This window comes from Variovorax sp. KBS0712, from assembly GCF_006323185.2.
GTDB lineage: Bacteria > Pseudomonadota > Gammaproteobacteria > Burkholderiales > Burkholderiaceae_C > Variovorax > Variovorax boronicumulans.
Window position 1 is genome coordinate 166,061 of record NZ_VCCD02000004.1, and the last position, 54,667, is coordinate 220,727.

Sequence of the window (54,667 nt, forward strand, 5' to 3'; positions counted from 1 at the left end):
GCGCGTTCAGCTCGGCGATCTTCTGGTCGATGACCGCGACCTTGTCGGCCAGCAGCGCCGCGATCGCATCGTCGGGCGCGGCCGATTCCCACACCGCGGGCAGGTTGTCGCCGATCTCGTGCAGGCTGAAGCCGAGCTTCTGCGCGGTGCGGATGTAGCCCACCATCTGCACGGTTTCCTTCGCATAGACCCGGTAGCCGTTGCTGCCACGCTGCGCGCGGATCAGGCCGCGCTCTTCGTAGAAGCGCAGCGTGTCGCGGCTCAAGCCCGTCGCCGAAGCCAGCTGGCCGATCTGCATGGTCGTTGTTCCTTCGCCGAAGAATGTGCTTGACCTTGGAGCGTACCCGAGGCTTTAGCTTCCGGGGCTTCTTCACTCCCTGCAGGGCTCTTCTTCATGATCGCGCTTCCCACCTACCAACGCATCGTCCGCGCCAGCGCCTGGTACGACCTCGTGGTGACCATCGGCTTCGCCACGCCGTGGACCTTCGCCGCCGTGCACACCCTGCTGCTGTGGACCATCCAGACGCTGCAGCTGCCGGGCAGCTTTCCGGCCTTCGACCCCGTGCACATGCTGATGGCCAACCTGCTCGGCTCGGTGGTCACCGTCTGGGCCGTGCTGCGCATCCGCGATCCGCGCCTGCGCTATGGCCGCTACGACGCCGTGGCGCGCTTCCTGTTCGCCACCTGGCAGATCTACGCCGTGACGCAGGGCGCCAGCCTGATCATCCTCGGCTTCACCGCGATGGAACTGCTGTTCGGCGTGCTCGAGAGCCTGCCGGTGCGCGGCGCGACCGCACGCACACCGATGCGCGCCGACGACCGCGCCACAGGCCTCAGCGCCAGCCCGCAGCCTTGAGCTGCTCGGCGAGTTGCTGCGCCACCTGGGCGTAGCCCTTCGCGTTCGCGTGGATGCGGTCCGAGCGCAGGGCTGCATCCGACAGCACGCCCGAATACACACCGGCGACCAGCAACGCCTGCCCCGACTTCGCGACCTCTTCGTAGAACGGCGCGTCGCTGAGCGAGCCGACCACCGCGCGCATCGCATCGGGCGCCGGCGTGGCCAGCACCGCCACGTGCGACGTGTGCGCGCGCGCCTGCTCGATGAGTGCCGCGAGGTTCTCGCGCGTGCTGGCAGGCGACACGCCGCGCAGCATGTCGTTGCCGCCGATGCCGATCAGGATCGCGTCGTAGCTGTTGGCGGACAGCAGCGCGGGCAGGCGCTCCAGCGCACCCGCCGAGGTGTCGCCGTTGACCCCCGCGTTCTCGACCTGCCAGCCCGTGAGCTCGCCCAGCTTCGCGGGCCATGCCGTCTCGGGCGACGCACCGTAGCCGAAGGTCAGGCTGTCGCCCAGCGCCAGCACGCGGGCATCGGGCTTCAACGCGTTGGCTGAGGCCTTTCGTTTGCCGCATGCGGAGAGCAGCAGGGCGGAGGCCGGCACGCCGGCGAGCATCTGGAGGAGGTGGCGTCGCTTCATGTGGCGCGCAGCTTAAACGAGGCCGCGCGGCCGTTGGCGCTTGCCCCTTCGCTTGCTCGGAAAGCGCATAAGCCTCTCCGTTTTCGTTCCTTCCCGGCACCGGGACAGCGGCGAAGAATCGCGGCCTCCACGCCGATTCGTTCATCCCTTCACTGCCACCGAGGTCCGACGCCATGCTGCCGCCGCTGTTCACCCGCCATCGTTTCCTGCGCCATGCGGTCGCACTGTCCGCCGCCTTGCTCACCGCGCCGCTCGCGGCCTGGGCCGCACCCGCCAGCGGCGAGCCCGTGTGGTTCGGCGTGAGCGGTCCGCTCACCGGACAGAACGCGCAGTACGGCGCGCAGTGGAAGGCCGGCTTCGACCTCGCGCTGGAGCACATCAACGCGCAGGGCGGCATCCATGGCCGTCCGCTGGCTTACAACTTCGAGGACAGCCAGAGCGACCCGCGCCAGTCCGTCGCCATTGCGCAGAAGCTCGTGAACGACAAGCGCGTGCTCATCGAGCTGGGCGACTTCTCCAGCCCCGCCTCGATGGCCGCCTCGCCCATCTACCAGCGCGCGGGCCTGGTGCAACTGGGCTTCACCAACTCGCACCCCGACTTCACCAAGGGCGGCGACTACATCTGGAGCCCCTCGATCAGCCAAGCCGACGCGCAGCCGCTGCTGGCCGACCTGGCCGTGAAGACGCTGGGCTTCAAGCGCATCGCCGTGCTCTTCCTGAACACCGACTGGGGCCGCACCAGCAAGGACGTGCTCGTGAAGGCCGCGCAGGAGCGCGGCGCGCAGCTGGCCATTGCCGAGGGCTACCAGCCCGACGAGAAAGATTTCCGCTCGACCCTGGTGCGCGTGCGCGACGCCAACCCCGACGGCGTGGTGCTCATCTCTTATTACCCGGACGGTGCGCTCATCGCGGGCCAGGTGCGCAGCGTGGGCCTGAAGCAGCCCATCGCCGCGGTGGGCTCGGTCTACTCGCCCAAGTTCATCGAGCTCGGCGGCGCGGCCGTGAACGGCATCCACACCAACACCGCCTTCTTTCCCGAAGAGCCGCGCACCGAGGTGCAGGCCTTCGTGAAGAGCTTCCGCGCGAAGTACAGCAAGGAGCCCGACGCCTTCAACGCCTATGCCTACGACGCCGTGGTGTATGCCGCCGCTGCGCTGCGCGAGGCCGGCCCCAAGGCCGACCGCAAGGCCGTGCGCGATGCGTTCTACAAGATCAAGGACGTGCCCAGCGTCATCTTCGGCAAGGCCACCTTCGATGCGCAGACGCGCCGCGTGATCGGCGTGAAGAGCGTCAACCTGGTGGTGAAGGACGGCAAGTGGGCGCAGGTCGACGAGAAGGCGGCGGCGCTGGCATCGGCCAAGTAGATGAGCTTCACCTCCTTCTTCGACCACACGGTCAACGGCCTGATCATCGGCAACATCTATGCGTTGCTGGCGGTGGGGCTCGCGCTGATCTTCGGCGTCTCGCACCTCATCAACTTCGCGCACGGCTCGGTGTACACCGTGGGCGCGTACATCGGCTGGGCGAGCATCACCTACCTGCACACGCCGCTGCCCATCACCATCGCGCTGGTGGTGATCGGCTCGGGCGCGCTGGGCATGCTCATCGAGCGCGTGGGCCTGCGGCCGCTGCAGGGCGCCGCGCGCATCGCGCCGCTCCTGGCCACCATCGGCATCAGCTTCGTGCTCGACATCCTCGTGCAGCTGGTGTTCAGCCCCGACCCGCGCGCGCTGCCCACGCAGCTGCCCGACTGGCGCCTGCAGATCGGTACCGGCACCATCGGCGCACTCGATCTGCTGATCGCGGGCATCGGCATCACCAGCGCGGCCGTGCTGTTCGGCTTCCTGCGTTTCACGAAGCTGGGCTGGGCCGTGCGCGCTACCGCGCAGGACCGTGACGCCGCGCAGCAGATGGGCGTGGACGTGAACCGCGTGAACCAGACCGTGTTCGCCATCGCGGCCGCACTGGGCGGACTCTCGGGCCTGCTGGTGGGCATGTACTACAACAACATCAGCCCGGCGATGAGCTTCCAGGCCACGCTCAAGGGTGTGGTGGCCACCGTGGTCGGCGGCGTGGGCAACGTGCCGGGTGCCATCGTCGGCAGCCTGCTGCTGGGACTCATCGAAAGCTACGGCGTGGCCATTCTCGGCACGCCGTACCGCAACCTGTTTGCCTTCGCGCTGCTGCTGGTCATCCTGGTGTGGAAGCCCAATGGCTTGTTCGGCCGCAAGCGTGTGCTGCCGCCCGAGCCGCTCACCGGCACCTTCATCGCACCGAGCAAGCCGTGGCGCGTGCCGCCGCGCGTGTTGCTCGCGCTCTTCGCCGCGGCCGTGCTGTTGCCGCTGTTCGATCCCTCGCCCTATGTGCTGCAGACGCTCACCAACGCGTGGCTCTACGGCGCGCTCGCGTTGAGCCTCACGCTGGTGGCCGGCACCATCGGCCAGATCTCGCTGGGCCATGCGGGGCTGCTGGCCATCGGCGCGTACGCCTCCTCGCTGCTGGTGCTCGACCTGCACTTGCCCGTGGGCACGGGCATCGTGGCCGCGGGCGTGCTCACCTCGCTGATCGGCACGGCGCTGATCTTCCCGGCCTTCCGGCTGCGCGGGCACTACGTGTCGATCGCCACGCTGGGCATCGGCGAGATCGTGGCGCTCACCATCCTCAACTGGGAAAGCCTCACGCGCGGGCCCATCGGTGTCTCGGGGATTCTGCCGCTGTCGCTGTTCGGGCGCGATGCGTCGTCGAACGAGGCGATCTACTGGGCCTCGTTCGGTGCACTGGTGTTGCTGGCGTTGCTGCAGTGGCGCCTGCTGCGCTCGCACCTGGGCCGCACCTTCCGCGCGGTGCGCGAAGACGAGGTCGCCGCGCGCGCCTACGGCGTGAGCCCCGACCGCTACAAGGCGCTGGCCTTCGGCTTCGGCGGCTTCGCGGCGGGCGTGAGCGGCGCCTTCACCGCGCACATGTACTCGTACATCAACCACGAGACCTTCGGCTCGCAGATCTCGATCCTCGCGCTCACGATGGTGATCCTCGGCGGACTCGGGAACATCAGCGGCGCACTGCTGGGTGCGGTCGCGCTCGTGAGCCTGCCGGAGCTGTTCCGCGTGACGGCCGAGTACCGCATGTTGATCTACGGCGTTGCGCTCCTGCTTCTCATCCGCTTCCGTCCCCAAGGCCTGCTCGGCACCGTCTGAAAGAACCACATACCATGAGCCACCTCAACGACTACCTCGCCGAGAAACGCGCCGCTGTGCTGGCCCGCAACGCCGCCGTCGCGGCCGGCACGGCACAGCCTTCGCAGCTCAAGGCCAGCGTGCGCGCCGAAGGCCGCAGCGGCGTGCGCCGCCTGCGCATCCGCGAGCACCAGGTGATCAGCGACAGCCCGCCCGATTTCGCGGGCTACAACCTCGGCCCGAGTTCGCCCGAGCTGCAGCTGGGCGTGCTCGGCACCTGCGTGACGCACATCTTCCTGATCCAGGCGGCCGAGCGCCAGGTGCCGCTCGAAAGCCTCGAGGTCGAGGTGACCGGCGTCATCGATCCGCGCGGCGGCAAGCCGGGCCACGAGCAGACGCCGATCTGGCCGCACGAGATCGGCTACACCGTGCACATCGATTCGCCCGCGAGCCGCGAGGAGATCGATGCGCTGTTCGAGGCGGTGGAGCGCAACTGCCCCATCCTCAATCTGCTGCGCAACCCGCAGGCCATTCGCGCCGAGGTGAAGCTCGTGAACTCGAAGGCGAAGGTCGCCGATGCCGTCGCTGCTTGAGGTCCGCGGCCTCGTGCGACGCTTCGGCGGGCTCACGGCCGTCAACGCCGTCGACCTGCAGGTGGGCGAGGGCGAACTGCTGAGCGTGATCGGCCCGAACGGTGCCGGCAAGACCACGCTGTTCAACCTCGTCACCGGCCTCGACAGGCCCGATGCCGGGCAGGTGCGCTTCGACGGCCACGACATCACCGGCCTGCCCGCGCAACAGCTCGCACAGCGCGGCCTGGCGCGCACCTTCCAGCACGGACGCGTGTTCGCGAACCTCTCGGTGCTCGACAACGTGCTGGTCGGCGCGCACACGCGGCTGCGCGCCGTGAAACCGCGCGTGGGCGGCGTGCCGGGCCTGGGTGCGCTGGCCGAGCTGGCGCTCGCGCTGGTGCAGCCAGGGGCGGTGCGGCGCGAGGAAGAAGCGCTGCGCGACGAGGCGCGCGAGATCATCGCGCTCTTCGGCGAACGGCTCACGCCGCGCACCGACCATCCGGCCTACAGCCTCTCGTACGCCAACCGCCGCCGCGTGGAGATCGCGCGCGCCCTCGCACTGCGGCCGCGCCTGCTGCTGCTCGACGAGCCCACGGCCGGCATGAACGAGAGCGAGACGGCCGAGATGCTGGAGATCATTCGCGGCCTCAAGGCGCGCGGCCAGACCATCCTGCTGATCGAGCACAAGCTCGACCTCGTGATGCAGCTGTCCGACCGCGTGGCCGTGCTCGACGATGGCCGCAAGATCGCCGAAGGCCTGCCCGACGACGTGCGCAACGACCCCGCGGTGATCGAGGCCTACCTCGGCCATCGCCAGGTCGGCGAAGCGCAGGAAGAAGCGGTGCCCGCATGATCGCCACCGTTGCCCGCACCGGCCTGTCGCCTTCTTCCCTCTGGGGAGAGGGCAGAAACGACGACCTGCCTGAGCGCGCCGTCACGCAAGCTTCGGTGGGCGCCGTCCCGCCCCTGCTGCAGCTCCAGAAGGTCAACAGCTTCTACGGCCCCGTGCAGGCGCACTTCGACCTCGACATCGAAGTGCGCAAAGGCCAGATCGTCAGCCTGCTCGGTGGCAACGCCAGCGGCAAGTCGACCACGATGAAGATCGTGCTCGGCCTGCTCAAGCCGCGTTCGGGCGAGGTCCGCTTCAACGGCGAATCGACGCTCGGCCTGAGCACGCCGCAGATCATCCGCAAGGGCATCGGCTCGGTGCCCGAGGCACGTCGCCTGTTCCCCGCGATGACCGTGCGCGAGAACCTGCTCATGGGCGCCTATGCGCGCCGCGACCGCGCGGCCGTGGCCGACGACCTGGAACGCATGCTCGAGCTGTTCCCGCGCGTGGCGCAGCGCCTGGGCTTCCTGGCCGGCACGCTCTCGGGCGGCGAGCAGCAGATGGTGGCCATGGCGCGCGCGCTCATGGGCCGGCCGCAGCTGCTGTGCATGGACGAGCCCACCATGGGCCTGTCGCCGCTGTACGTCGACAAGGTGCTCGAGCTCATCGCGCGCATCAACGCGCAGGGCGTCTCGGTCTTCATGGTCGAGCAGAACGCCAGCCTCGCGCTGCAGATCGCGCACCACGGCTACGTGCTGCAGACGGGCCGCATCGTGCTCTCGGGCCCGGCGCGCGCGCTGCTGGCCGACGCGCGCATCCGCGACGCCTACCTGGGCGGCGAGGGCGCTGCCCGCACCGCCTCCTGACGACGACGCCCCTTTTCCTGCGAGGAAGACCTTCACCATGCCCCTGACCCTCGACCACGTCGTCATCGCCGTGCACGACCTCGAACGCGCCATCGCCGACTACGCCGCGCTCGGCTTCCATGTGCTGCGCGGCGGCGACCATCCGGGCCGCAGCACGCACAACGCGCTCGTCGTGTTCAGCGACGGCAGCTACTTCGAACTCATCGCATGGCGCGAACCGGCGCCCGCCGAGCGTTGGTGGCAGCTGCTGCAGCGGCACGGCGAAGGCATCGTCGACTTCGCCCTGCTGCCGCGCGACACGGCCGTCACCGTGGCCGATGCGAAAGCGCGCGGCCTCGTGCTCGAAGGCCCGCTCGACGGCGGGCGCGTGCGCCCCGACGGCGAACACCTGCGCTGGCAGACCGCGCGCGCCCCGTCGGCCGACCTGCCGTTCCTGTGCGGCGACCTCACGCGGCGCGCCCTGCGCGTGCCCGAGGGCGCCGCCCGCGTGCATCCCAACGGCGTGCTCGGCGTGGCCAGCCTGGCCATTGCCGTGCGCGACCTCGACGCCACGCTGGCGCGCTACCGCGCCTTGCTGGGCACGGTCTCCGACGACACGAGCACGCACATCGGCGAGCCTGTGGCCGTGCCTGCCAGCCAGGTGCGCGTGGCGGTGATCGCCCTGGGCAGCAGCGTGCTGGTGCTGTCGTCGCCACGCGACCGCGCCCCGGCGGCGGAGCTGGGCGGCGACGCGCTCGCGCAGCGCCTCGCCGTGCGCGGCGAAGGCCCCTACGCGCTGGTGCTGCACACCGACCGGCCGCAATCGACCGGCACCTTCGACCTAGCACGCGCGCACGGCGCGTGGATCGAGCTCGACCTGCCGCCGGTGGACGCGCTGGAGGCGCAGGGCCGCGTGCGTGCCGATGCGGCGAACAGCACGGTGGGCGGGTAGGGCGCAGCCCCTTACCTGGCGCCCAGGTGCGCCTTGCGCAGCGCGGCCGCGGGCGCGCGTGAAGTACGTCACGCGCGTGCAGGACAACACGCCGTGGAGATACCTGCGCTTACCGGATTTCATCTGACGGTGACCTGACGCACCCGAAGCAGACACACGCGCTGCACAGAATGGAGGCGTCATCACAGACACACAAAAGGAGTTCCAGATGATCTTCCGTACCAAGCGCTTCACCACTGCCGCCGTTGCGGCGCTCGCAATGTCCCTGGCAGCAGGCAGCGTGCTGGCGCAAGATCGCCGGGGCGACGACCACCGCCCGGGCGGCGGCCGCTACGAGCAGCGCGATGACCACCGTCCTGGCGGCGGTCGTTATGACCAGCGCGACGACCATCGCGGGCATCGCGGCCCTCACGCCGGCTACCGCGGCGACCAGGACTTCCGCGACGGCCGCCAGTTCGACCGCCGGGGCTTCCCGCAGCCGCACACCGAGTGGCGCCGCGGTGGCCGCGTGCCGACCGAGTACCGGGGCCGCAACTACGTGGTGAACGACTGGCGCGCCTACCGCCTGCAGCAGCCGCCGCGCGGCTACCAGTGGGTGGGCGTGGGCGGCGACTACGTGCTCGCGGCCATTGCCACCGGCCTCATCGCGCAGATCATTGCGGGTCAGTAAGCCTTCGCACCGCGTTCACGTCACGCACATGCAAAAACCGCCACAGGAGACTGTGGCGGTTTTTCTTTGGGGAACTGGGGGAGGGGCTTGTCAGGCCACCGCGGTGGCGGCCGATTGGGCGCACACGTTGCGCCCGGTGATGGTGAGGCGCAAGCCGCCGCCATGCCATTCGAGCCAGTTGAGATCGACGTACGCGTCGATGTCGCGATCGTCGATGCGATCGGCCTGGCGGCTTTGCAGCAGCTCGACCGTGGCGGGCAGGGCACGTTTCAGGCGTTCGCGCTTCTCCGCTGCATCGGCCGCCTTTTGGGCGGCCCGGGTGGCCTGTAGTTGCTGCTGCTGCTGCGAAGTCGATGCCATTGCTGATCCGTTCCGGAAGCCAAGGAATTAACCCGAATGTACGCCGCTTGTGTGAAGCTGCGCGCATTCTTTTCAACCCTGGAGCCGGAAGTGTCGATTTCGTTGCGCTTGAGCTAAATCTCGTAGTGAGACACCTTGACCTCGTCGCCCAAGGCCTTCTCGACAATCGCGCGCGTCAACGTCGGCGCGAACGACTCGATGAACGCGTAGACATATTTGCGCAGATAGGTGCCGCGCCGCACCGCCAGCTTGGTGAGGTTGATGCCGAACAGCCGCCCCGCATCGAGCGCGCGCAGCTGCGTGTCGCGCTCGGCCTCGTAGGCCACGCCGGCGACGATGCCCACGCCCAGGCCCAGCTGCACATAGGTCTTGATGACGTCGGCGTCCATCGCGGCCAGCACGATGTTGGGCTGCAGGCCGCGCTGTTCGAAAGCCTCGTCGATGCGCGAGCGGCCCGTGAAGCCGGTGTCGTAGGTGATCAGTGGGTGCTGCGTGAGCGCCTCCAGCGTGAGCGGCGCGTCGAGCAGCGGGTGCCCTGGCGGCACGATCACCGAGTGCGTCCAGCGGTAGCAGGGCAGGGCGACCAGCTGCGGGTAGTCGCCCAGCGCCTCGGTGGCGATGCCCACGTCGGCCTCGCCGTCGAGCAGCATCTGCGCGATCTGCTTGGGCGAACCCTGGTGCAGGTGCAGTTTCACGTTCGGGAATTGCGCGCGGAATTCCTGCACCGCCACCGGCATCGCATAGCGCGCCTGCGAGTGCGTGGCCGCCACTGAGAGCAGGCCGCTTTGCTGCGCCACGAACTCCTGGCCCGCGTGCTTGAGGTTGCTGCTCTCCATCAGCATGCGCTCGATGATCGGCAGCACGTGGCCGCCGGGCTCGGTGAGGCCCGTGAGCCGCTTGCCGGCCCGCACGAAGAGCTCGATGCCGAGCTCTTCCTCGAGTTCGCGGATCTGCCGGCTCACGCCGGGCTGCGAGGTGTGAAGGGTGTGGGCGACCTCGGTCAGGTTGAAGCCGCAACGAACGGCCTCGCGTACCGAGCGCAGTTGTTGAAAGTTCATCGGGCGCGCAGGAGGTGAAAAGAGGTCCGGACCCCGGGTCGGGGCCGACCGGCGATTCTCGGCACAAGCGCTTATGCGGGGAACGATGCGTTTGTTGGTTTCACATGAGCAAAACATCTATGAGGCCCTTCTGCGTGAGGAAGTTGATATTTCGCACGACTGTGCTAAAGTTCGCCGCATGGACGCCAAGACCCAGAAAAGCGAACTCACCCGCGCCGCCATCGTCGGCGCGGCGATGCACCTCGCGCTGGCCGAAGGGCTGGAGGCGATCTCGCTGCAGGCCGTGGCGAGCCGGCTGGGGCTGTCCAAGAGCGGCGTGTTCTCGCGCGTGGGGTCGCGCGAGGCGCTGCAGAAGGCCGTCATCGAGGAGTACGGCCGCGGCTTCCTGGCCGAGGTGTTCGTGCCCGCGATGCAGAAGCCCAAGGGCCTGCCCCGCCTCAACGACATCGTCGCGCGCTGGATCGCCCGCACGCGCGACGTCGAAGCGCAGAACGGCTGCCTCTACGTGGCCGGTGCCTTCGAGTTCGACGACCGCGAAGGCGAACTGCGCGACCTGCTCTTCGACGAGATCACGCGCTGGCGTGCCGCGCTGCGCCGTACGGTGCTGCAGGCGGTCGAGACCGGCGAGCTCCAGGTCGACACCGACCCGGCCCAGCTCGTGAGCGAGATCAACGGGATCATGATGAACCAGCTGCACGACGCGCGCTTCCTGCGCGACGGGCATGCGGCCGAGCGCGCGGGCCAGACCTGGCAGCGCCTTCTTTCCAGCTACCGCGCCTGAGGCGCACCCGCAGACGACGGCCACCGCCTCTTCGTTTGCCTTAATTTCGCACCACCGTGCGATAAAAAGGAGAAGCACCATGCTGATCATTGCCCTCTTTCTCGCCGCTTATGCGGTGCTCCTCGGTGTGCGCGGCGTGCAGGACACGCTGCGCAGCCTGCCGCGCAGCAACCAGGACTGGGTCTGGTACTGAGCCCCTGAACGAAAGCCTTCCTCATGACCACCACCACCCACACCACCGCCCGCACCACCGCCCGCACCACCGCCCGCACCACCGCCCCCGTGGGCTACTACAGCGCCAGCCCGTTGATGCGCGCGATGCGCTTCGGCCTCGGCGCGTCGCAGCGCCTGTGGCCTGCCCTCGGCGTGCGCGCGGCCTACCGCGTGTTCGGCACGCCGCTGCCGCCCAAATGGCTGTACCGCGGCCAGCAGCCCGGTGCCGACTGGCGCCGCGAGGCCTGGGCGTTCGAGGACGCGAACCTGGGCATCTACCACCTGGCCGCGCAGGACTCGGGCGCCGAGTCGGCACCGGTCGTGCTGCTGGTGCACGGCTGGGGCGGCCACGCGGGCCAGATGCTGCCGCTCGCACAGGCCGTGGCTGCGCAAGGCCTGCGGCCCGTGCTGCTGGAGATGCCGGCCCACGGCCGCAGCGCGGGCACGGCCAGCAACCTGCCGCAGTTCGCGCGCGCCATCGACTACGTGGCGGCGCGGCTCGGCGCCGACGGGCACGTGCTGCGCGCGGCGGTCGCGCATTCGCTGGGGGCCAATGCGCTGGCCTATGCGGCGGGGCGCGGGCTGCCGGCGCAGCGGCTGGTGCTGCTGGCGCCGCCCGCCTCGCCGCGCGAGTACACGCGCTACTTCGCGCAGGTGTTCGGCCTCAGCGAGCGCACGCGGGCTGGCATGCAGCGCCTGATCGAGGCGCGCGAGGGCATCCTGATGCAGCAGCTCGAGCCCGCCGCCGTGGGCCCGCGCATCGCGCAGCCGACGCTCATCGTGCATGACCGCGACGACCGCGTGAACCGCTTCGCCGACGCCGAGGCCTTTCGCGATGCGATCGCCGGCGCGCGGCTCTTTCCCACGCAGGGCTGGGGCCACCGCCGCATCCTCAAGGAGCAGGCCGTGCTCGCGCAGGTCACGCAGTTCCTGGCGTAGCGGCCGGCGGTCACGTGCGCGTGAAACGGCGCCCCTAAACTGGGCGCCACCCATGGCCTTCGCCATGGACGACACACGCACCGACCACACATGGGCAATCGTTCCTGGCTCTATCTCGAACACAGTCTTCCCGACACCGAAGAAGCATCGGCCGACGAAATCGCCGAAGCTAACAACAACTTCCCCGTGCTCTGGCAGCTCCTGCTGGCCGATGGCGCGGCCGGCGACGCCATCGACCACCAGCGCGTCTTCGGCGATGCGGGCACCGACAACCTCGCCAGCGACGCGCATGCCGCGCTCGCGCGCATCCGGCAGCTGCACGCCTTTGTCGAGCGGCATCCGATGCTGCACACGCTGCCGCAGATCGCGCTGCAGTTCGAAGCCGTGGCGCTGCACCTGGCCGAGCTGATCGACGACACGCCGGAGGGCCGCGCGCTGCGCTTTTCCGCCAACCTCGACGAGCTCTCCTGGTTGGGCGGCGACGCGGACGGCGAGGGCTTCATCGAGCGCAACCGCCGCGAGTGCAATGCACTGTGGGCCGAGGTGCTGCGCTGCATCGACAGCGGCAACCACCCGGGCGTGGACGCGGCACTCGGCATCCAACGTTTCGCCGACTGGGAGGCCTGGGCCTGGCAGTTCGGCTTCGGCAGCCTGTCGCATCCCTACTTTGACGGCTACGAAGAGCCGCGCGACGAGCGCTTTGCCGACTTCGAGCCCGAGGAAGAAGACGAAGACGACGGCGAACGCCCCGACTACGACAACCACCTGGGCGAGGACCTTTGGCGCTTCGAGGTCGACGGCCGCTGGGGCGTGATGCGCCTGGTGTACGACGACGAGGGCGCCAGCCAGCGCACCACCGTGGTCGAGCCCTCGTGGGACGACATCCGCTACGCCGGCGCGGACGATCCGCGCCTGCTCTGGATCTCGCAGGGCGAGCGCTCCGGCCTTCTGCTCGCCGACGCCGAGGCGCCGCGCGTGTTGCTCGAACCGCAGCTCGACGAGGTCTGGGCCTTCGAGGGCGACGTTGCCACGGCCCTGGTCGGCGACCACGTCGGCCTGCTGCGCACCGACGGCAGCTGGCTGCTCGCGCCCTCGGTCGACGAGGTCTGGAGCTTTGTCGAAGGCCGGGTGCGCGCCCGCGTGGGCGAGCGCATCGGGTATGTCGACCTGCAGGGCCAGTGGGCCATCGCGCCGCGGTTCGAAGAGGCTGAAGACTTCACGCCCTTTGGTCTCGCGCCCGCGCGCGGCGACGAGGGCGGCTGGGGGTTGGTGCGCGCGGACGGCGAATGGGCCGTGCCGCCGGATTTCGAAAGCCTTCAGTGGCGCCACGACTGGGAGGGCTTCGACGCCAAGCGCGAGGGCAAGAGCGGGCTGCTCGACGCGCAAGGCCGCGTCGCGATCGAGCCGGTCTACGAACAGGTCGACCTGCTCGAGGAATACCCGATCGAGATCCTGACGACCGAAGACAACGATCCGTCGAACGAGCGCGGCACCCCGGCCCGGCCGAAGCGCTTCGCCGTGGAACGCGCCGACGGCCTGTGCGGCCTGATCGATGGGCAGGGCCGCGTGCTCGTGCCCTTCGACTACGGCCGCTTCGAGACCCTGGAGCCGCTGACCGGCGAGGAGCGCGCGCACGCCATGGTCCGGCGCGACCTGGTGCGCGTGGCGTCCAAGGGCGGGCGCACGGCGAAGAACGCGCCGTGGCTGCGCGGCATCTACGACGTGGCCACCGGCCGCGAGCTGGTGCCGTGCCGGCACCGCACGCTCCAGCCGCTGGCCTGGGGCACGCAGGACTTCGGCTGGCTGGTCGCCGATCCGGTGCCGCGCAGCGCGAAGGTCGAGAAGGGGCAACTCGCGGTGGGCGTGCTGCGCGCCGATGGCGCCGTGCTGCACCCGCAGGCCTACCCGTGGATCACCGCCGCCTTGTCGGTCGCCGACGGCTGGATGGCCGTCGCGGTCCGCTCGCAGCTGTGCAAGCGCTGGAGCGCGGGCGAGCCGGTGCAGGCCGCGCGCAACGACAACGGCCTGTACGTCTGGTTGCACGCCGACGGCCGCGAGCAGGCGCACGCCGAGCACATGGCCGCGCGCCATGCCGCCGGCGACCTGCGGGCCGCCTACGAGCTGGCCTGCCATCTGCGCGACGGCGAGGGCATCGAGGCCGACCCGCGCGAAGCCCTGCGCTGGATGGCACGCGCCGCCGGCGTGCGCGAGCCCGGCGACGCCCCCGCCACCGCGTTGCCCGACGGCCTGCCCGTGGCGATGTGCGAGCTCTCGAAGATGCTGCGCTGGGACACGGCCGGCCTCGGCGCCGAACCCGCCCTGGCGCGCGCCTGGCTGCTGCACGCCATCGCCCATGGCGGCGAGGACGACGCCGCCACGCACGCCCATCTCGGCTACATGCTGACGGAAGGCGAGGGGGGCGGGCGCGACCTGGAAGGCGGCATGCGGCACTACGAACGGGCCGCCAAGCAGAACAACACGATGGCGCTCTACAACCTCGGCCTGGCGTACAAGCTCGGCGAACCGGGAGAGCCCGACCTGGCGCGTGCGATCGGCTACTTCCGCCGTGGCCACGAAGCCGGCGACGTCAGCGCCACGATGCAGCTCGGCCGCACGCTGTGCCTGCACGCAGGGGCGTTGGCCGAACAGGGCCAGGGAGAAACGGAAGTGAAGGCCTTGTACGCCGAAGCCCTCTATGCGCTGCAGAAGGTGGCGGAGGACAGTACGCAGCGCCAGCAGGGCTGGGCCTGCTACGAGCTGGGCTGGATGCGCATGCAGGGCCAGGGCGGGCCGGAAGACGCGGCAGCCGCCGAGCGCTGGCTGCTCACCGGTGCCGCGCTCGATGACTGCGAAGAGAACCTGGAGAGCCAGCGCGCCTGCGTGGAATCTCTGGCGGAGCAGTTCTACGGCGACCGCGAAAGTCCGCTCTTCGACGAGGACAAGGCCCGCGCGTGGACGCAGCGGCTGGAGGCGCTGCCCGCTGCGGCCCCGGACCAACCGGCGTGAGCCGGTTGATCGGGGTTCTGGCGCTCAGCGCGCCGGAACCGGATCGGGCAGTTCGATCTTGATGTCCAGCACTTCGAGGTTGTCCTGGGTTTCCAGGTGCACCTTGATGTCGTCGGCGTTGATCGACACGTACTTGGAAATCACCGCCACCAGCTCGCGCTGGAGCTCGGGCAGGTAATCGGGGCGCTTCTTGCCGCTGAGGCTGGAGCGCTCGTGAGCGAGGATGATCTGCAGGCGCTCCTTGGCGACGCTCGCAGTCTTCTTCTTCTCACCAAGCAGGAACGAAAGAAACGACATGCCTACTTGCTCCCGAAAATCCGTTTGAAGAAGCCCGGCTTCTCGGCTTCGACGAAGCGCATCGGCTTGTCTTCGCCAAGGAAGCGCGCGACCACGTCGCTGTACGCCTGGGCCACGTCGGTGTCCTTGTCGTGGATGGCGGGCACGCCCTGGTTGGAGGCGTGCAGCACGCTTTCCGACTCGGGGATCACGCCGATCAGCTTGATGCGCAGGATGTCCTGGATGTCTTCCAGCGAGAGCATCTGGCCGCCGGCCACCCGGTTCGGGTTGTAGCGCGTGATCAGCAGGTGTTCCTTGATCGGCTCGCCGCCGTCCTTGGCGCGCTTGGTCTTGCTGCTGAGCATGCCCAGGATGCGGTCCGAGTCGCGCACCGAGGAGACTTCGGGGTTGGTGACGATCAGCGCCTCGTCGGCGAAGTGCATCGCCATCATGGCGCCGGTCTCGATGCCCGCGGGGGAGTCGCAGACGATGTAGTCGAAGTCCATGGCGGCCAGGTCGGTCAGCACCTTCTCCACGCCGTCCTGCGACAGGGCTTCCTTGTCGCGCGTCTGCGAGGCGGCCAGCACGAACAGGTTGTCGCACTGCTTGTCCTTGATGAGCGCCTGGCTCAGGTTGGCCTCGCCCTGGATCACGTTGATGAGGTCGTACACCACGCGGCGTTCGCAGCCCATGATCAGGTCGAGATTGCGCAGGCCCACGTCGAAGTCGATCACGGCCGTCTTCTTGCCGGCGAGCGCAAGGCCCGACGCGAAGCTGGCGCTCGTGGTCGTCTTGCCGACGCCGCCCTTGCCCGAGGTCACCACCACAATTTTGGCCATCGCCATTCCTTCTTGTTTCGATTCAGTTGTCGATTGATGCTCAGCGCTGCCGCGTTCCTGGTTTTTCATCAGGGAATCGCGTCGATCGCTATTTTTTTGCCGTCCAGGCGCACCTGGGCGGGCTTGCCCAGCACGGGCTCGGGCAGCGGCACTTCGTTCGTGCGGTAGATGCCCGCAATGGCCACCAGCTGCGCTTCCATGCAGGTCGAGAAGATCCGCGCCTCGGTGTTCCCGCGCGCGCCGGCAATGGCCTTGCCGCGCAGCGGCGCGTACACATGCACGTTGCCGTCGGCGATGACTTCGGCGCCGAAGCTCACGATGGCCGTCACCACCACGTCGCCGCCGCGCGCGTAGATCTGCTGGCCCGAGCGCAGCGGCTTGTCGATCAGCAGCGTGCCGTTGGCCGGCACCGGCAGCTCGCGCACGATCTGCGGGGCTTCCGACGGCGCGGGCGCCTCGGCGGGCGGGGCCGGCGGGCGGGGCGCGGGGGCCGCGGGCATGGCGGCCACCGACAGGCCGGCTTCACGCGCCGCGGCATGCTGCTCGGGGCTGCCGCCACGCACGGCGATCGGCTGGGTCTGGTGGCGCGCCAGCAGGCTGCGCAGGGCGGCAAAGTCGATTTCGGGGGCGTCGGTGCCGCCCTCGGCCGCCTGTTCCTGCAGCAGCGAGAGGTCGATCACCACCGGCTCCTGCTCGAAGAAGTCGGGCGAATCCGCCAACTGGGCGTCGAGCGCCTCGGCCAGCACGTCGAGGTCGGCTGTCTTGAGGATCACTGCGATCAGCGGCAGTGTGGCGCTCTTGAATTCGAAAACCGCCTTGGTACGAGCGGCGGAAACATCGGCCATTGGAAAACGTGTGTGAACGTCGGTGCGAAAAGCGTTGGAGTCTAACGGGCGCCGGCCAAAGCCCGATGGCCGGCGCTGTGTTCACTGACCCCGCACAACAGTTATTGCACGAGGTTTCACTTTGTCTGCGCTCAGGCGTTGCGCGAACGGCCCAGCAGGGCGTAGAGGATGATGGCCCCGAAAGTGGCGGTTCCGATGCCGCCGAGCGCGAAGTCGCCGAACTTCAGCGTGAAGTCGCCGGTGCCGATGATCAGCGTGATGGCGGCCACGATCAGGTTCTTGTTCTGCGAGAAATCGACCTTGTTGTCGACCCAGATCTTGGCGCCCGCAATGGCGATCAGGCCGAACACCACGATGCTCACGCCGCCCATCACCGGCAGCGGAATGGCCTGGATCAGCGCGCCGAACTTGGGGCTGAAGCCCAGGATGAGCGCAATGAAGGCCGCCACCACGAACACCGCCGTCGAGTAGATGCGCGTGGCCGCCATCACGCCGATGTTCTCGGCGTAGGTGGTCACGCCCGTGCCGCCCGCGGCGCCGCTCACCACCGTGGCGATGCCGTCGCCGATGAAGGCGCGGCCCATGTACGGGTCGAGGTTGCGCCCGGTCATGGCCGTCACGGCCTTCAGGTGGCCGAGGTTTTCCGCCACCAGGATGATCGCCACGGGCGCGATCAGCAGCATCGCGTTGGCCGTGAACACCGGCGCCGTGAAGGTCGGCAGGCCGAACCAGGCCGCGTTGGCGATGCCGCTGAGGTCGACCGGCTTGCCCAGGCCCATGCCGTTGGTGAGCGCGGCGTACACCAGCGTGGCCAGGATCAGGCCGATGAGGATCAACAGGCGCTGCACCATGCCGCGCGTGAACACCGCCACCAGGCCCACGCACAGGAAGGTCACGGCCTGCATCCACGAGTCGAAGTTGCTGGCCGCCATGTTCTTGATGGGAATGCCCGCCAGGTTCAGCCCGATCACCGCCACCACGGCGCCCGTGACCACGGGCGGCATGAAGCGTTCGATCCAGCCCGTGCCCACGGCCTGCACGATGGCCCCGATCAGGATGTAGACCACCCCGCAGGCCACGATGCCGCCCAGGGCCACCGCGATGTTGGCGTTGGGCCCCTTGCCGGCGTAGCCGCTGGCCGCGATCACCACGCCGATGAAGGCGAAGCTCGAGCCCAGGTAGCTGGGCACCTTGCCGCCCGTCACGAGGTAGAAGATGAGCGTGCCGATGCCGCTCATCAGGATCGCGATGTTGGGGTTGAAGCCCATCAGGATCGGCGCCAGCACCGTGGCGCCGAACATGGCGATCACGTGCTGGATGCCCATCGCGCCGGTCTGCAGCCAGGGCAACCGCTCGTCGGGCGCGATGACCGCGCCGTTGGCCAGTGTGGACACCGGCTTTTCAGTCCAGTTGAACATGTGTTTTCTTCTCCTCGGTTGGTGTGTGTTTGGGGGGTCGACGCGCTCCCTGGGGCGAGATTGTGGTCGATCCACCCCGTGCTGAACACGGGTGCCACCCGCAAGAGGCGTACCAGCGGGAGAAGAAAGAAAAGAAGCGCCCCGGGGGCGCGCCCGCGCTCAGCGCGGCTGCAGCACCGCCATGGTGATGCGCGAGACGCAGGTCAGCTCGCCCGCCTCGTTCGTCAGGTCGATCTGCCAGACCTGCGTGGTGCGCCCGCGGTGCACCGGCCGTGCCGTGCCAATGACCCAGCCGCTGGTGGCCGAGCGGATGTGGTTGGCGTTGATGTCCAGGCCCACGGCGCGGTCGCCCTCGGGGGCCGAGTAGTGCGCGCCGCAGGAGCCCAGCGTCTCGGCCAGCACCACCGACACGCCGCCGTGCAGGATGCCGTAGGGCTGGCGGGTGCGCTCGTCCACCGGCACGCGGGCGCGGATGAAGTCGTCGCCCACCTCCAGGAATTCGATGCCCAGGGCGGCCACGGCCGTGCCCACGTGGTTGGCGGTCAGCGATTCGACCGAGATCTCTTTCTTCCAGATACGCATGCAGGGGTCTCCGATACAGGGGGTGCGAGGGCACTATAGCGACGACGGCTGACAACCGCAGTCGCCTTTGCGTGCTACCTTGGCCCGATGACCTTCCCTTCGGTGCGGCGGTGGCTCCTGGGCTCGGTGGCGGTGCTGCTGCTGGGCATCGGCGCGCTGGCGCTCGTGGTGGCCGCGCGCCTGCCCGACGACGAGGAGGTGGCGGCCCGCATCGCCGCCGGCTTCTCGCAGCGCTACGGCGTCGAGCTGACCGTGGGCGGCGCCCACTGGTCGCTGTGGCCGGTGCCCGTGCTGGCGCTGTCCGAGCTGGCGACCGACCAGCCCCAGCCCATCACCCTGCGCCGCGTGAGCGTGCGGCTGCACCTGTGGCCGCTGCTGCTGCGCCGCGAGGTGGCGATCGACGAGATCGCGCTCGAGAGCCTGGTGCTGCCGCGCGCCTCGGTGCGCGCCTTCCGGGACAAGGGCCCCGAGCCGCAGGAAAGCGAGCGCATCGTGCCGCTGCCCGCGCCCTGGACCCTGGCGCCCGTGCCGGTGGAGCGCGTGCGCTGGCGCGACGTGGTCTGGATCGACCGCCGCGACATCGCGCTTGCCTACGACGGCGAGGTGACGTTCGACGACAACTGGCGCCCTCGCAACCTGCGTCTGGAGCGCGCCGGCGCCGCGACGCCCGTGCGCCTGCGGCTGGACCGCGAGGGCACGGAAGACCGCTGGCGCACCCGCATCGACGCGGGCGGCGGCACGTGGAACGGGCAGGCGCGGCTCGAGGTGCTGCCTGAAGGGCGGGGCTTGCGCGTGTCGGCCGAACTCGACCCGCGCCAGGTCGACATCGAGGCGCTGGTGCAGGCCTTCGGGCGCCGGTCGGCGGTGGCCGGCAAGGTCTCGGGCCACACCTCGCTGGTGGCCGAGGCCCGCGAGGTGGGCGCGCTGATCCGCGGCCTGCACACCCGCACCACCTTCTCGGTGCAGCCCGCCACGCTGACCCGGCTCGACCTGGCCAAGGCCGTGACCACCGCCGGCATCAGCCGCGGCGGCACCACGGCGCTGGACGAGCTCACCGGCACGCTCGACACCCAAGGCACCGAAGACGGCATCGTGATGCGCTACACGAACCTCAAGGCGCGCTCGGGCGTGCTCACCGCGAGCGGCAACCTGCGGCTGTTCAACCGCCAGATGTCGGGCGAGATGGCGGTGGACCTGGTCGATGGCGTGGTCGGCGTGCCGCTGAAGATCGGCGGCAGCGTGGCCGAGCCCGAGGTGTCGATGACCGGCGGCGCGCTCGCGGGGGCGGCCGTTGGCAGTGCGGTGCTGCCGGGGGTGGGTACGGCGATCGGGGCGCGTGTGGGGCAGCAGGTGGAGAAGCTGTTCGGTGGGGATGAGCCGGCGAAGAAGACGGCGCCGAAGCCGCCTGCATCGCAGCGCTGACTGGCTGCTGTTGGTTCAGGGCGTGTGCCCAGGCCACCGGGTACTTCCCTCCGCGAATGTCCCCCGGGGCTTCGCCCCTCCTCCTTGATTTCGCTGCGGGAAGCACCCAGTGTCCTGGGCACGGGACACGCTGTGGGTGCTCGCCGATCAGGAGAACGCCTTGATCACTGCCGGCACCGTCAGCACCGCCGTGTAGTAGCCCATGAACTGCACGCCGGTGTTGAAGCCGATGGCGCGCGACAGCAGGCCGCCGAGTAGGCCCATCGTGAGGATCACCAAGAGGCCGAGCAATTGGCCTTCCCACACGCTGATCACCACGATCAACCCGACGAAGGTCGCGATGATCGCCTCGTGGCTCACCTTGCGCGAGACGAACAGCGCCGCGCGGCGCGCGAAGTTCATCGTGAAGGGGTAGGCCACCAGCGCCGCGAGCACCACGGCCAGCATGCCGTAGCCGAGGAACTCCCAGTGGTTCAGCAGGTTGTGCAGGTTGTGGGTCTGGCCCGTGGCCGAGTCGATGGTGAACACCGGCGGCGCATTGAAGAGCGGCGCGGCGGGGCCGGCCGCCACGGGGCTCAGCGGCAGGCCGATGGCGATCAGCGGGATCAGCGCCTCGGCGATGTAGGTGGCCTCGGTCACGCCGTTGCGCGCGGCCAGCGTGGTGGTGAGGCGGTGGTACGCATGCTTGATGCGCGAGCCCACCAGCTCGCCCAGCACCACCGTCATCGCCACGGGGCTGAACACGAAGGTGGCGCTGGAGATCGCGGCGGTCGCGAAGGTCCACTTCACCTGGCCGCGGTCGAGCACCTTGAACGGGTTCGGGAAGTAGCCCGACCAGCCCTTCACGTCGGGTGCGAGCGAGAAGGTGCGGACCTTGTCGCGCTTCATGCGCGCACGCGCCGCGGGCGAGATCACCGAGAACAAATCGGCCACCAGCGGCCCGATGGCGATGCCCAGGAAGTAGCTGATGCTGAGCTTCACGCCGTACTTGCCGGTGAGCGCCTGCAGCGCCACGATCACCATCACGAACGGCACCAGCGTGGCCACCGAGGCCCAGCGCCCGCTCGAGAAGTAGGCGATGGCCACGGCCGCCACCACGAAGATCCACGGCGCCGCCTTGGTGATGGCCGCGCCGTACGGCGCCAGCAGCACTGCGAACAGCACGGCCAGCGGCACCGCGAGAAACGCCGCGATGATCGCGCCCGACACCATCTTGCGCAGCGCGATGTGCGGCACGCCCAGGTTGCGCAGCACGTTGGCGTCCTGCAGCAGCGGCGTGGCCATGGTGTCGCCCGGAATGCCCAGCAGCGCGGTGGGCACCGCGTGCGTCATGTGCTTGGCCACGGCCGCCGCCAGGAAGAAGGTGAACACGCCTTCGGGCGGCACGCCCAGCAGCACCACCAGCAGGGTGAGCGGTGCGAGCGTGGTGGTTTCGTCGGTGCCCGAGACGAGGCCGATGGCCGCGAACACGATGGCGCCCACGAGGCCCATGCCGGTGGCGACGAGGATCTGGTTGAAGAGAGCTGCGTCGATCACGAGGCGGCTCCTTCGGCGGCCTTGGCGGCCTGGGGCTTGTACGACGCGAACAGCTCGTAGATCTCGAGCTCCTTCATCTCGCGCACCACCACCGGCGGCAGGTCGTCCACCGAGCCCAGGTCGCCGTGCTCGGCGGCCAGCTCGGCCAGCACCTCCTCGCGCCAGCGCGGATCGGCGGCGGTGCCTTCGACCACTTCGCGCTTGGGCGCGAAGAGCTTCGCGCAGATCAGCCCCGAGACGACGCAGCCACCGAGGCCCGCGAGCATCGCGTAGGCGCGCGCCAATTCAGGCGTGCTCACCACGCTCGCGAGCACGCGGCTCGCCACGAGGTAACCCGTGAGGCTCACGGCGACGCCGATCGCGATCGACCACGCGAGGTGGCCCAGGTCGGCCGTGTCGCCCCATATCTCCACCAGCCGCCAGCGGGCGGGCGTTGCACTGTCTGCGTTCATTCGAGTTGTCTCCGTCTGTGGTTGTGTGACGGCCGCGTGCGCGACCGCCGCGGTGTCGGCCGCGGACCGTGGTGCGGGAGGCTCCCGCGTTGCTTACTTCTTGCGCAGCGCGTCGAGCAGCGCCACGGCGCGGTCGGTGCGCACGTCGTGCTCGGCGGCCATCTGTTTGGCGATGGCGTCGATCTCGTCGCCGGTGGCGCCCGCGACGAGCGCGATGTTGCGGGCGTGCAGCGCCATGTGGCCGCGCTGGATGCCTTCGGTGGCGAGCGCGCGCAGGGCGCCGAGGTTCTGCGCGAGGCCCACGGCCACGGCGACTTCGCCGAGCTCCTGCGCCGACTTCACGTCGAGGATCTTCAGCGCGAGCCGTGCGAGCGGGTGCGTCTTCGTCGCACCGCCGACCAGGCCCACCGGCATCGGCATCTCGATGGTGCCGACCAGCGCGCCGCCTGTGTCCTTCTCCCACGTGGTGAGCGAGGTGTAGCGCCCGCTGCGGCAGGCGTACGCATGCGCGCCGGCTTCCACCGCGCGCCAGTCGTTGCCCGTCGCGACGATCACCGGGTCGATGCCGTTCATGATCCCCTTGTTGTGCGTCGCCGCGCGGTACGGGTCGATGGCCGCGAAGGTGTAGGCGTCGATCACGCCTTCGACCACCTCTTCGCCGCTGCGCTCGCGCGTGGCCAGCACGGAAGGCGCAAGCCGCACGCGCGCACGCGCCAGCCGCAGGTCGGCCAGGTTCGACAGGATGCGCAGGCGCACCGTGCCGCCGGTGAGCTTCTCGACCAGCGGCGACACCGCCTCGGCCATCGTGTTGACCGTGTTCGCGCCCATCGCGTCGCGCACGTCGACGATCAGGTGCATCACCACCATCGCGCCGCGCGGCGTGTCGCCGAACACGTGCACCTCGATGTCGCGGCAGCCGCCGCCCAGGCCGATCAGCACCTTGTCGCGGCTGTTCGCCACGGCCAGGATCTCGTCGCGCGCACGCAGCAGCGCCAGCCGCGCACCGTACGGGTCGGTGATGCCGATCACCTGCACCTGCGCCCGCATCAGCGGGCCGGTGCTCGAGGCCTCGAAGCCGCCGCCTCCGCGCGCCAGCTTGGCCATGAACGAGGCGGCGGCGACCACCGAGGGTTCTTCCACCGCCATCGGCACGAGGTAGTCGCGCCCGTTCACGGTGAAGTTGCCGGCCACGCCCAGCGGCAGCTCGAAGGTGCCGATCACGTTCTCGACCATGCCGTTGGCGCGCTCCACGCCCAGCGCGCCGGGCTGCGCGAGCAGCGCCACCTCGTCGTCGGTGAGCGCGGCTGCCTGTGCGATGTGGGCCAGGCGTTGGGCGGGCGTGAGTGCGCGGAAATTGGGAATGCGGGAATCGGCGGCCATCGGTGCGTGTCTCTTCGGAAGGTGAATTCGGGAGCAGGCAATTTAGGCCGGCTGTACCGCCCGCGGAAGGCACAGTTTGGCGGGACAGTGCGGACAGTGGTGCGCCGCCACGCCTCGCTGTGTCACAGTCCAAGCCCATGACCACGATCGCCGATTCGCTCGCCGACACCCTCGCGCGCCAGATCGCGAGCGGCGCCTACAAGGCCGGCGACAAGCTGCCCTCGCTGCGCGAACTCGCACAGCTGCACGGCTACGCCAAGAACACCGTGGTGGCCGCCTTCGAGCTGCTGGTGTCGCGCGGCCTCGTCGAGCCGCGGCGCGGATCGGGCTACTACGTGCTGGCGCAGGCCACGGCCACGCCCAAGCCCGCCGAGGACGACGCGGGCAGCCTCGGCCGCGCGATGGACATCGTGTGGCTCATGCGCGAGCAGCTCAAGACCCAGCCCGATGCGGTGGCCGTGGGCGACGGCTTTCCGCCCGTCGAATGGCTGGCCGACGTGCGGCTGGACAAGTACCACCCGAAGGTCGTGCGCACGGGGCTCGGTGCGCTGTTCCGCTACGGCAGCCGCTTCGGCTACGCGCCATTGCGCGACCACCTCGTGCGCAAGCTGGCGGACTTCGGCATCGGCGCCGAGCCGCGGCAGATCGTGCTCACGCACGGCGCCAACGAGGCGATGGACATCGTCATCCGTTATTTCGTGCCGCCCGGCGGCAAGGTGCTGGTGGACGACCCGGGCTACTACCCGCTGTTCGGCAAGCTCAAGCTCGCGGGTGCGCAGATGCTGGCGGTGCCGCGCCTGGCCGACGGGCCCGACCTCGAGGTGCTGGAGCAGCTGCTCATCGCCGAACGGCCGCGCCTGTTCTTCACGCAGTCGCTCGCGCACAACCCCACGGGCTCCGACATCTCGCCGGCCAAGGCCTTTCGCGTGCTGCAGCTGGCGCAGAAGTACGACCTGCTGATTGTCGAGAACGACCCGCTGGCCGACTTCAAGCCCACGGCGCTGCCGCGGCTCTCGGCGCTCGACCAGCTCGAGCGCACGATCTACATCGGCAGTTTTTCCAAGTCGTTCTCGGCCGCACTGCGCGTGGGCTTCATCGCTTGCGGCGCCGACCTCGCGAGCGACCTCGCCGACCTGAAGGCGCTGATCCACGTGAGCAGCTCGGAGTACAGCGAGCGCACGGTCGACGTCATCCTGAGCGAGGGCCACTACCAGCGGCACCTCAAGCGGCTGCAGCAGCGGCTGGGCGAGGCCACGCGCGACGCGCTGAAGCTGTTCGACGCCGTGGACGCCGAGGTCTTCGCACGCAGCCCGCAGTCGCTCTACATCTGGGCCGCGCTGCCCGGCGTGGAGGACTCGCTGGCCTTCGCGAAGGAACTGCTGCCGCGCAAGATCGTGATGGCGCCGGGGCGCATCTTCAGCGTCGACTCGACGCAGGTCTCGCGCTGGTCGCGCTTCAATGTGGGCGCCATGGCCGACCCGCGCTTTGCGAAGGCGCTGCGCACCGCGCTGCGGCGGCGCGCCTGAACTAGCCCTTGAAGGTGCCGTGCCGGCCCGCACCGCCGGCAAAGCGTGCGGCGCCGGCTTCGCCTTCGGCCGCGACGATCGGCACGCCCTGCGCGCCTTCGCGGCGCAGCGCCTCGGCCAGCGGCAGGTCCCACTGCTCGAAGGCGGAGCGGCGGTCGGCCAGCATGCATTGCTGCGGAAAGGCGGCGATCTGCCGCGCCAACTCCTGCGCTGCAGCGAGCGCACCGCCCGGCGGCGTGGTGCGGTTCACCAGGCCCATCGCCAGCGCCTCGGCCGCGGAAACGGGCCGGCCCGTGAGGATCAGGTCGAGCGCACGTCCCATGCCCACGAGGCGCGGCAGCCGCACGGTGCCGCCGTCGATCAGCGGCACGCCCCAGCGGCGGCAGAACACGCCGAACACCGCGTCGTCGTCGGCCACGCGCAGGTCGGCCAGCAGCGCCAGCTCGAGCCCGCCCGCCACCGCGTAGCCGTTCACCGCCGCGATCAGCGGCTTGGACAGCGCCATGCGCGTCGGGCCCATCGGGCCGGCGCCGCCGCCGTCGGGGTCGAGCTCGTTGCGGCGCGCCGGGTCGCCCACCGCGCCCAGGTCGGCACCCGCGCAGAAGTGGCCGCCGGCGCCCGTCAGCACGGCCACGCGCAAGGCGTCGTCGGCCTCGAAGCGTTCGAAGGCCGCGCGCAACGCGGCGGCCACCACGCCGTCCACGGCGTTGCGTTTGTCGGGACGGTTCAGCGTGAGCGTGCAGACGGGGCCGTCCGCTTCGAAGGTCACGCAGGGTGGGGTGGACATGGGCGGCGTCTCCGGGAAGTTGAAATGGCGGGTGGCCCGGCCATCGTAGAAAACATTCCCGGGTTCTCCAACCCCGCCGCGTTCAGGTGGCGCGGATCACGTCCGCATCGCCCGGCGCCGGCGCATGCAGCCGCGCCACCTCGACCGCGCGCCGCGTGAGCACGGCGCGCTGGTTGATGTAGCCCTTGTCGGTGATCTCGCCCGCGTCGAGGCTGGGCGGTTCGGCCAGCACCAGCGCGCAGGCCGGGCACTGCGACGAGCCCGCGCCTTCGTCGCGCAGGGCGCGCAGCACCCCGGCGATGCGCGCAGCCAGCGCCTCGGGCGCGAGGGCGGCGCCTTGCGGGCTGGCGAACACCAGCATGCCGATCGCGTCGCGGTCGTGGCCCGTGAGCACGATGTCCTGCACATGCGGCGCCAGCAGCGACACCAGCTTCACGCGCAGCGTGCCCACCGACACCCAGGTGCCGGTCGAGAGCTTGAAGTCTTCCGCCACGCGGCCGTTGAAGATCACGCCCTGCGTCGGGTCGCCGGGGTTCGCGAGAAAGCCCGCGTCGCCGATGCGGTAGTAGCCCTCGGCATCGAAGGCGCTGGCGGTCTCGCGTGGCGCGTCGCGGTAGCCGGGGAACACCGAGACGCCCTTGACGCGCATCTCCAGCTTCTCGCCGTTGGGCACGAACTTCAGTTCCAGCCCCGGCAGCGGCGCGCCGATGCAGCCGGCGCCGTCGAGCTGCCAGTGCGCCGAGGTGATGGTGGGCGAGGTCTCGGTCGCGCCCCACGAGGTCGTGAGCCACAGCGGGCGCGCGGGCCGCACGCGCCGCGCCACGGCTTCGAGGCGCTGCCAGGTCGAAGGCGCGAGCGCTGCCGCTGCGTAGAAGGCGAGGCGCAGGCGCGAGAACACTTCGGCGGCGAGTGCGTCGTCGGCTTCGAGAAAGGGCAGCAGCATGTCGAAGCCGCGCGGCACGTTGAACAGCAGCGTGGGTTTCACCTCGCGCAGGTTGCGCACGGTCTTCTCGATGAGCCCGGGCGCGGGCCGACCCTCGTCGATGTAGAGCGCGCCGCCGTGGCACAGCACCATGTGCAGGTTGTGGTTCGCGCCGAAGGTGTGGCTCCACGGCAGCCAGTCGACCAGCACGGGCTTCTCTTGCGCGAGGAAGCGCCAGGTCTGCGCCATCATCTGCTGGTTGGCGCACAGCATGCGGTGCGTGTTGATCACCACCTTGGGCTGGCCGGTGGAGCCGGAGGTCAGCAGATACTTGGCGTGCGTGTCGGGGCCCACGGCGGCGAAGGCCTGCATGACGGCGGGTGTTTCCTTCGCGTCGAGCAACTGGTCGAAAGCCAGCGCGCCCGGATGCGTGTTGGCGTGGCGGCTGAACACCGTGACCGCCTCGACGCCGCAGTCGGCGAGCGATGCGCCGTACACCTTCGCGTCGGAGGCGTAGATCAGCCCGGGCTGCAGCGCCTTCAACATGCCGTGCAGCCGCGACGGGTCTTTCGCCATGCGCGAGTAGGCGCTGGACAGCGAGCAGGCCGTGCGGCCGATGTGCATCGTCGCGAGCATCAGCACGGCATGGTCGATGGCGTTGTCCGAGAGGATCACGACCGGTCGGCCGGCGGGCAGGTCCAGGTCGAGCAGGCCTTGCGCCACGGCGCCGACGGCGGCGCGCAGTGCGCGGTAGTCGAGGCTGCGCCAGCCTTCGCCGCTTTCGTCGCGCTCGGCGAAGGCCAGCGCGTCGGGGGTCTCGCGCGCCCAACGCTCGATCCATTCGCCGATGCAGCGCGCATACGGCTGCAGCGCCGTCGGCGAGCGCAGCACGAACGAGCCGTCGTCGAAGTCGATGCGCACCGTGCGGGGCGGCGCGACCAGGGTGTCGTCGAGAAGAAAGTCGGTCATGTCAATCCAGCGTACCTGTCTCGGCCTTGGCGCGAATCAGGTTCAACAGCAGGGTGTCGCGCGCGGCTTCGAGGTCGGCGGTGTGGCGCGTGCCCAGGGCGTCGTCCACGCCTTGCACCACCTGCTGCTTCAATGCGTCCGTCATCGACGGCGCGCCCAGGTCCCTCCACCAATCTTCGATGGGCCCGCCCAGGTGCGCGAGCAGGTGCTCGATGCCGCCCGCACCGCCCGAGAGGTGCAGGTTCATGAACGGTCCCATCACGGCCCAGCGCAGGCCGGGGCCGTGCGCGATGGCGGTGTCGATGTCGGCCACGCTCGCCACGCCTTCGTTGACGAGGTGAAATGCTTCGCGCCACAGCGCGGCCTGCAGCCGGTTCGCGATGTGGCCTTTGACCTCGCGCTTCACGTGGATCGGCCGCTTGCCGATGGCGGCGTAGAAGGCCATCGCGCGGGCGATGGTGTCGGGCGAGGTCTGCTCGCCGCCGATCACCTCGACCAGCGGAATCAGGTGCGGCGGGTTGAACGGATGCCCCAGCACCACGCGCTGCGGGTGCACGCAGCCCGACTGCACACCGCTGATCGCCAGGCCCGACGAGCTCGACGCGAGGACCGTCTCCGGCGGCGCGGCCGCGTCCATGCGGCGGAACAGGTCGATCTTGAAGTCCATGCGCTCGGGGCCGTTCTCCTGCACGAAGTCGGCCACGGCCACGGCGTCTTCCAGGCTGTCGTGGAAGCGCAGGCGGTCGACCGAGGCGCCCTCGGCCAGGCCGAAGCGCGCCAGCGTCGGCCAGTGCTGCGCCACGGCGGCGCGCAGCCGGTCTTCGGCGCCGGGCGAGGGGTCGGTCGCGTTCACGTCGAGCCCGTGCGCGAGGAAATGCGCGGCCCAGCTCGCGCCGATCACGCCGGTGCCGACGACGGCGACGCGCTTCACGTCGGTGGTGAGGTTCATGCCGATTTCCACCGCGCGCAGCGGCTCTCCGTCTTGGTGGTCCACGCGGCTTCGCCGGGGATGTTCTCGATCACCTTGTAGTAGTCCCACGGCTCCTTCGACTCGGCCGGCGCCTTCACCTGCATGAGGTGCATGTCGTGCACCATGAGGCCGTCGTCGCGCAGCCAGCCGCCCTTGACGAACATGTCGTTGAACTTCGTCTTGCGCAGCTGCGCCATCACCTTGTCGGCGTCGTCACTGCCCGCGGCCTTCACGGCCTGCAGGTACTGCAGCGCGGCCGAGTAGTCGCCGGCGTGGAAGGAGGAGGGCATGCGCTTGTGCTTGTCGAAGAAGCGCCGCGCCCAGGCGCGCGACTCGGGGCTCTGGTTCCAGTACCAGCTGTCGGTGAGGTACATGCCCTGCGAGGCCTTCAGGCCCAGCGCGTGCACGTCGTTGATGGTGATGATCATGCCGGCGAGTTTCATGTTCTTGCTGATGCCGAACTCCGCCGCCGACTTGATGGCGTTCACCGTGTCGCCGCCCGCATTCGCGAGCGCCAGCACCTGCGCCTTCGAGCTCTGCGCCTGCAGCATGAACGAGGAGAAGTCGCTCGCGCCCAGCGGGTGCTTGACCGAACCCGCCACCGTGCCGCCGCTGGCCTGCACGGTCTTGGTGGCGTCGCCTTGCAGCGCTGCGCCGAAGGCGTAGTCGGCCGCCACGAAGTACCAGCTCTTGCCGCCGGCCTTGACCACCGCGCTCGCGGTGCCGCGCGCCATGGCCACCGTGTCGTAGGCGTAGTGCACGGTGTAGGGCGAGCAGTACTCGTTGGTCAGGCTCGACGCGCCCGAGCCCACCACGAAGTACGGCTTCTTCTTGTCGGCCGCCACGCCGGCCATGGCGATGGCCGCGCCCGAGTTCACGCCGCCGATCAGCATGTCGACCTTGTTCACGTCGAGCCATTCGCGCGCCTTGGCGGCGGCGATGTCGGGCTTGTTCTGGTGGTCGGCCGTGACCAGCTCGATCTTCTTGCCATTGATGGCGCCGCCCATGTCGGCGATGGCCATGCGGATGGCTTCGGCGCCGGCCGGGCCGTCGTAGTCGCGGTACAGGCCCGACATGTCGCTGATGAAGCCGATGCGGATGGTGTCGTCGGACACCTGGGCCGATGCGCCCGATGCGAATGCGGCGGCGAGTGCGAGAGCCAGGGCGGTGCGGGGAATGTTCATGTGCGTGTCTCCGTTCGTTGTTCTCGTGCGTCTTCAGCCCAGCGCGAACTCGGGCCGCGGGCCGCCCACGCGCGGCAGGCCCATGATCTGGCGCGCCTCGGCCGGCGTGGCCACTTCCATGTCGAGCTCGCGGATCACGCGCACGATGCGCTCGGTGAGCTGCACGTTGGTGGCCAGCTCGCCGTGGCGGAAGTAGAGGTTGTCTTCCAGCCCCACGCGCGCATGGCCGCCCAGCAGCAGCGCCGCCACGTTGGCTTCGAGCTGCGACATGCCGATGCCGCTCACGCCGAAGATGGCGCCCTTGGGCAGCGTGTCGACCATCATCTGCAGGTTGCGCGGCGAGTACGGCATCGCGTTCTGGAAGTTGCGGTGCACGTTCATCACGAGGTTGATGAAGTAGGGCTCGTCGTCATGGCCTTCCTCGATCAGCGTGGTCGTGTCCTGCAGGATGTGCGTGGGGCTGAACACCTCCCACTCGGGCTTGATGCCGCGCGCCTTCATGCCGGAGGCCAGCTCGCGCCCGCGCGTGATGGGCGTGTCCATCAGGATCTGCTTGCCTTCGAAGCTCAGGTTGAGCGTGGTGGCGTCCAGCGTGCACATCTCGGCGCCGGCGTCCATGCCCTTGATGCGCTCTTCCCACGCGATCTCCCAGCGGTCGCCCGCCAGCGGCTTGACCATGTCGCCGTGCACGCCGCCGCCGGTGGAGTTGTTGAGCACGATGTCGCTGCCGAGCGCGCGGATGCGGCTGTTGATGTCGCGGTACACCTCGGCGTTGCAGGTGGCGCCGTCGTCGGGGCGGCGCGCGTGGATGGCCACCACGCTGGCGCCGGCGTTCCAGCAGCGCAGCACGTCGGCGGCGATCTCGGCGGGCTGGGTGGGGAGGTGGGGGTTCTGCGACTTGTGCGCCATGCCGCCGGTGGGGGCGATGGTCACGATCACTTTGCGCTTCGACATGCTCGGGGCTCCTGGGGTCGGTCGTTCGGTCAGTCAGTCAGGGGGGCGCGCCATTATTTTTTGTGATGCGTTCGTACTCAGTCATCGCGACGACATTCAGGGGCAGGGTTTACGCGGCGCCAGCCGCTAAAGTCGCCCCTGCGCCGTTGCGCACACAAGGAACCTCTCCATGAAATTTCTGCCCCTCGTGCTGGCCGCCGCGGCCGCGTTCACCACCCTCGGCGCTGCCGCGCAACCCGCGGGCCCCGCCACCTGCGACGCCAAGCGCGAGGCCATCGGCCGCGACATCGAGATGGCCCAGTCCAAGGGCCAGAAGCAGCGCGTGCGCGGGCTCGAAACGGCGCTGGCTGAAGTGAACCGCAACTGCACCGACGCCAAGCTGGCGGCCGAGCACCAGAAGCGCATCCGCGCCCAGGAGCGCAAGGTGGCCGAGCGCGAGCGCGACCTGCGCGCGGCGCAGGAGAAGGGACGCGCCAGCAAGATCGCCGACCGCGAGAAGAAGCTGCACGAGGCGCAGGCCGAGCTGCAGCAGCTCAAGGGCGCGCAGTAAACAAAAAAGACAGCATGCCCCCGACCAAGCCGGCGATCCCCGCGGCCTCCCTGACCATTCCCCAGCTGCTGCAGGGCTCGGCCTGGTTTCCGCTGCTCGACGTGGGCGCGGGCGAGCGCGTGCTCGACGAGATGCGCGAGGTCGAGGTGGCCGCCGGCGCCGCGCTGTGCCGGCGCGGCGACACGCCGCTGCACTGGTACGGCACGCTCGAAGGGCTGCTCAAGTGGTCGATCACCTCCAGCGACGGCCGCTCGGTCACGCTGGGCGGGCTGTCGGTGGGCAGCTGGTTCGGCGAAGGCACGCTGCTGCGCGCCGTGCCGCGCTCGGCCGACATCATTGCGCTGCGGCCCAGCCGCGTGGCGCAGCTGCCGCTGGAGACCTTCGAGTGGCTGCACCGCACGCAGCGCGGCTTCGATCACTTTTTGCTGCAGCAGATCAACGAGCGGCTGCACTGGTTCATGGGCAGCTACGCCGCGCACCGCCTGCTCGACGCCGACAGCCAGGTGGCGCGCGCGCTGGCCGGCCTGTTCCATCCCTGGCTGCACCCGGGCAGCGAGCCGCACCTGCAGACCTCGCAGGAAGAAATCGCCAACCTGTCGGGCGTGTCGCGCCAGCGCTGCAACGCGGCGCTGAACCGGCTGAAGGAGGCCGGGTTCCTGCACATCGAGTACGGCGGCATCACCGTGACCGACCTCGAAGGCTTGCGCCGCTTCATCCAGGAATGAACGCGCCGTTTCCTCTCCCCGAGGGGAGAGGAAACCGGGCCGCTCAGCGCTTGTGGTGCGACGCCGCCAGCTCGTACACCGGCGTGTCGATTCCTTCCATGCGCGCCTTCAGCTGCAGCGCCAGGAACTGCGAGTAGTGGCGCGACTGGTGCAGGTTGCCGCCGTGGAACCACAGCTGGGGCACCTGCGTCGGCTTCCACATGTTGCGCAGCTCGCCCTCCCACGGACCCGGGTCCTTCGGCGTGTCGGAGCCCAGGCCCCAGCACTTGCCGACCTTGTCGGCGGTCTCGGGCGAGATCAGGTCGGCCAGCCAGCCGTTCATCGAGCCGTAGCCCGTGGCGTACACCAGCAGGTCGGCCGGCAGCTCGGTGCCGTCGGTGAGCGTGACCGAGCGTTCGTTCACGCGCTCGATGTTCACGCCGCTCTTGAGGTGGATGCTGCCGTTGGCCACCAGCTCCGAGGCGCCCACGTCGATGTAGTAGCCCGAGCCGCGCCGCAGGTACTTCATGAACAGGCCCGAGCCGTCCACGCCGAAGTCGAGCAGGAAGCCGGCCTTCTCCAGCCGCGCGTACAGGTCGGCGTCGCGCTTCTTCATCTCCTCGTACACCGGGATGTGGAAGGTGTGCATGATCTTGTAGGGCACCGAGGCGAAGATCAGGTCGCCCTTGTGGTGGTCGATGCCGCTCTTCACCGCCTGCTCGGAATACAGCCCGCCCAGCGCCAGCTCCATGAGCGACTGCGACGGCGCGATGTGCGTGGACGAGCGCTGCACCATCGTCACGTCGGCACCGTGCTCCCACAGCGCGGCGCAGATGTCGTGCGCCGAGTTGTTCGAGCCCAGCACCACGCACTTCTTGCCCGCGTAGGCCTCGGGCCCCGGGTGCTGGCTGGAGTGGTGCTGGTCGCCCAGGAAGTTCTCGGCGCCCGCCACCTTCGGCACGTTCGGGTAGCCCGACACGCCGAGCGCGAACACCAGCTGCTTCGGGCGCAGCGTCACGGGCTTGCCCTCGCGCTCCACCTGCACCTCCCAGCGCTGCGTGGCCTCGTCGAAGCGCGCCTTGGTCGCGTTGGTGGAACTCCAGTAGTTGAGCTCCATGATCTTCGTGTACATCTCGAGCCAGTCGCCGATCTTGTCCTTGGGCGCGAACACCGGCCAGTCGTCGGGGAAGGGCATGTAGGGCAGGTGGTCGTACCAGACCGGGTCGTGCAGGCACAGCGACTTGTAGCGCTTGCGCCAGGAGTCGCCGGCCTTGGCATTGCGCTCCACGATGATCGTCGGCACGCCCAGCCGCCGCAGCCGCGCCCCCAGTGCGATACCGCCCTGGCCGCCGCCGATGATCACCACCTCGGGCTGCTCGGTGTAGCCCAGCGCGGCCTCTTCGTCGCGGCGCTTCTCGAGCCAGTTCTTGCGGCCCTTGTGCACGCCGTGCTCCGCACCCTTGATGCGGTTGTCGCCGGTCTTTTCCTCGAAGCCCTTCAGCTCGGTCATGGTGGTGAGCAGCGTCCAGGCCTTGCCATTGCGCAAGCGAAGGTGGCCGCGTCCGCGCGCCACGCGCGTCTCGAAGCCGAACCACGCATCGACCACGCCGTCGGCCTCGGTCGCCTCGCCTTCGAGCGCGAAGGCCGTGGGCTGCGTGTCGGCCAGGCGCGCCTGCAGCATCGCGCGGATGGCGCCCGCGCCTTCCTGCGTGCGGATGTTCCAGGTGAAGGCGACAAGGTCGCGCCAGTAGCTGTCGGCCTCGAACAGCGAGACGGCCGCATCGATGTCGCCGCGTGCGAGCGCGGCGGCGAAGTCGGCCAGCCATTGGGCGGCGGCCCGGGTGGGGCCGGTGGTCGGGTCTGTCATTGCATGTCTCCGTTGTGTCGTTGAACGAATCGAATCGCGGCGCGGCAAGGCGCACGCGAAGGGCGTGGCGCAGCTTTCGTGCCGTGCGGGGGGCGACGAAGAATCAAGGGGTTGGCGGCGGTTTTGTCGCAGGTGCCTGTCGCTGTCTCACCGAGACTGAGACGATGCATGAGAATTTGAACGACGTATAAAATTGGACGACGTTCAAATTCAAGGGCCCGCACCGTGACCGAACCCGATCCCCCCGGCCGCCGCGAGCGCCGGCGTAACCAGACGCTCGACCATGTCGCCGCCACCGCCATGCGCCTGTTCGAAACCCAGGGCTACGACGCGACGACGATGGAGCAGATCGCGCAGCAGTCCGACGTGGCCAAGGGCACGCTCTACAACCACTTCCCGACCAAGGAAGCGATCCTGGCGCACTGGGTGCACCTGGAGCTCGTGGTCGATGCGCAGCGCCTGCACGAGGCCATCGACCCGAAGGCCGGTTTCACGGCGCAGCTCACCGGCCTGCTCGACGCCTCGGCCGACTGGTCCGAGCGCTACCGGGCCTACCTGCTGGACTACTTCCGCTTTCGCTTCCTCAACATCGAGAGCGAACTCGGCGGCGGCGACCGCGGCACGCCGCGCGACCTCTCGGGGCTGTTCGAGGCGCTCATCGCCGCCGCCCAGCAGGCCGGCACGCTGCGCACCGACGTGTCGGCCGCGCACCTCGCGAGCCTGCTGCACCACCTGTACTTCGGCGCGCTGATGCGCTGGCTCACGCTGCCCGGCCTCGTGCTGCGCGACGAGTTCGCGGTGGTCGTCGAGCTCTTCGTCGGCGCGCGCGCACGGCCCCGAAGCCACCTGCTGCAAGGAGGCGCGCCCCATGAAACTCGCCGTGCTCACCTACGGCACCGAGGGCGACGCGCGCCCGCTCGCCGCGCTGTGCCGCGCGCTGGACGACGCGGGCCATGCGTCGGTGCTGCTGGCGGACGCCACCACGCTCGGCGCGGCCGAACGGCTCGGCGTGCGCTCGCTGGCGCTGGCCGGCGACATCCGGCAGGCGCTCGGCGGCGTCATCGCGCAGGGCGACAAGCCGGCGGCGGCCGCGAAGGCGCTCGCGGACATCGCCAATGCCAACGCCACGCCCTGGCTGCGCCAGACCGTCGAGGCCGCGCAGGGCTGCGACGCGATCGTCTGCGCGGGGCTCGCGGCCTTCGTGGGCCTGTCGGCGGCCGAGGCGCTGGGCGTGCCGGCCATCGGCGCGGGCATGTTCCCGCTCACGCCGACGGCTGCGTTCGCCTCGCCCTTTTGCCGCCGGCCCGCGTGCCGCGCTTCCTGAACCGCGCGAGCCACCACCTCGTCAACGGGCTGCTCTGGCGAGCCTTCCGGCCGGCCGTGAACGCCGCGCGCGCCGAGGTCTGCGGCCTGCCGCCGCGCCGTCGCCTGTGGACCACGCACCCCGCGCTCTACGGCTACTCGCCGAGCCTGCTGCCGCGCCCCGCCGACTGGCCGGCCAACGCCGCCGTGTGCGGCCAGTGGCTGGCGCCCGCGCCCGACTGGCAGCCGCCGGCCGCGCTGCGCGACTTCCTCGCGGCCGGCGAGGCGCCCGTCTACATCGGCTTCGGCAGCATGACGGGCTTCGACAAAGGCGCGGCTGCTCGCGGCCCTCGTCGACGGCATGGCCGGTCGGCGCGCGGTGCTGCATCCCGGATGGAGCGGCCTCGAAGTGGGGCAGCTGCCGCCGAACTTCCACGTCATCGGCGACACCCCGCACGACTGGCTCTTTCCGCGGATGGCGCTGGTGGTGCACCACGGCGGCTCGGGCACCAGCCACTCGGCCGCGCGCGCGGGCGTGCCGTCGGTGGTCGTGCCCTTCGCGGGCGACCAGGCGTTCTGGGCGCATCACCTCGCGCAGGCGGGTGTCGCGCCGCCCGCCGTGGCGGGTGCTCGGTTCAGCGCCGACGACCTGGCGCGCGGGCTCGCCTTCGCGCACGACCCGCAGGTGCGCGCACGGGCCGGGGCGCTGGGCGAACGCATGCGCGCGGAAGACGGCCTGGGCACGGCCGTGCGCGCGATCGAGCAGATCCTGAGGCGTTAGCCGCGCTGCGGCGCCACGATGCCGAAGCGCTTCATGTGGCGGTACGCGGTGGCGCGGCTGATGCCGAGCGCCTGTGCGGCCCGCGCCACATGCCAGCGGTGGCGCTGCAGCGCGTCGAGCAGGCGCGTGGCGTCGGCGGCGCTGTCTTCAGCGTCGACTATGGAAGGCATGGCGTCGCGGTGGTCGAGCGACGGACGATGCGGCGCCAGGCGCAGCTCCTCGGGCGTGATGCTCGCCCCCGTGCAGAGCGCCAGCGCCAGCCGCAGCACATTGCGCAACTCGCGCAGGTTGCCCGGCCAGTCATGCGCCATCAGCCGCAGCATCGCCGCCTCCGACAGCCGCGCCGTCGAGCCCATCGCCGCGGCCTCTTCATGGAACATCGCCTCGATCAGGTAGCGCCGGTCGCGCCGCGCGCGCAGCGGCGGCAGCTTCAGCACCGCGCCGCACAGGCGGTAGTACAGGTCCTCGCGAAAGCGCCCGGCCGCGACCAGCGCCGACAGGTCGCGGTGCGTGGCCGCCACCACCGCAAGGTCCACGCGCTGCGGCGACTCCGCGCCCAGCGGCAGCACCTCGCCTTCGGACAGCACGCGCAGCAGCCGCGTTTGCAGCGCCATCGGCATGTCGCCGATCTCGTCGAGAAAGAGCGTGCCGCGGTCGGCCTGTGCGATCAGCCCCTTCATGCCCTTGGCGCGGCCGCCCGTGAAGCTGCCGGGCGTGTAGCCGAAGAGCTCGCTCTCGATCAGCGAATCGGGAATGGCCGCGCAGTTCACCGCCACGAAGGGCAGCGCCGCACGCCGGCTCGCGCCGTGCAGCGCGCGCGCCAGCACCTCCTTGCCGCTGCCGGTCTCACCCTCGACCAGCACATGGATGCCGCGGTCCACCAGCCGGCGCGCCTGCGCGATCAGCTGCTGCATGGCGGGGTCGTCGTCGCCCGCGATGCGCTCGAGCGGCGGCAGGCGGTCCGAAGGTTGGGGCGCCGGCGATGTGGACGCAGTGACCGGCGAGCGCCGCAGGCGCGGCGCGATCAGCGAGGCGTGGTACTCGCCCCCACCGGGCAGCAGCACCGTGTGCGCAAACGGCAGCGCCGACGCGCCGCCGTTGCCCAGACGCCAGATCGCGTCCATCGGCAGGTGCAGCAGGTCCGACACGGCGCCGCCTAACAGTTGCTGGTGTCCCGGGAAGACCTCGCGCGCGCCCCCGTTGGCGCCCACCACCGTGCCGCCTTCGTCGAAGGCCAGCATGACTTCGCCCGCCACGTCGACCAGCCCGAAGGCACTGCCCAGCCGCAGGATCCAGTGGCCGCGAAAGTGCCGCAGGAAGTCGGCGTCCTCGATCATCCGCGCGTAGATCGACACCAGGTGCCGCACCAGGTGCTGGCTCTCGCGCGCCTCGGGCGAACGCAGGGCCGACACGTCGAGGATCGCCGTGAGCTTGCCGCTGTGGTCGAACAGCGGTGCCGTCGTGCAGGTGAGCGCGATGTGCGTGGCGTCGAAGTGCTCGGTCTGGTGGCAGGTCATCGGCTGGCGCTCGATGAGGCAGGTGCCCACGCCGCAGGTGCCGGCGTGCGCCTCGTTCCAGTCGGCGCCCAGGTACAGGCCGGCGCGGCGCAGCTGGTCGTCCCAGGCCGGGTTGCCGATGTAGTCCACCGTGATGCCCTCGGCGTCGGTCAGCAGCACCATGTAACCCAGCTCGGCCACGCGGCGGTAGATGTCCTCCATGCCTGCGCGCGCGGCGCGCAGGAAGTGCTCGAGCTGCTGCTGGTGCACGCGCACCTCCTGCGCCGGCAGGATGCGCGCGGGCGTCGGCCGCGACGGATCGAGCCCGTGGTCGCGCACGCAGCGTGCCCACGACTTGTGCACCAGGCTCGCCGCCGGATCGGCCCGCAGCGCCGTGCCGGTGGCGATCGAATAGACGTTGTCGATGTGGCGCGATTGCAGGGACGTCATGCGCAGCCTCGTGCGTGGGTGGGCGCGGCACGGGGAGGGGCTGCGCAGCCGGACATGATTCGGCTGTCGCGCTGTCGCAGGACAGAGGTGAAACCCGGTGGAACGGACGTGTTACTCCTCCTCACATCGAGGGCAATGCGGTCCGATCCGGCGCCATTGCTTCACTGCGGCGGCTTCGCACGGTCGGCCAGCCGCTTGCGGTACTCGGTGGTCGTCAGGCCCGCGAAGCCCCAGTCGTCGGTGTCGATCTCCTCGATCACGATGTGCGTCCATTCCGGCGGCTTCTTCAGCACCCGTTCGAGCGTTTCCGTGAACTCGGCAATGACCTGGGTTTTCTGTTCGCGCGTGACGCCGTCGCGGGTGATCTTCAGGTTGATGAAAGGCATGGTGTGCTCCTTGGGTGAATGACTGAGGTGATTACCACTTGCCGGTGCTCATGCCGCCATCCACGGGCAGCACGACGCCGGTCGTGAAATCGGCGCTCGTGAGGTAGAGCACCGCATCGGCGATCTCCTGCACGGTCGCGATGCGGCCGGCGGGCGCCAGGCCGTTGAGGAAGCCGTGCTGCTCGGGCGTGTACAGCGGCGTGTCCACGATGCCGGGTGCCACCGCATTCACCTTGACGTTGTGCGGTGCGAGTTCGAGCGCCAGCGCGCGCGTCGCGGCATTGATGCCGCCCTTGATCAGCACCGGCAACACGGCCGGCACCTGCTGGTTCGGCTGCAGCGCGATGCTCGCCGTGATGTTGACGATGTGTCCCTGGCGGCGCGCGACCATGTGCTTTGCCGCGGCCTGCGAGGCGTAGACGAAGCCCTTGAGGTTGGTGGCGACCATTTGCTCGAGGTCGTCTTCGGTGTAGTCGACGAAGGGCTTGGCGTTGAAGATGCCCGCGTTGTTGACGAGCACGTCGACCTGGCCGAAGCGCGCCACGGCGCGGTCGACGAGCTGCTGCGCCGTGTCGCGGCGGCCGATGTCGCCCGCGACGCCGAGAAGACGCGCCGGATTGCCGAGTTGCTTCGCGGCGGCTGCGAGCCGCTCTTCGGTGCGCGCATTCGCGACCACGTTGAAGCCGCGCGCGAGGTACGCCTGCGCAAGGCCCAGGCCGATGCCGCTCGAGGCGCCGGTGATGACCACGGTGGGGGATGAGTTGTCCTGCATGTCGGTTCTCCAGGGAAGTTGATGACGTGGGGAGAACTGTATTGATGACAGCGAAACAGATAAATCACTAGACTCGAACTTCACTTGATACACAAGGTAATCAATCCATGCAGCGGCAGTTCGGCGACATCCTCCTGGGCAGCATCGAGTTGTTCTGCCTCGCGGCGGAGAGCGGCGGCTTCACCTCGGCGGCACTCGCGGCCGGTGTGACGCCGGCGGCCGTGAGCCGATCGATCTCCCGGCTCGAGAAGCGGCTGGGATTGCGGCTTTTCGTGCGCACCACGCGCAGCGTGCGGCTCACCGACGCGGGCCGCTCCTACTTTGCACAGTGCCGACAGGCGCTGGCGCAGCTCGCCGAGGCCGAGCGCGAGGTGATGGGCCAGCAGGCACTGCCTTCGGGCACGCTGCGCATCAGCGTGCCGACCACCTACGGCCACCACCGCATCCTGCCCTTGCTGCCGGCGTTTCGCGAACGCTTTCCCGACATCCGGCTGCACGTGCACCTGAGCAACCGCAACATCGATTTCGTGGAAGAGGGCTACGACATGGCCGTGCGCGTGCGGGCCCAGCCCGACTCCACGCTGATCGCGCGGCACCTCGAGGATGCGGACCTGGTCGTGGTCGCCACGCGCAAATACCTGCGGAAGGCCGGCACGCCGCGCACGCTGGACGATCTCGCCGCGCACGAGTGCATCCAGTTCGAGCTGCCCAGCAGCGGCCGCCGCATTTCGTGGCTCTTCAAGGAGAACGGCAAGGACCGCGAAGTGTTCGCGGACGGCGCCTACAGCTGCTCCGACGACGTGCTCGGAGGCGTCACGCTCGCGAAAAGCGGCGCCGGGTTGTTCCAGACCTACCGCTTCGTCGTGGAGAAGGAATTGGCCGACGGTTCGCTCGTCGAGGTGCTGAAGCCCTTCGCGGGCCGTTCGCGGCCCTACACGCTGCTGTACCCGGACGGGCGCCACGTCCCGCTGCGCATGCGGGTGTTCATCGATTTCCTGATGGCGCAGCGGACCGGGTGACGCCCGCCACGCATGCTCACACGCCCAGCAGTTCCTCCAGCACCTGCGGCTCGGCCAGCAGATCGGCCGACGCCCCATGCCGCACGATCTGCCCCTTCTCCATCACCACCGCCAGGTCCGTGTGCGCGAGCACCTTGCGGTAGTCGCGGTCGACGATCAGCGTGGCGATGCCCGTCGCGCGGATCTCGCTGATCACGCGCCAGATCTCGGCCACGATCAGCGGCGCGAGGCCTTCGGTGGCTTCGTCGAGGATCAGCAGGCGCGGGTTGGTCATGAGCGCGCGGCCGATGGAGAGCATCTGCTGCTCGCCGCCCGACAGCTGCTGGCCGCCGTGCGAGAGCCGTTCCGACAGGCGCGGGAAGGTGGCCATCACGCGGTCGAAGGTCCAGGCGCGCTGGCCGTCGATGCCGGCGCGTTCGCTCATCACGAGGTTCTCGCGCACCGACAGGTTCGGGAAGATGCCGCGCCCCTCGGGCACGTAGCCGATGCCGAGGCGTGCCATCTTCTCGGGCGGCAGGCCGGTGACGGTGCGGCCGTCGACCTGCACTTCGCCGGAAGCCGGACGCACGTAGCCCATGATGGTGCGGATGAGCGTGGTCTTGCCCATGCCGTTGCGCCCGAGCAGGCCGACCGAGGTCGCCGCCGGAATGCCGGCGTGCACGCCGCGCAGGATGTGGCTGTTGCCGTAATACGTGTTGAGGTCGCGAACGATCAGCATCAGTGTTGCTCCTCGCCGAGGTAGGCCGTGCGCACCTCGGGGTTCTCGCGAATTTCTTGTGGGTTGCCCGTGGCGATGACAGTGCCGTTCACCATCACCGTGATGCGGTCGGCGATGCGGAACACGGCGTCCATGTCGTGTTCCACCAGCAAGATGGCGTGCGTGGCCTTCAGCCGCGCGAGCAGCGTGAGCATGCGGTCGGTCTCTTCCGCGCCCATGCCGGCGAGCGGTTCATCCAGCAGCAGCACGCGCGGGTGGGTGGCCAGGCACATCGCCACTTCGAGCTGGCGTTGCGCGCCGTGGCTCAGCGTGCCGGCGACGCGCCGGGCTTCGGCCGTGAGGCCGGCGGCTTCCAGCGCCGCATCGGCCGAGGCATTGCTGGTGGCGCAGCGCTGCGACGACTGCCAGATCGCCCACGGTTTTGCCGTGGCGGCCTGCGCGGCGAGGCGGCAGTTCTCGTGCACCGTGAACTCCGGGAAGATGGTGGTGCGCTGGTAGCTGCGGCCCACGCCGTCGCGGGCGCGGCGCGACTGCGCGCGCGCGGTGATGTCCACGCCGTCCAGGGCGATGCGGCCCTCGGAGGCCTCGATCTCGCCCGAGAGCATGTTGATGAGCGTCGACTTGCCGGCGCCGTTGGTGCCGATCACCGCATGCACCTCGCCGATGTGCAGGTCGAGCGTGACGGCGTTGACGGCGGTGAGGCCGCCGAAGCGGCGCGTGAGCTTGTCCACGGACAGCAGTGCGGTGGTCATGCGCCTCCCTTCGGCGACAGGCGCTGCACCAGGCCGATCAGGCCCTTGGGCAGCAGCGCCACGAACACGATGATGGCGATGCCCAGCGTGAGCTGCCAGTGGTCGGCCAGCGGGCCCATCACGGCGTGGGTGGAGAAGATTTCCTTCAGCAGCGTGAAGGCCACGGCGCCGATCACCGCGCCGCGCAGGTGGCCGAGGCCGCCCAGGATCACCATCAGCAGCACCTCGCCGGAGTTGTGCCAGGCCATCAGCTCGGGGTTGACCACGCCGTCGCGCGAGGCCAGCAGAAAGCCCGCGAGCCCGGCCAGCGCGCCCGCGAGCACGAAGGCCGCGAGCTTGTAGCCGTACACCGCGAAGCCCGCCGCGCGCATGCGCTGCTCGTTCACGCGGATGCCCGCGAGCGCCGCGCCGAAGCGCGAGCGGCGGATGAGCGCCAGCAGGCCGTAGGTGAACACCAGCGCCGCCAGCACCACGTAGAACAGCACCGTGCGGTTCTCCATGTCGAGCGCGCCGAGGGCGGGGCGCACGTACAGGTAGATGCCGTCGCTGCCGCCGCCGACCTTGGTGTCGTGGAACACGAAGAAGGCCATCTGCGCAAAGGCCAGCGTGACCATGATGAAGTACACGCCGCGCGTGCGCAGGCTCAGTGCGCCCACGAACAGCGCATACAGCGCCGCCGCGCCCATCGACAGCACCAGCAGCACCGCGAAGTTGCCGCCCTCGTTGCCCGAGGCCAGCACCGTGACGTACGCACCGATGCCGTAGAAGGCCGCATGGCCCAGGCTCACGAGCCCGGTCATGCCCACCAGCAGCTCCAGGCTGAGCGCGAAGATCGACAGGATCATCACCTTGACGATGAAGTCCGATGCGTAGTTGCCCAGCAGCGGGCCGGCCACGCCGAGCGCGATGGCGCACAGCACGGGCACGATGAAGGCACCACGCCGCGGCGACGAAGGTGCGGATGCAACCACCGGGCTCATGGCCGCCTCCCCATCAAGCCTTCGGGCTTCCAGATCAGCACGATGGCCATCAAGAGGTAGATGCCGATGCCCGCCAGGTCGGCGAAGAACACCTTGCCGAAGGTGTCGACGAAGCCCACCAGCAGCGAGGCCACGAGCGCCCCGGTGATCGAGCCGATGCCGCCGATCACCACCAGCACGAAGCAGATGATGAGCACGCTCGCGCCCATGTTCGGGTACACCGAGGACATCGGCGCGGCGATCATGCCGGCCAGTGCCGCCAGCGCCACGCCGGCCGCGAACACGATGCGGTACAGCCGCTTCACGTCGATGCCCAGGCCGCGCACCATGTCGCGGTTGCTGGCGCCGGCGCGGATCATCATGCCCAGGCGCGTGCGGTTCACCACGTAGTACAGGCCCACGGCCAGCACGATGCAGGCGGCCGAGGCAAACAGGCGATACCACGGGTAGCTCATGACGTTGCCCAGCGCGAAGCTGCCGTCCAGCCACGCGGGCACCTTCACGCCGTGCACGTCGTTGCCCACGAAGATGGAGCGCAGTTCCTCGAACACCAGGATGAGCCCGTAGGTCATGAGCACCTGCTGCAGGTGGTCGCGCTGGTAGAGGTAGCTGAAGAAGGCCCACTCCAGCACGTAGCCGAAGATCGCGGCCAGCACCACGCCGGCCACCAGCATCAGCAAAAACTGGTCGCCGAACAGCGGCGCCAGCGAGAACGCCATGTAGGCGCCGATCATGTAGAAGCTCCCGTGGGCGAGGTTGATGACGCCCATGATCCCGAAGATCAGCGTCAGCCCCGAGGCCACGAGAAAGAGCAGCAGGCCGTACTGAACGGAGTTCAGGCACTGCACCAAGAAGGTTCCGAAATCCACCGTGTGATCCCAGTTGGTTGTGGTTGCCGCAAGGCGGCTCGCAGCCCCGTGAAATGGATCGGGGCCGCGAGGGAACGAGAGAGAACCGAAGGCCCGTGGCCTTGCTTACATCCGGCAGCCGCGTGCCGGATCGGACAGGCCCTTGATGGCCGTGCTGACGAGCTTGTTTTCCTTGCCTTCCACCTTGCGCAGGTAGATGTCCTGCACCGGGTTGTGCGACTTGCTCACCGTGAAGGTGCCGCGCGGGCTGTCGATCTTCGCCTTCTCGATCGCACCCGTGAACTCGGCCTTCTTCGAGATGTCGCCCTTGGTGGCATTCAGGCCCACGCCCAGCATCTGCGCGGCGTCGTAGCCCTGCACCGCGTACACGTCGGGCTGCAGCTTGAACGACTTGGCGTACGCCACGCGGAAGGCGTTGTCGCGCGGCGTGTTCAGGCCGTCGGCGTAGTGCAGCGTGGTGAGCATGCCTTGCGCCGACTCGCCCTGTGCGTCGAGCGTGCCGTCGGTCAGGAAGCCGGGGCCGTACAGCGGGATGGTCTTGTTCAGGCCTGCGGCCTGGTAGTCCTTGACGAACTTCACCGCGCCGCCGCCCGCGAAGAAGGCGTACACCGCATCGGGCTTGGCCGCCGCGATCTCGGTCAGCAGCGCCTGGAACTCCACGTTGGGGAAGGGCAGGGTGAGCTGCTTGTCGACCTTGCCGCCGTTCTTCTCGAAGCCTTCCTTGAAGCCGTTGACCGACTCTTCGCCGGCTGCGTACTTCCAGGTGATGGTCATGACCTTCTTCTTGCCCTGCTGCTTGGCCGCCACCTCGCCCATGGCGAAAGCCGGCTGCCAGTTGCTGAACGAGCTGCGGAAGATGTTGGGCGCGCACATCGGGCCCGTCACCGCGTCGGCGCCGGCGTTCGGCACGATGAGCACGGTGCCGCTTTCCTTGGCGGCCTTGGCCATGGCCATCGCCACGCCCGAGTGCACGGTACCCACGATCACGTCGACGTTGTCGCGCTTGATGAGCTTGTTGACGTTGTCGGTGGCCTTGGCGGGGTCGGACTCGTCGTCGACCTTGAAGTATTCGATCTCGCGGCCGGCGAGCTTGCCGCCTTGCTGTTCCACGTAGAGCTTGAAGCCGTTTTCAATGGCCACGCCCAGGGCGGTGTAGGTACCGCTGTAGGGCAGCATGAGGCCGACCTTGAGCTTTGCCGTGCCCTGTGCGCCGGCCGCGGAGGCCAGGGCGGCGAGGGCGATGGCCGTGAGCGCCAGGCGCGCGGTGCGAAGGTTCGTCATGGTGTCTGTCTCCTGTTGTTGGTGATGAAAGAAGCGGTCGCGACGATGACACGATCCGGCTGATCGCGATGCGGGGAATGCCCGCATTCAGGGATTTCGAGCAGCTCGCAGGTCCCCGCCACGCGCGGGGCAATGTCGCGGATCTGCGCGAGCGTGCCGTACGCGTCGTCGATGCCCTGCACCGCGAGCACGGGGCAGCGGATGGTGGCCAGCTCGGCCTCGATGTTCCAGTCGCGAAAGGGCGGGTGCAGCCAGATGCGGTTCCAGCCCCAGAAGGCCGAGTCGGCGCTGTCGTGGTAGCGGCCGAGCTTGCTGGGCAGGTCGGTCGTTCGGTAGGCGTCGCGTGCGATCTCGATGTTCGCGACGGTCTTGTCTTCCACGAAGATGTGCGGCGCGAGCACCACGAGGCCCGCGACCTTGTCGGAAAAGCGCGAGGCGTACAGCAGCGAGATCGAGCCGCCGTCGCTGTGGCCGAAGAGCCACGGCTTCTCGTCGCCGAGCTTCAGCGCGTCGAACAGCGCGGGCAGCACCTCGTGCGCCTGGCGGTGCATGAAGTCGACGTCCCAGATCTCGTCCTCGGCGCGCGGCGTGGAGCGGCCGTAGCCGGGGCGCGAGAACACGAGGCCGCGCGCGCCGGCGGCTTCGCAGACCTGGGCGGGAAAGTCCTTCCACATCGCGACGGAGCCCAGGCCCTCGTGCAGGAACACTATGAGCGGGGTGTCGGCGCCGCGTTCGGGGGCGATCCACTGGCACTCGATGCGCACGGTGCGCCCGCGCCAGTCGATGGTGGCGAAGTCGGTGGCAACCGTCGGCGCGCTCATGCCTGCTTCTCGCGTTCGCGCAGCCGGAAGCGCTGGATCTTGCCGGTGGCCGTCTTGGGCAGCTCGCTCACGAACTCCAGAAAGCGCGGGTACTTGTAGGGCGCCAGGCGCTCCTTCACGAAGGCCTTGAGCTCGTCCTCGGTGGCCGCAGCGCCGTCTTTCAGCACCACGAAGGCCTTGGTCTTCGTGAGCCCGTCGGCGTCGTCCTTGCCGATGACGGCGGCCTCGAGCACGGCGGGGTGCTGCATCAGCGTGGCCTCGACCTCGAAGGGCGAGACGTAGATGCCGCTGACCTTGAGCATGTCGTCGCTGCGGCCTGCATAGGTGAAGTAGCCGTCGGCGTCGCGCGTGTACTTGTCGCCGCTCTTGGTCCAGCCGCCCTGGAAGGTGTCGCGCGACTTCTCGCGGTTGCACCAGTACATGAGCGCCGAGCTCGGGCCACGGATGTACAGGTCGCCCACCTCGCCGTCGGGCACGGGGCGGCCGTCTTCGCCGCGCAGCTCGACCTCGTAGCCGTCCACCGGCTTGCCCGTGGTGCCGTAGCGCACGTCGCCGGGGCGGTTGGAGATGAAGATGTGCAGCATCTCGGTCGAGCCGATGCCGTCGATGATCTCGCAGCCGAAGTGCGCCTTGAAACGCTGTGCGATCTCGCCCGGCAGTGCTTCGCCGGCAGACGAGCACATGCGCAGCGCCACGGCTTCGCGCGCCGGCAGCTTCGGCGAGGCGAGCATGCCCGCGAAGCCGGTGGGCGCGCCGAAGAACACGGTGGGCTTGTGCTCGGTCCAGCGGCGGAAGGTGGCGTCGGGCGTGGGGCGCTCGGCCATCAGCACCACGGTGGCGCCCACCGACAGCGGGAAGGTCAGCGCATTGCCCAGGCCGTACGCGAAGTACATCTTGGCGGCCGAGAAGCACACGTCGTCTTCGGTGAGGCCGAGCACGGGTTTGCCGTAGAGCTCGGCGGTCCACCACAGGTTGGCGTGCGTGTGCACCGTGCCCTTGGGCTTGCCGGTGGAGCCGGAGGAATAGAGCCAGAAGCCGGGGTCGTCCGACGCGGTGAGCGCGGGGGCGGGCAGGGGCTCGGCGGCGGCGAGCGCGGCTTCGAACTCCTGCGCGCCCTCGGGCAATGCGCCCGTCGGTTGCGATACGAACAGCGTCTGCACTTCATGGCCGCCGCGCGCCATCGCATCTTGCAAGGTCGGCAGCAGCGCACCCGACACCAGCACCGCCTGCGCGCGGCTGTGGTCGAGCATGTAGGCGTAGTCGTCGGGCGTGAGCAGCGTGTTCACGGCCACGGGCACGATGCCTGCGTAGAGGCAGCCCAGGAAGCTCACGGGCCAGTCGTTGCCGTCGAGCATGAGCAGCAGCACGCGCTCTTCGCGGCGGATGCCCGCGGCCTTCAGCGCGGCGGCCAGGCGGCGCGCGCGGTCTTCGAGCTGGCCGTAGCCCAGCGTGCCGCGGTCGTCGATGTAGGCGGTGCGTGCGGCGCGGCCGCGGTTGAGGGCGAACAGGTGTTCGGCGAAGTTGAGTCGTGCGGGCAGGCTGCTGTTCATCGTGTGTCTCCTTGGGGCCTGTGCGTGGCGCTAGAGGCCGAGGGCGGCGAGCACGCCGGGGCTCGCCTGCACCGCGCTCCTGCGGTGATAGAAATCGAGTGCGCGCAGGCCGCCCAACTCGGCGCCGCCGCCCGCGCGGCCGGGGCCGCCGTGCAGCGACATCGGCATCACGTTGCCGTGGCCGGTGTGGGCTTGCGCCACCTCGGGCGTGATGACATGCACGCGGCCGTGGCTCGGTGCGACCGACAGCGCAGCCTGGGCGAGCGCGGCATCGTCGCTGCCATACAGCGAGGTGACGAGCGAGCCCTGCCCACGGTGCGCGAGCGCGATACCGTGTGCCAGGTCGTTGTAGGGCAGCAGCGTGGCGACGGGGCCGAACACTTCCACGTCGTGCACACGCTGCGCCGCATCGGCGTCGCGCGCGCCCAGCAGCACGGGGCCGATGCAGGCGGCCACCGCGGGGTCGGCGTCGATGAGGGGTTTGTTGCTGCTGTCGTGCAGCACGGTGGTCTGCGCGGCCAGCGCGTCGAGGCCGTCGCGCACCGCGTTCAGCTGCGCGCGGCTCACAAGCGAGCCCATGCGCACGTTCTCGTTGCGCGGGTTGCCGACGGTCACGCCCGCGAGCTTCGCGCCGATGGCTTCGGCGGCGGCGTCGTACACCTCGGCCGGCACCAGGATGCGGCGGATGGCGGTGCACTTCTGGCCCGACTTGACCGTCATCTCGCGCACCACTTCGCGCACGAGCAGGTTGAAGGCCTCGCTGCCGGGCGCGGCGCCGGGCAGCAGCAGGGCGCTGTTGAGGCTGTCGGCCTCGATGTTCACGCGCACCGAGCGCTCGGCCACAGCCGGGTGCGAACGGATCACGGCGGCCGTCTCGGCCGAGCCGGTGAAAGAGACCACGTCGAAAGGTTGCAGCTGGTCCATCAAACCGGCCGAGCTGCCGCAGATGACCGACAGCGCGCCGGCCGGCAGCACGCCCGCATCGACCACGTCTTTCACCATGCGCTGCGTGAGCCAGGCGGTGGCCGTGGCGGGCTTGACGATCACGGGCACGCCCGACAGCAGCGCGGGCGCGGCCTTTTCCCAAAGGCCCCACGAGGGGAAGTTGAAGGCGTTGATGAACAGCGCCACGCCGTGCGTCGGCACCTGCAGGTGCTGCGACTGGAACACCGGCTCCTTGCCGAGCTTCACGGCGTCGCCGTCGCGCAGCGCGCGCACGTCGCCGAGCGCGTCGCCCCACTTGGCGTACTGGCCGAGCGTGAAGATCGCGCCGTCGATGTCGACGGCCGAGTCGTTCTTCACCGTGCCGCAGTTCGCGGTGGCGATCTCGTAGTACGCGTCGCGGTTGGCCTGCAGCACTTTCACGAGCGCGGCGAGGAGGCCGGCGCGCTGGCGGTAGGTGAGGGCGCGCAGCGCGCGGCCGCCTTGTTCGCGTGCAAAGGCAAAGGCCTCGGGCAGGTCGAGGCCGGTGGCGTCGACGCGCGCGAGTTCGGTGCCGAGCACCGGGTCGAACAGGGGCGTGCCGGCGCCCGTGCCGCTTTGCCAGCGGCCGGCGACGTGGTTGGCGAGAAGCTCAGTCATTGGATAGGGTCTCAATGGGGGTCGATCGGGGAACACCGCGGAACCGGCTTTGCCGGGCCGCTGGTGTTGCCCCCTGCAAGGGGGTTGGAGGCCACACGCAGTGGGCAAGCCTGGGGGTGTGCTTCATGCCGTGAACTTGATCTGCCCTTCGGGCAGCAGGTAGAGGACGAGCGCGCGGCCGTGGGCCACGGTCGGGCGGTGTGCGGTGCCGGGCCCGTAGACGCACCAGCCCGCGGGCCGGCCGTCGAAGGTGGCGGCGGGGGTGTCGTCCAGCGGCATGATCAGGTCGATCTCGCCGTTCGGGTGCGTGTGGTGCGGGCCGGCGAGGTCCTGCATGTCGACCACGTCGACCGAGAAGCGGTGCAATGCGTCCTCGGCCTTGAAGACGCGGCCGTACTTGATGCCGCCGCCTTCGCGATCACACAGCCAGCCTTCGGCGACGCCGCCGATGCAGGCCTGGCGCAGTTGCGCAAAACGGGCGCTGCCGGCGCCGTGGGTGGCGTTGAGCCACTGGTCGAGCGTGGCGTCCAGCGGCTGGCCGGCGATCTCGGCGGTCAGGTCGGCGATCAGCTGGTGAAATGCCGCCTTGCCGGTGGCGGGCGTGGGGGTGTCGGACATCGTGGGCCTCGAACGGATGAACTATCGTCTTCTTGCAGGAAGTCTGCGCGTGCAGTATCTTGCGTGTGATCGAACAATAAGCAGCGAGACAACAGGTGTCAAGCAATATAGTGCATCTATGGTGTTTACCCTGAGCGCGCACAATCCCGGCGAAGAACGAGGAATGGCATGAACGAGCATGTAGACGCGGTGCTGGCCACCGCGCCCGAGGGCGGCACCGGCAACCACGGCGCCGCCGTGGCCGGGGAGGCCAAGAACCCATTGCTGGTGGCACTGGGCGACCGCGTGCGCAACCTGCGCGCGCAGCGCGGCCTCACGCGCAAGGCGGTGGCCCTGTCGGCCGACGTGTCGGAGCGCCACCTGGCGAACCTGGAATACGGCATCGGCAACGCATCGATCCTGGTGCTGCAGCAGGTGGCCGGGGCGTTGCACTGCTCGCTGGCCGAGCTGGTGGGCGACGTGACGACCAGTTCGCCCGAGTGGCTGCTGATCCGCGAACTGCTCGAGCACCGCAGCGAGGCAGACCTGCGCCGCGTGCGCGTGGCGCTGGGCGAGATGCTGGGCACGGCCTCGGTCGACCCGGCGCGGCACCGGCGCATCGCGCTCGTGGGGCTGCGCGGCGCGGGCAAGTCGACGCTGGGGCAGATGCTGGCCGAAGACCTCGAGATTCCGTTCATCGAGCTGAGCCGCGAGATCGAGAAGCTGGCGGGCTGCAGCGTGCGCGAAATCCACGACCTGTACGGCACCAACGCCTACCGCCGCTACGAGCGCCGCGCGCTGGAAGAAGCGGTGCAGATCTACAGTGAGGTGGTCATCGCCACGCCCGGCGGCATCGTGTCCGACCCGGCCACCTTCAACGAGCTGCTGGCCCACTGCACCACCGTGTGGCTGCAGGCCGCGCCCGAGGAGCACATGGGCCGCGTGGCCGCGCAGGGCGACACCCGCCCGATGGCGGCCAGCAAGGAAGCCATGGAAGACCTGCGGCGCATCCTGAACGGGCGCGCTGCCTTCTATTCGAAGGCCGATCTGTCGGTCGATACCAGTGGGAAGACGTTGCCGCAGAGCTTCCAGGCACTGCGCGCGGTTGCCCGGCAGTCGATGGGGCTGGCCTGAGTTTCTTGCTGCTGGCGTTGGGGCGTTCGCTGTTCAGGGCGACGCTCCCGCCGACGGGGTACCTTGCTCCGCGAATGTCCCCCGGGGCTTCGCCCCTCCTCCTTGATTTCGCTGCGCAAGGCACCCCATCGGCGTGAGCGTCTTCAGGGCAGTTGTTGATCGGCCGTGAACCGACCGCGTGCCCCCGTGCGCAGGGCACTGGGTGCTTCCCGCAGCGAAATCAAGGAGGAGGGCGAAGCCCGGGGGACATTCGCGGAGGGAAGTACCCGGTGTCCTGCGCACACCCCCGGATCCCTCGTCCGCCTGAAATCTGAAAAAAAGCACAACAGGCATTGACTTGCCTGTTTGCATGCAGCATGATGCATGTCATCGGAACAAGGAAGTGCATTATTATTCCTGTTCACGGTTTTCTGAACACAGCCCCACAGGAGACTTCCGCATGACCGACACCACGCTCCAGGCGCCCCAGCGCGTCGACTACCGCATCGAACCCGCCCAGTACCGCCACTGGTCGCTGAGCTTCGACGGCGCCATTGCGCGCCTCACGCTCGACATCGCGGAAGACGGCGGCATCCGCCCCGGCTACAAGCTCAAGCTCAACAGCTACGACCTGGGCGTGGACATCGAGCTGAACGACGCGCTCAACCGCATCCGCTTCGAGCACCCCGAGGTGCGCAGCGTGATCGTCACCAGCGGCAAGGACCGCATCTTCTGCTCCGGCGCCAACATCTTCATGCTCGGCGTTTCCAGCCACGCCTGGAAGGTGAACTTCTGCAAGTTCACCAACGAGACGCGCAACGGCATGGAAGACACCTCCAAGCACTCGGGCCTGAAGTTCCTCGCGGCCGTGAACGGCGCCTGCGCTGGCGGCGGCTACGAGTTGGCACTGGCCTGCGACGAGATCCTGCTGGTCGACGACCGCTCCTCGTCCGTCTCGCTGCCCGAAGTGCCGCTGCTCGGCGTGCTGCCCGGCACCGGTGGCCTGACCCGCGTGACCGACAAGCGCCATGTGCGTCATGACCTCGCCGACATCTTCTGCACCAGCGTCGAAGGCGTGCGCGGCCAGCGCGCGGTCGACTGGCGCCTGGTCGATGCCGTGGCCAAGCCCGCGCAGTTCCCCGCCGCCGTGCAGGAGCGCGCCACGCAACTCGCCGCCGGTAGCGACCGCCCCGCAGGCGCCAAGGGCGTGGCCCTGACCCGCGTCGAGCGCACCGACAGCGCCGACGGCATCGCGTACGCCAACGTCAACGTGCAGATCGACCGCAGCAAGCGCACCGCGACGATCACCGTGAAGGCGCCCACCGGCGCGCAGCCGGCCGACATCGCCGCCATCGAAGCCGCCGGCGCCGCCTGGTGGCCGCTGGCCGTGTGCCGCGAGCTCGACGACGCCATCCTCAACCTGCGCACCAACGAACTCGACGTCGGCACCTGGCTGCTCAAGACCGAAGGCGACGCCGCCGCCGTGCTGGCCTCGGATGCCGTGATGTTTGCGAACAAGGACCACTGGCTGGTGCGCGAAACCATCGGCGCGCTGCGCCGCACGCTGGCGCGCCTCGATGTGTCGTCGCGCAGCCTGTTCGCGCTGGTCGAGGCCGGCTCGTGCTTCGCCGGCACGCTGGCCGAGCTGGCCTTCGCGGCCGACCGCACCTACATGCTCGCGCTGCCCGACGACGCCGCGCGCGCTCCGAAGCTCACGCTCAACGAATTCAACTTCGGCTTCTTCCCGATGGTGAACGACCAGAGCCGCCTGCAGCGCCGCTTCTATGAAGAGGCCGCACCGCTCGAAGCCGCGCGCGCCGCCGCCGGCCAGGCGCTCGACGCCGACGAAGCCGTGAAGCTCGGCCTCGTGACCGCCGCGCCCGACGACATCGACTGGGACGACGAGATCCGCATCGCCATCGAAGAGCGCGCCGCCATGTCGCCCGACGCGCTCACCGGCCTCGAAGCCAACCTGCGCTTCGCCAGCAAGGAGAACATGGCCACCCGCATCTTCGGCCGCCTCACGGCCTGGCAGAACTGGATCTTCAACCGCCCCAACGCCGTCGGCGAAAAGGGCGCGCTGAAGGTCTACGGCACCGGCCAGAAAGCCGGCTTCGACCTGAACCGCGTTTGAGCACAGAGCAGTCCGCACAACCCAAGGAACAACGATGAGCACGATCAACTACAGCGAGAAGATCCCCAACAACGTCAACCTCGGCGAAGACCGCACGCTGCAGCGCGCGCTCGAAGGCTGGCAGCCCAACTTCATCAACTGGTGGGACGACGTGGGCCCCGAGGGCTCGACCAACCACGAGGTGTACCTGCGCACGGCCGTGAGCGTCGATCCGCAAGGCTGGGCCCAGTTCGGCCACGTGAAGATGCGCGACTACCGCTGGGGCATCTTCCTGAACCCGGGCGACGCCAACCGCGAAGTGCACTTCGGCGACCACAAGGGCGAGAAGGTCTGGCAGGACGTGCCCGGCGAACACCGCGCCAACCTGCGCCGCATCATCGTCACGCAGGGCGACACCGAGCCCGCGTCGGTCGAGCAGCAGCGCCACCTGGGCCTCACGGCGCCGTCGATGTACGACCTGCGCAACCTGTTCCAGATCAACGTCGAAGAAGGCCGCCACCTGTGGGCCATGGTCTACCTGCTGCAGAAGCACTTCGGCCGTGACGGCCGCGAAGAGGCCGACGCGCTGCTGCAGCGCACCTCGGGCGACGCGAACAACCCGCGCATCCTGGGCGCCTTCAACGAGAAGACGCCTGACTGGCTCGCGTTCTTCATGTTCACCTACTTCACCGACCGCGACGGCAAGTTCCAGCTGGCCGCGCTGGCCGAGAGCGCGTTCGACCCGCTGGCGCGCACCACGAAGTTCATGCTGACCGAAGAGGCGCACCACATGTTCGTGGGCGAGAGCGGCGTGTCGCGCGTCATCGCGCGCACCGCGCAGGTGATGAACGAGCTCAAGACCGACGACGCGCAGAAGATCCGCGCCGCCGGCTGCATCGACCTGGGCACCATCCAGCGCTACCTGAACTTCCACTACTCGGTGACCATCGACCTGTTCGGCGCCGACCAGTCGAGCAACGCCGCCATCTTCTACAGCTCGGGCCTGAAGGGCCGCTACGAAGAAGGCAAGCGCGACGACGACCACGTGCTCAAGGGCCAGACCTACAAGGTGCTCGAGGTCAAGGACGGCCAGCTCGTCGAGAAGGACGTGCCGATGCTCAACGCCCTGAACGAAGTGCTGCGCGACGACTTCATCAAGGACTCGGTGGCCGGCGTCGGCCGCTGGAACAAGGTGCTCGAGAAGGCCGGCATTCCCACCCGCCTGGTCGTGCCGCACAAGGCCTTCAACCGCCAGATCGGCGCACTCGCCGGCATCAAGATATCGCCCGAGGGCCGCGTGGTGAACGACATCGAATGGGCCGCCAAGCGCGACGAATGGCTGCCGAGTTCCGAAGACTTCGCTTTCGTGGCATCGTTGATGGGCCGCGTGATCGAGCCGGGCAAATTCGCAGGCTGGATCTCGCCGCCGGTGATGGGCATCAACCGCCAGCCTGTCGACTTTGAATACGTGCGTTTCGGCTGAGCACCTGGATATGAAGCCCTCGTCCCCACGGCGAGGGCATGGAGAACAACATGGACATGGTCGTTGAAGCCGGGGTCATCAAGCAGCACCTGATCGACCCCGAGATCTGCATCCGCTGCAACACCTGCGAGGCGACCTGCCCCGTGAACGCGATCACGCACGACGACAACAACTATGTCGTTCGCGCGGACGTCTGCAATGGCTGCATGGCCTGCATCTCGCCGTGCCCCACGGGCTCGATCGACAACTGGCGCACCATGCCGCTGGTGCGCGCGTACACCATCGAAGAGCAGCTCACGTGGGAAGAACTCCCCGCCGAGCTCTCGCCCGAGGAACTCGAGGCGGCGGGCGTGTCCGGCGCCGCCGCCGAGGCCGCGGAAGTGCCTGCCCAGACGCAGGCCCAGGCCGCCGTGCAGGGCACCGAGCCCGCCTTCAATTCCGCGCAGTACGGCGCCAGCGTGCCGCCCTGGTCGGCCGCGCACGCCTACACCAACCTCTTTCCGCCGAAGACGCCGACCACCGCCACCGTGGTGGGCAACTTCAACTG

50 protein-coding genes and 1 pseudogene (2 of these 51 cut by a window edge) are annotated in these 54,667 nt (G+C 69.3%); 21 read left to right on the top strand and 30 right to left on the bottom strand.

Translation table 11 applies throughout. The annotated features are described in order from the left end of the window. Positions 1 to 298, bottom strand: the 5' portion of a protein-coding gene (locus FFI97_RS28980; protein ID WP_095743046.1) for a MerR family transcriptional regulator. The gene continues 80 nt to the left of window position 1, outside the view; 298 of the gene's 378 nt are visible here — the first part of the coding sequence; it begins with the start codon at positions 296 to 298; its stop codon lies beyond the left edge, outside the window. 96 nt (positions 299 to 394) lie between these two features. Between FFI97_RS28980 and FFI97_RS28985 the strand changes: the two genes are divergently transcribed. Then, on the top strand, positions 395 to 856 hold the full coding sequence (locus FFI97_RS28985; protein WP_139704714.1) for a hypothetical protein: 462 nt from the start codon (positions 395 to 397) through the stop codon (positions 854 to 856). Here the strand turns inward: FFI97_RS28985 and FFI97_RS28990 are convergent. Beyond that, positions 834 to 1,475, bottom strand: coding sequence for a GDSL-type esterase/lipase family protein (locus tag FFI97_RS28990; protein WP_139704716.1), 642 nt, complete (start codon positions 1,473 to 1,475; stop codon positions 834 to 836). The genes FFI97_RS28985 and FFI97_RS28990 overlap by 23 nt on opposite strands. A gap of 173 nt (positions 1,476 to 1,648) precedes the next feature. Between FFI97_RS28990 and FFI97_RS28995 the strand changes: the two genes are divergently transcribed. The 7 genes from FFI97_RS28995 to FFI97_RS29025 all read left to right on the top strand — a co-directional run bounded on the left by FFI97_RS28995 (position 1,649) and on the right by FFI97_RS29025 (position 8,516). Next, complete coding sequence (locus tag FFI97_RS28995; protein ID WP_185993750.1) at positions 1,649 to 2,839, top strand: ABC transporter substrate-binding protein; 1,191 nt, start codon at positions 1,649 to 1,651, stop codon at positions 2,837 to 2,839. Continuing rightward, positions 2,840 to 4,669 carry an ABC transporter permease gene (locus tag FFI97_RS29000; RefSeq protein WP_139704719.1) on the top strand — a complete coding sequence of 610 codons (1,830 nt, stop codon included), beginning with the start codon at positions 2,840 to 2,842 and terminating at the stop codon, positions 4,667 to 4,669. It begins immediately after the preceding gene. Between the two features lie 14 nt (positions 4,670 to 4,683). Further along, on the top strand, positions 4,684 to 5,241 hold the full coding sequence (locus FFI97_RS29005; RefSeq protein ID WP_070061429.1) for an OsmC family protein: 558 nt from the start codon (positions 4,684 to 4,686) through the stop codon (positions 5,239 to 5,241). Next, positions 5,225 to 6,073 carry an ABC transporter ATP-binding protein gene (locus FFI97_RS29010; protein WP_139704721.1) on the top strand — a complete coding sequence of 283 codons (849 nt, stop codon included), beginning with the start codon at positions 5,225 to 5,227 and terminating at the stop codon, positions 6,071 to 6,073. The genes FFI97_RS29005 and FFI97_RS29010 overlap by 17 nt, the downstream gene beginning before the upstream one ends. Beyond that, the gene (locus tag FFI97_RS29015) at positions 6,070 to 6,915 is read left to right on the top strand and encodes an ABC transporter ATP-binding protein (RefSeq protein ID WP_139704723.1); all 846 of its coding nucleotides are present in this window, start codon (positions 6,070 to 6,072) and stop codon (positions 6,913 to 6,915) included. The genes FFI97_RS29010 and FFI97_RS29015 overlap by 4 nt, the downstream gene beginning before the upstream one ends. Before the next feature lie 37 nt (positions 6,916 to 6,952). Then, complete coding sequence (locus tag FFI97_RS29020; protein WP_070061427.1) at positions 6,953 to 7,846, top strand: VOC family protein; 894 nt, start codon at positions 6,953 to 6,955, stop codon at positions 7,844 to 7,846. 208 nt (positions 7,847 to 8,054) lie between these two features. Then, positions 8,055 to 8,516: an RcnB family protein gene (locus FFI97_RS29025; RefSeq protein ID WP_062473730.1), complete on the top strand. Its 462-nt coding sequence runs from the start codon at positions 8,055 to 8,057 to the stop codon at positions 8,514 to 8,516. Between the two features lie 90 nt (positions 8,517 to 8,606). Here the strand turns inward: FFI97_RS29025 and FFI97_RS29030 are convergent, their stop codons facing one another. Both FFI97_RS29030 and FFI97_RS29035 read right to left on the bottom strand, forming a co-directional pair. Beyond that, entirely contained in the window at positions 8,607 to 8,876 is a 270-nt protein-coding gene (locus FFI97_RS29030) for a hypothetical protein (protein WP_070061423.1), read from the bottom strand. Between the two features lie 113 nt (positions 8,877 to 8,989). Beyond that, entirely contained in the window at positions 8,990 to 9,934 is a 945-nt protein-coding gene (locus FFI97_RS29035) for a CysB family HTH-type transcriptional regulator (protein ID WP_062473726.1), read from the bottom strand. 178 nt (positions 9,935 to 10,112) lie between these two features. Here FFI97_RS29035 and FFI97_RS29040 point away from each other — a divergent pair, with 178 nt between their 5' ends. The 3 genes from FFI97_RS29040 to FFI97_RS29050 all read left to right on the top strand — a co-directional run bounded on the left by FFI97_RS29040 (position 10,113) and on the right by FFI97_RS29050 (position 14,873). After that, positions 10,113 to 10,715, top strand: coding sequence for a TetR/AcrR family transcriptional regulator (locus FFI97_RS29040; protein WP_139704726.1), 603 nt, complete (start codon positions 10,113 to 10,115; stop codon positions 10,713 to 10,715). Positions 10,716 to 11,024: 309 nt separating this feature from the next. After that, positions 11,025 to 11,867 carry an alpha/beta fold hydrolase gene (locus tag FFI97_RS29045; protein ID WP_260685224.1) on the top strand — a complete coding sequence of 281 codons (843 nt, stop codon included), beginning with the start codon at positions 11,025 to 11,027 and terminating at the stop codon, positions 11,865 to 11,867. Positions 11,868 to 11,957: 90 nt separating this feature from the next. Further along, positions 11,958 to 14,873: an SEL1-like repeat protein gene (locus FFI97_RS29050; protein ID WP_139704729.1), complete on the top strand. Its 2,916-nt coding sequence runs from the start codon at positions 11,958 to 11,960 to the stop codon at positions 14,871 to 14,873. Between the two features lie 24 nt (positions 14,874 to 14,897). Here FFI97_RS29050 and minE read toward each other — a convergent pair whose 3' ends face one another. The 5 genes from minE to FFI97_RS29075 form a co-directional block, all read right to left on the bottom strand. Beyond that, positions 14,898 to 15,170, bottom strand: a complete 273-nt coding sequence (minE, locus tag FFI97_RS29055; protein ID WP_056574726.1) for a cell division topological specificity factor MinE — start codon at positions 15,168 to 15,170, stop codon at positions 14,898 to 14,900. Between the two features lie 2 nt (positions 15,171 to 15,172). Further along, on the bottom strand, positions 15,173 to 15,988 hold the full coding sequence (gene minD / locus FFI97_RS29060; RefSeq protein WP_062481817.1) for a septum site-determining protein MinD: 816 nt from the start codon (positions 15,986 to 15,988) through the stop codon (positions 15,173 to 15,175). 68 nt (positions 15,989 to 16,056) lie between these two features. Continuing rightward, positions 16,057 to 16,833: a septum site-determining protein MinC gene (minC, locus tag FFI97_RS29065; protein ID WP_139704732.1), complete on the bottom strand. Its 777-nt coding sequence runs from the start codon at positions 16,831 to 16,833 to the stop codon at positions 16,057 to 16,059. Between the two features lie 131 nt (positions 16,834 to 16,964). Further along, positions 16,965 to 18,251: a solute carrier family 23 protein gene (locus FFI97_RS29070; protein ID WP_139704734.1), complete on the bottom strand. Its 1,287-nt coding sequence runs from the start codon at positions 18,249 to 18,251 to the stop codon at positions 16,965 to 16,967. 159 nt (positions 18,252 to 18,410) lie between these two features. Further along, on the bottom strand, positions 18,411 to 18,833 hold the full coding sequence (locus FFI97_RS29075) for a hotdog fold thioesterase (protein WP_095948453.1): 423 nt from the start codon (positions 18,831 to 18,833) through the stop codon (positions 18,411 to 18,413). 87 nt (positions 18,834 to 18,920) lie between these two features. On the opposite strand from FFI97_RS29075, the gene FFI97_RS29080 reads away from it, so the two are divergent. Further along, on the top strand, positions 18,921 to 20,255 hold the full coding sequence (locus FFI97_RS29080; RefSeq protein ID WP_139704735.1) for an AsmA-like C-terminal region-containing protein: 1,335 nt from the start codon (positions 18,921 to 18,923) through the stop codon (positions 20,253 to 20,255). Between the two features lie 147 nt (positions 20,256 to 20,402). Here FFI97_RS29080 and FFI97_RS29085 read toward each other — a convergent pair whose 3' ends face one another. The 3 genes from FFI97_RS29085 to FFI97_RS29095 form a co-directional block, all read right to left on the bottom strand. Then, positions 20,403 to 21,746, bottom strand: coding sequence for a tripartite tricarboxylate transporter permease (locus FFI97_RS29085; RefSeq protein WP_139140391.1), 1,344 nt, complete (start codon positions 21,744 to 21,746; stop codon positions 20,403 to 20,405). Between the two features lie 41 nt (positions 21,747 to 21,787). Next, positions 21,788 to 22,243 carry a hypothetical protein gene (locus tag FFI97_RS29090; protein WP_139704737.1) on the bottom strand — a complete coding sequence of 152 codons (456 nt, stop codon included), beginning with the start codon at positions 22,241 to 22,243 and terminating at the stop codon, positions 21,788 to 21,790. A gap of 93 nt (positions 22,244 to 22,336) precedes the next feature. Continuing rightward, positions 22,337 to 23,623: a hydroxymethylglutaryl-CoA reductase, degradative gene (locus FFI97_RS29095; protein WP_139704739.1), complete on the bottom strand. Its 1,287-nt coding sequence runs from the start codon at positions 23,621 to 23,623 to the stop codon at positions 22,337 to 22,339. Positions 23,624 to 23,760: 137 nt separating this feature from the next. On the opposite strand from FFI97_RS29095, the gene FFI97_RS29100 reads away from it, so the two are divergent. Then, positions 23,761 to 25,149, top strand: a complete 1,389-nt coding sequence (locus tag FFI97_RS29100; protein ID WP_139704741.1) for a PLP-dependent aminotransferase family protein — start codon at positions 23,761 to 23,763, stop codon at positions 25,147 to 25,149. 1 nt (position 25,150) lies between these two features. Here FFI97_RS29100 and FFI97_RS29105 read toward each other — a convergent pair whose 3' ends face one another. From FFI97_RS29105 to FFI97_RS29125, 5 genes are all read right to left on the bottom strand, one after another. After that, positions 25,151 to 25,936: a crotonase/enoyl-CoA hydratase family protein gene (locus FFI97_RS29105; protein ID WP_139704744.1), complete on the bottom strand. Its 786-nt coding sequence runs from the start codon at positions 25,934 to 25,936 to the stop codon at positions 25,151 to 25,153. A gap of 82 nt (positions 25,937 to 26,018) precedes the next feature. Then, positions 26,019 to 27,827 (bottom strand): feruloyl-CoA synthase, encoded by a 1,809-nt coding sequence (locus FFI97_RS29110; protein WP_139704745.1) that lies wholly within the window; start codon positions 27,825 to 27,827, stop codon positions 26,019 to 26,021. 1 nt (position 27,828) lies between these two features. After that, entirely contained in the window at positions 27,829 to 28,776 is a 948-nt protein-coding gene (locus FFI97_RS29115) for a 3-hydroxyacyl-CoA dehydrogenase NAD-binding domain-containing protein (protein ID WP_139704763.1), read from the bottom strand. Beyond that, positions 28,773 to 29,981 carry an ABC transporter substrate-binding protein gene (locus FFI97_RS29120; protein ID WP_139704747.1) on the bottom strand — a complete coding sequence of 403 codons (1,209 nt, stop codon included), beginning with the start codon at positions 29,979 to 29,981 and terminating at the stop codon, positions 28,773 to 28,775. The genes FFI97_RS29115 and FFI97_RS29120 overlap by 4 nt, the downstream gene beginning before the upstream one ends. A gap of 33 nt (positions 29,982 to 30,014) precedes the next feature. Then, positions 30,015 to 30,935: a 3-keto-5-aminohexanoate cleavage protein gene (locus FFI97_RS29125; RefSeq protein ID WP_139704749.1), complete on the bottom strand. Its 921-nt coding sequence runs from the start codon at positions 30,933 to 30,935 to the stop codon at positions 30,015 to 30,017. Between the two features lie 169 nt (positions 30,936 to 31,104). Here FFI97_RS29125 and FFI97_RS29130 point away from each other — a divergent pair, with 169 nt between their 5' ends. Both FFI97_RS29130 and FFI97_RS29135 read left to right on the top strand, forming a co-directional pair. Then, positions 31,105 to 31,485, top strand: a complete 381-nt coding sequence (locus FFI97_RS29130) for a DUF1090 domain-containing protein (protein WP_139704751.1) — start codon at positions 31,105 to 31,107, stop codon at positions 31,483 to 31,485. 14 nt (positions 31,486 to 31,499) lie between these two features. Then, a complete protein-coding gene (locus FFI97_RS29135) occupies positions 31,500 to 32,210 on the top strand; it encodes a Crp/Fnr family transcriptional regulator (RefSeq protein WP_070061409.1) in 711 nt (236 codons plus the stop codon). A 43-nt stretch (positions 32,211 to 32,253) separates the two neighbouring features. On the opposite strand, the gene FFI97_RS29140 is transcribed toward FFI97_RS29135, so the two are convergent. Further along, on the bottom strand, positions 32,254 to 34,056 hold the full coding sequence (locus tag FFI97_RS29140) for an NAD(P)/FAD-dependent oxidoreductase (protein ID WP_139704753.1): 1,803 nt from the start codon (positions 34,054 to 34,056) through the stop codon (positions 32,254 to 32,256). Positions 34,057 to 34,924: 868 nt separating this feature from the next. On the opposite strand from FFI97_RS29140, the pseudogene FFI97_RS29150 reads away from it, so the two are divergent. Next, a pseudogene (locus FFI97_RS29150) lies at positions 34,925 to 36,139 on the top strand (glycosyltransferase). On the opposite strand, the gene FFI97_RS29155 reads toward FFI97_RS29150, so the two are convergent. From FFI97_RS29155 to FFI97_RS29165, 3 genes are all read right to left on the bottom strand, one after another. After that, complete coding sequence (locus FFI97_RS29155; RefSeq protein ID WP_139703451.1) at positions 36,136 to 38,085, bottom strand: sigma-54-dependent Fis family transcriptional regulator; 1,950 nt, start codon at positions 38,083 to 38,085, stop codon at positions 36,136 to 36,138. The pseudogene FFI97_RS29150 and the gene FFI97_RS29155 overlap by 4 nt on opposite strands. 161 nt (positions 38,086 to 38,246) lie before the next feature. Next, positions 38,247 to 38,471 (bottom strand): tautomerase family protein, encoded by a 225-nt coding sequence (locus FFI97_RS29160; RefSeq protein WP_139703453.1) that lies wholly within the window; start codon positions 38,469 to 38,471, stop codon positions 38,247 to 38,249. Positions 38,472 to 38,502: 31 nt separating this feature from the next. Beyond that, positions 38,503 to 39,243: an SDR family NAD(P)-dependent oxidoreductase gene (locus FFI97_RS29165; RefSeq protein WP_139703454.1), complete on the bottom strand. Its 741-nt coding sequence runs from the start codon at positions 39,241 to 39,243 to the stop codon at positions 38,503 to 38,505. A gap of 107 nt (positions 39,244 to 39,350) precedes the next feature. On the opposite strand from FFI97_RS29165, the gene FFI97_RS29170 reads away from it, so the two are divergent. Then, positions 39,351 to 40,262 (top strand): LysR family transcriptional regulator, encoded by a 912-nt coding sequence (locus FFI97_RS29170; RefSeq protein ID WP_139703456.1) that lies wholly within the window; start codon positions 39,351 to 39,353, stop codon positions 40,260 to 40,262. Between the two features lie 16 nt (positions 40,263 to 40,278). On the opposite strand, the gene FFI97_RS29175 is transcribed toward FFI97_RS29170, so the two are convergent. The 9 genes from FFI97_RS29175 to FFI97_RS29220 all read right to left on the bottom strand — a co-directional run bounded on the left by FFI97_RS29175 (position 40,279) and on the right by FFI97_RS29220 (position 49,432). Further along, on the bottom strand, positions 40,279 to 40,980 hold the full coding sequence (locus FFI97_RS29175) for an ABC transporter ATP-binding protein (RefSeq protein ID WP_139703457.1): 702 nt from the start codon (positions 40,978 to 40,980) through the stop codon (positions 40,279 to 40,281). After that, entirely contained in the window at positions 40,980 to 41,732 is a 753-nt protein-coding gene (locus FFI97_RS29180; RefSeq protein ID WP_095743073.1) for an ABC transporter ATP-binding protein, read from the bottom strand. Before FFI97_RS29180 ends, FFI97_RS29175 begins: the two co-directional genes overlap by 1 nt. Further along, complete coding sequence (locus FFI97_RS29185; RefSeq protein ID WP_095743074.1) at positions 41,729 to 42,712, bottom strand: branched-chain amino acid ABC transporter permease; 984 nt, start codon at positions 42,710 to 42,712, stop codon at positions 41,729 to 41,731. The genes FFI97_RS29180 and FFI97_RS29185 overlap by 4 nt, the downstream gene beginning before the upstream one ends. Continuing rightward, positions 42,709 to 43,581 carry a branched-chain amino acid ABC transporter permease gene (locus FFI97_RS29190; protein ID WP_062470301.1) on the bottom strand — a complete coding sequence of 291 codons (873 nt, stop codon included), beginning with the start codon at positions 43,579 to 43,581 and terminating at the stop codon, positions 42,709 to 42,711. Before FFI97_RS29190 ends, FFI97_RS29185 begins: the two co-directional genes overlap by 4 nt. A 105-nt stretch (positions 43,582 to 43,686) precedes the next feature. Beyond that, positions 43,687 to 44,862, bottom strand: a complete 1,176-nt coding sequence (locus tag FFI97_RS29195) for an ABC transporter substrate-binding protein (RefSeq protein WP_139703460.1) — start codon at positions 44,860 to 44,862, stop codon at positions 43,687 to 43,689. After that, on the bottom strand, positions 44,859 to 45,683 hold the full coding sequence (locus tag FFI97_RS29200; protein WP_139703462.1) for an alpha/beta fold hydrolase: 825 nt from the start codon (positions 45,681 to 45,683) through the stop codon (positions 44,859 to 44,861). The genes FFI97_RS29195 and FFI97_RS29200 overlap by 4 nt, the downstream gene beginning before the upstream one ends. Further along, on the bottom strand, positions 45,680 to 47,233 hold the full coding sequence (locus FFI97_RS29205; RefSeq protein ID WP_139703464.1) for a benzoate-CoA ligase family protein: 1,554 nt from the start codon (positions 47,231 to 47,233) through the stop codon (positions 45,680 to 45,682). Before FFI97_RS29205 ends, FFI97_RS29200 begins: the two co-directional genes overlap by 4 nt. A 30-nt stretch (positions 47,234 to 47,263) precedes the next feature. Then, positions 47,264 to 48,814, bottom strand: coding sequence for a 3,4-dehydroadipyl-CoA semialdehyde dehydrogenase (locus FFI97_RS29210; RefSeq protein WP_139703466.1), 1,551 nt, complete (start codon positions 48,812 to 48,814; stop codon positions 47,264 to 47,266). 123 nt (positions 48,815 to 48,937) lie between these two features. Beyond that, positions 48,938 to 49,432 (bottom strand): DUF4863 family protein, encoded by a 495-nt coding sequence (locus tag FFI97_RS29220; protein ID WP_139703467.1) that lies wholly within the window; start codon positions 49,430 to 49,432, stop codon positions 48,938 to 48,940. Positions 49,433 to 49,600: 168 nt separating this feature from the next. Here FFI97_RS29220 and FFI97_RS29225 point away from each other — a divergent pair, with 168 nt between their 5' ends. The 4 genes from FFI97_RS29225 to boxA all read left to right on the top strand — a co-directional run. Next, entirely contained in the window at positions 49,601 to 50,545 is a 945-nt protein-coding gene (locus FFI97_RS29225; protein WP_062470316.1) for a helix-turn-helix transcriptional regulator, read from the top strand. Between the two features lie 439 nt (positions 50,546 to 50,984). Next, positions 50,985 to 52,658, top strand: a complete 1,674-nt coding sequence (gene boxC / locus FFI97_RS29230; protein ID WP_062470320.1) for a 2,3-epoxybenzoyl-CoA dihydrolase — start codon at positions 50,985 to 50,987, stop codon at positions 52,656 to 52,658. Between the two features lie 34 nt (positions 52,659 to 52,692). Continuing rightward, positions 52,693 to 54,120 carry a benzoyl-CoA 2,3-epoxidase subunit BoxB gene (gene boxB / locus FFI97_RS29235; protein ID WP_139703470.1) on the top strand — a complete coding sequence of 476 codons (1,428 nt, stop codon included), beginning with the start codon at positions 52,693 to 52,695 and terminating at the stop codon, positions 54,118 to 54,120. Positions 54,121 to 54,170: 50 nt separating this feature from the next. After that, positions 54,171 to 54,667 carry the beginning of a benzoyl-CoA 2,3-epoxidase subunit BoxA gene (gene boxA / locus FFI97_RS29240; protein WP_062470507.1) on the top strand. 784 nt of this gene lie beyond the right edge of the window, so the window shows 497 of its 1,281 coding nt (coding positions 1–497); it begins with the start codon at positions 54,171 to 54,173; its stop codon lies beyond the right edge, outside the window.

What these genes read in the sequence shown, in the direction of transcription:
- FFI97_RS28985 (WP_139704714.1), top strand. Translation starts at nt 395, where the DNA reads ATGATCGCGCTTCCCACCTACCAACGCATCGTCCGCGCCAGCGCCTGG.
- FFI97_RS28990 (WP_139704716.1), bottom strand. Translation starts at nt 1,475, where the DNA reads ATGAAGCGACGCCACCTCCTCCAGATGCTCGCCGGCGTGCCGGCCTCC.
- FFI97_RS28995 (WP_185993750.1), top strand. Translation starts at nt 1,649, where the DNA reads ATGCTGCCGCCGCTGTTCACCCGCCATCGTTTCCTGCGCCATGCGGTC.
- FFI97_RS29000 (WP_139704719.1), top strand. Translation starts at nt 2,840, where the DNA reads ATGAGCTTCACCTCCTTCTTCGACCACACGGTCAACGGCCTGATCATC.
- FFI97_RS29005 (WP_070061429.1), top strand. Translation starts at nt 4,684, where the DNA reads ATGAGCCACCTCAACGACTACCTCGCCGAGAAACGCGCCGCTGTGCTG.
- FFI97_RS29010 (WP_139704721.1), top strand. Translation starts at nt 5,225, where the DNA reads ATGCCGTCGCTGCTTGAGGTCCGCGGCCTCGTGCGACGCTTCGGCGGG.
- FFI97_RS29015 (WP_139704723.1), top strand. Translation starts at nt 6,070, where the DNA reads ATGATCGCCACCGTTGCCCGCACCGGCCTGTCGCCTTCTTCCCTCTGG.
- FFI97_RS29020 (WP_070061427.1), top strand. Translation starts at nt 6,953, where the DNA reads ATGCCCCTGACCCTCGACCACGTCGTCATCGCCGTGCACGACCTCGAA.
- FFI97_RS29025 (WP_062473730.1), top strand. Translation starts at nt 8,055, where the DNA reads ATGATCTTCCGTACCAAGCGCTTCACCACTGCCGCCGTTGCGGCGCTC.
- FFI97_RS29030 (WP_070061423.1), bottom strand. Translation starts at nt 8,876, where the DNA reads ATGGCATCGACTTCGCAGCAGCAGCAGCAACTACAGGCCACCCGGGCC.
- FFI97_RS29035 (WP_062473726.1), bottom strand. Translation starts at nt 9,934, where the DNA reads ATGAACTTTCAACAACTGCGCTCGGTACGCGAGGCCGTTCGTTGCGGC.
- FFI97_RS29040 (WP_139704726.1), top strand. Translation starts at nt 10,113, where the DNA reads ATGGACGCCAAGACCCAGAAAAGCGAACTCACCCGCGCCGCCATCGTC.
- FFI97_RS29045 (WP_260685224.1), top strand. Translation starts at nt 11,025, where the DNA reads ATGCGCGCGATGCGCTTCGGCCTCGGCGCGTCGCAGCGCCTGTGGCCT.
- FFI97_RS29050 (WP_139704729.1), top strand. Translation starts at nt 11,958, where the DNA reads ATGGGCAATCGTTCCTGGCTCTATCTCGAACACAGTCTTCCCGACACC.
- minE (WP_056574726.1), bottom strand. Translation starts at nt 15,170, where the DNA reads ATGTCGTTTCTTTCGTTCCTGCTTGGTGAGAAGAAGAAGACTGCGAGC.
- minD (WP_062481817.1), bottom strand. Translation starts at nt 15,988, where the DNA reads ATGGCCAAAATTGTGGTGGTGACCTCGGGCAAGGGCGGCGTCGGCAAG.
- minC (WP_139704732.1), bottom strand. Translation starts at nt 16,833, where the DNA reads ATGGCCGATGTTTCCGCCGCTCGTACCAAGGCGGTTTTCGAATTCAAG.
- FFI97_RS29070 (WP_139704734.1), bottom strand. Translation starts at nt 18,251, where the DNA reads ATGTTCAACTGGACTGAAAAGCCGGTGTCCACACTGGCCAACGGCGCG.
- FFI97_RS29075 (WP_095948453.1), bottom strand. Translation starts at nt 18,833, where the DNA reads ATGCGTATCTGGAAGAAAGAGATCTCGGTCGAATCGCTGACCGCCAAC.
- FFI97_RS29080 (WP_139704735.1), top strand. Translation starts at nt 18,921, where the DNA reads ATGACCTTCCCTTCGGTGCGGCGGTGGCTCCTGGGCTCGGTGGCGGTG.
- FFI97_RS29085 (WP_139140391.1), bottom strand. Translation starts at nt 21,746, where the DNA reads ATGGGCCTCGTGGGCGCCATCGTGTTCGCGGCCATCGGCCTCGTCTCG.
- FFI97_RS29090 (WP_139704737.1), bottom strand. Translation starts at nt 22,243, where the DNA reads ATGAACGCAGACAGTGCAACGCCCGCCCGCTGGCGGCTGGTGGAGATA.
- FFI97_RS29095 (WP_139704739.1), bottom strand. Translation starts at nt 23,623, where the DNA reads ATGGCCGCCGATTCCCGCATTCCCAATTTCCGCGCACTCACGCCCGCC.
- FFI97_RS29100 (WP_139704741.1), top strand. Translation starts at nt 23,761, where the DNA reads ATGACCACGATCGCCGATTCGCTCGCCGACACCCTCGCGCGCCAGATC.
- FFI97_RS29105 (WP_139704744.1), bottom strand. Translation starts at nt 25,936, where the DNA reads ATGTCCACCCCACCCTGCGTGACCTTCGAAGCGGACGGCCCCGTCTGC.
- FFI97_RS29110 (WP_139704745.1), bottom strand. Translation starts at nt 27,827, where the DNA reads ATGACCGACTTTCTTCTCGACGACACCCTGGTCGCGCCGCCCCGCACG.
- FFI97_RS29115 (WP_139704763.1), bottom strand. Translation starts at nt 28,776, where the DNA reads ATGAACCTCACCACCGACGTGAAGCGCGTCGCCGTCGTCGGCACCGGC.
- FFI97_RS29120 (WP_139704747.1), bottom strand. Translation starts at nt 29,981, where the DNA reads ATGAACATTCCCCGCACCGCCCTGGCTCTCGCACTCGCCGCCGCATTC.
- FFI97_RS29125 (WP_139704749.1), bottom strand. Translation starts at nt 30,935, where the DNA reads ATGTCGAAGCGCAAAGTGATCGTGACCATCGCCCCCACCGGCGGCATG.
- FFI97_RS29130 (WP_139704751.1), top strand. Translation starts at nt 31,105, where the DNA reads ATGAAATTTCTGCCCCTCGTGCTGGCCGCCGCGGCCGCGTTCACCACC.
- FFI97_RS29135 (WP_070061409.1), top strand. Translation starts at nt 31,500, where the DNA reads ATGCCCCCGACCAAGCCGGCGATCCCCGCGGCCTCCCTGACCATTCCC.
- FFI97_RS29140 (WP_139704753.1), bottom strand. Translation starts at nt 34,056, where the DNA reads ATGACAGACCCGACCACCGGCCCCACCCGGGCCGCCGCCCAATGGCTG.
- FFI97_RS29155 (WP_139703451.1), bottom strand. Translation starts at nt 38,085, where the DNA reads ATGACGTCCCTGCAATCGCGCCACATCGACAACGTCTATTCGATCGCC.
- FFI97_RS29160 (WP_139703453.1), bottom strand. Translation starts at nt 38,471, where the DNA reads ATGCCTTTCATCAACCTGAAGATCACCCGCGACGGCGTCACGCGCGAA.
- FFI97_RS29165 (WP_139703454.1), bottom strand. Translation starts at nt 39,243, where the DNA reads ATGCAGGACAACTCATCCCCCACCGTGGTCATCACCGGCGCCTCGAGC.
- FFI97_RS29170 (WP_139703456.1), top strand. Translation starts at nt 39,351, where the DNA reads ATGCAGCGGCAGTTCGGCGACATCCTCCTGGGCAGCATCGAGTTGTTC.
- FFI97_RS29175 (WP_139703457.1), bottom strand. Translation starts at nt 40,980, where the DNA reads ATGCTGATCGTTCGCGACCTCAACACGTATTACGGCAACAGCCACATC.
- FFI97_RS29180 (WP_095743073.1), bottom strand. Translation starts at nt 41,732, where the DNA reads ATGACCACCGCACTGCTGTCCGTGGACAAGCTCACGCGCCGCTTCGGC.
- FFI97_RS29185 (WP_095743074.1), bottom strand. Translation starts at nt 42,712, where the DNA reads ATGAGCCCGGTGGTTGCATCCGCACCTTCGTCGCCGCGGCGTGGTGCC.
- FFI97_RS29195 (WP_139703460.1), bottom strand. Translation starts at nt 44,862, where the DNA reads ATGACGAACCTTCGCACCGCGCGCCTGGCGCTCACGGCCATCGCCCTC.
- FFI97_RS29200 (WP_139703462.1), bottom strand. Translation starts at nt 45,683, where the DNA reads ATGAGCGCGCCGACGGTTGCCACCGACTTCGCCACCATCGACTGGCGC.
- FFI97_RS29205 (WP_139703464.1), bottom strand. Translation starts at nt 47,233, where the DNA reads ATGAACAGCAGCCTGCCCGCACGACTCAACTTCGCCGAACACCTGTTC.
- FFI97_RS29210 (WP_139703466.1), bottom strand. Translation starts at nt 48,814, where the DNA reads ATGACTGAGCTTCTCGCCAACCACGTCGCCGGCCGCTGGCAAAGCGGC.
- FFI97_RS29220 (WP_139703467.1), bottom strand. Translation starts at nt 49,432, where the DNA reads ATGTCCGACACCCCCACGCCCGCCACCGGCAAGGCGGCATTTCACCAG.
- FFI97_RS29225 (WP_062470316.1), top strand. Translation starts at nt 49,601, where the DNA reads ATGAACGAGCATGTAGACGCGGTGCTGGCCACCGCGCCCGAGGGCGGC.
- boxC (WP_062470320.1), top strand. Translation starts at nt 50,985, where the DNA reads ATGACCGACACCACGCTCCAGGCGCCCCAGCGCGTCGACTACCGCATC.
- boxB (WP_139703470.1), top strand. Translation starts at nt 52,693, where the DNA reads ATGAGCACGATCAACTACAGCGAGAAGATCCCCAACAACGTCAACCTC.